We start from the raw sequence: 57,671 nt of genomic DNA, 5'->3' as shown, positions 1-57,671 counted from the left end.
AGGCAATGATCACCTTTCCGAGCGGAGACAACTCCGGAGTCAGTCCCATCGACAGCCCGACGGTTCCAAACGCCGACGTCGCTTCGAATAAAATCATGAGAAAGTCTTTTCCGCGCTCGGTGATCGTCAGCACCATCGTCACAAACATGACGATAAACAGCCCGCTCATTGTCACGGTCAGCGACTTGTACACCGTATCGTACACGATCCGTTTCCGAAATAAAATGACATCCTCTTTCCCGCGGATTTGCGACCAAACCGCGCCGAGCAACGTCGTAAAGGTCGTTGTTTTGATTCCTCCGCCCGTCGAACCCGGGGAAGCGCCGACAAACATGAGAAACACGATCAAAAACAGCGTCGGCTGCGTCAAATCCGGGATGTTAAGCGTATTCGAGCCCGCCGTTCTCGGAGTGACCGCCTGGTAAAACGCGGACAGAAACTTGCCTGAGAGCGACAGCGGCCCCATCGTCTTCGGATTGTTCCACTCCAGCAGCAATATCAGCGCCATGCTGACTACTAGCAGCCATGCCGTCGTAATGGCGACGACCTTCGTATGAAGGGAAAGGCGGCGCGTCTGCCTATACTCGTACACTTCATTCATGACAATAAAGCCGATTCCGCCTAAAATAATCAAAATCGGCACAACAAGGCTCACGACCGGATCGTCCACATAGCCGGTCAAACTGCGAAACTCGCCCATCAAGTCAAAGCCGGCGTTGTTAAAGTTGGAAATCGCATGAAAGAACCCAAAGTACACGGCTTTCCAAAACGGCATATCGAACGAGAAACGAATCGCCAACAGCAATCCGCCGATGCCCTCAATGACGACGGTAAAAACGAGAATGCGTTTCACGAGCCGAACAATCCCTTCGATGCTCAGCTGATTGAGCGCCTCTTGCAGCAACAACCGCTCTTTCAAGGAAATCCGCTTGCCGAGCAAAAAGGCAAACAACGTAGCAAATGTCATAAATCCAAGCCCGCCCACTTGGATCAGCGCTAAAATGACCAGCTGGCCGAACAACGTGAACGTCGTCCCGGTGTCGACGACGACAAGTCCGGTTACGCACGTCGCGGAAGTCGCTGTAAACAAGGCGTCTAAAAACGGAAGTCCTTTTCCGTCAACGGTCGCCGTCGGCAGCATCAACAAGAAAGCTCCAACCAAAATAATCAAGGCAAAGCCGGACACTAATACTTTCGGCGGATCGAAAAATTTACGGTTCGCATTCAAAGCCCCATCCCTTCCCCCTCGCTCACATAATCGCCTCTTTATAGTTGTGGATGATGCATAGAAAAAATATACCAAAAACAAGCCGATTCCGGTACAGCCAACAATTTTTATCATAACGACTTATTTGTGTAATAAAATGGGTAAAGGGCATGGCCACGTGCATCGGGATGTTTTCAAAAGAGCGGTTGAAACCTTTTCGATTTCCATTCGTCTATATGAGTGGCAGTCCATCGCCATACAGGGAAACGGGGCAGCAAGGAAGGGGGCATCCGTCAATCCTTAAAAAACATTCCATTGACTTTTGGCAGCAGACGTATTATGCTACTTGACATGGAGACGTTCCGATGTAAAATCATGTAAGAATAAAACGTTTGTTGCTGTGGGCAACGGTTGTTGATATAAACATAGAAACATCGTTAAGAATACGAGGCAAAGGAGGAGAAGAGGACGTGAAGGCAATTTGGGAAAAATGGTTGAAAAAATGTCGTTCTCTCCCTAACCAATACATCGGCTTTTTTATTTTTGCCGTGCTCTTATTTTGGTTGAAGACGTACGCCGCCTATTTAGCGGAATTTAACCTTGGCATCAGCAACTCCATGCAGGAGTTTTTATTGTTCATCAACCCGATCAGCTCGGCGGTATTCTTCCTTGGGTTGGCGCTGTTGGCCAAGGAAACGCGTGTGTACAAATGGCTCATTATTATTAATTTCATCTTATCGTTCATTCTATACGCCAATATCGTTTATTATCGTTTTTTCAGCGATTTTATTACATTCCCGACGTTGACGCAAACGAAAAACTTCGGCGATCTCGGCAGAAGCATTTGGGAGTTGCTCCGCTGGTATGACGTGTTCTATTTCTTGGATACGATCATTTTGGCGGTGATCGTTTTCTCGAAGCGATTCTCGCTCCCGGAAGTGCAGGCCGGCCGATTCAAAAAAGGCGCCATTTTCGCTTCGTCCATTCTTATGTTCAGCATCAACTTGGCGCTCGCTGAGACCGACCGCCCGCAGCTCTTGACAAGAACGTTTGACCGCAACTATATCGTCAAATATTTAGGCGTGTACAACTATTTGATTTACGATGCGTTCCAAAGCATGAAATCATCGACGCAGCGGGCGTTCGCAAACAAAAGCGACATCACGACTGTGCTGAACTATGTGCAGGCGACGTATGCCAAACCGAACCCGAAATATTTCGGCGTGGCGAAAGGGAAAAACGTCATTTACATTCATTTAGAGTCGCTGCAAAACTTTGTGATTAACTATAAGTTGAACGGTGAAGAAGTCACCCCGTTCTTAAACTCGCTCACCCGCGATCCGAACACGTTCTATTTCGATAACTTCTTCCATCAAACAGGACAAGGGAAAACGTCGGATGCGGAGTTTATGCTCGAAAACTCGCTGTTTGGCTTGCCGCAAGGCGCTGTCTTTACGACGAAAGGACAAAACACGTATCAGGCGGCTCCGGCCATTTTGCACCAATACGGCTATACAAGCGCCGTCTTCCACGGCAACTACAAAACGTTCTGGAACCGCGATGAAATTTACAAGTCGTTCGGCTTTGACCATTTCTTTGACGCCAGCTACTACGATATGAACGATGAGGACGTGTTGAACTACGGCCTGAAAGACAAACCGTTTTTCCGGGAGTCGATCCCGCTGTTAGAAACATTAAAAGAACCGTTCTATGTGAAATTTATTACGCTGTCGAACCACTTCCCGTACCCGATCAGCGAGGAAGATGCGACGATCCCGCCGGCGACGACAGGCGACGGCTCGGTCGACCAGTATTTCCAAACGGCACGCTATTTGGACGAAGCAGTGAAAGAGTTCTTTGACTACTTGAAAAAATCGGGTCTGTACGACCGCTCGGTCATCATTTTGTACGGCGACCATTACGGCATTTCGGAAAACCATAACAAAGCCATGGCGCAAATTTTAGGAAAAGAAATTACGCCGTATGAACATGCGCAATTGCAGCGGGTGCCGCTGTTCATCCACGTGCCGGGCATAAAAGGCGGCGTCATGCACGAGTTTGGCGGCCAAATCGATTTGTTGCCGACGGTCTTGCACCTGCTGGGCATTGATACAAAAAATTACGTCCATTTTGGAACGGATTTGCTGTCACCTGAACATCAAGAAATCGTTCCGTTCCGCAACGGCGACTTTGTCACGCCGAAGGTGACAGCGGTCAACGGCAAGTACTATGACACGAAAACAGGCGAACCTCTTGAAAGCACGCCGGAAATTCAGCGGCTCGAACAAATCGTCCGTACGAAGCTTGACCTATCGGATAAAGTCGTCTACGGCGATTTGCTCCGGTTCTATACACCGAAAGGCTTCAAGCCGGTCGATCCGTCAAAATATGATTACAATAACCGTGAAGAGGGAAGCGATCAATGATCGCCTCCCTCTTTTTTCTAGCGCTGCAGCAGTTGCTCAATGGCCCGCTTCGCATTCACGTAACCCGCCCCATATACGTTCGGGTCGCGCCCTTTCCACAAATCGGCGCCGTCTTTTAACGCCTGCTTGATTTCATCCGGCGTTGCATTTGGTTTGGCCTGAAGCATCAACGCGACAATGCCGGCGCAAATCGGCGTCGCCATCGATGTACCGGACATCGACATATAATGGTCACCGACCCGGCTTTGCTTATTCATCTTGTCAAGAAATGAACGCGGGGCGCGAAGCGATATAATGTTGACCCCGGGAACGACGAGATCCGGTTTTGTCACCCCATACTCGGTCGGCCCTCGGCTCGAAAACGACGCCACCTCATCGTCGGCGCGCGTTGCCGCCGTATCATGATCGTCAAGAGCACCGACGGTAATGATGCGGTCGCTAATGCCCGGGCTTGAAATCGTCCCATAATTCGGCCCTTCATTCCCTGCCGCCGCACAGACGACAATGCCCTGCTCCCACGCCCGCTCCGCGACTTGCACGAGCGGATCATCATTTTCTATCGGAAACGGCTGCGGCTCCCCTCCAAGCGATAAGGAAATAATATGGATTCGCTTGGCCGAGTTTTTCTTATTGTAATCAATGCACCACTCAATGCCGCGTATGATCGTCTCGAGCGTCCCGCTTCCCGAACGGTCGAGCACCTTGATACCAATGAGGCTTGCCTCATACGCCGGTCCGGCATACAGCCCGTCCGACATGCGCCCATTTCCCGCCGCATCGCCGGCGCAATGCGTACCGTGGCCGTTGTCATCATACGGGGTTGTGCGCCCATTGACAAAATCGACAAAGGCGGCAATCCTCCCCTCCAAGTCCGGGTGCGGGTAAATGCCTGTGTCGACAATGGCGATCGTCACTCCTTTTCCGCTTAACTCCGTTCCGTTGACAGCCACATGTTTAGCATTGGCCGATGGGACTGCATTGTTTAACAGCGCCTTGACCTGCCGATTGAGGTACACTTTTTTCACTTTCGGATGCTCGAGCAGCTGCTCAATCGCTGCCGGAGTCACCCGTGCGCTCCATAGCGGGACATGGCGGAAATGGTGATGCAGTTTCATGCGGAAATGATCCCGCTCCGCTTTGGCCAGCGCCTCAATGCCCTCTGTGCCTTCAACCTCGATCAAAACAGAAACGGTCCTCCATTTTCGCAACCACTGCTCCATCCAGCGGTGAAAAATGCACGGCATTCGTGTCATCGGCTTATACATATTCACAAGCGCATGACGAAGCGGACGGTCAAGCCGCGCTGCATGGCGGCGAGCGAGCTGCACGATCGAATAGGTGAACACATTCTTCCCCTCCTTGCGTGTTTCGCTATACTCATATGAGGGAAAGATCGCGAAAGAAGCGGCGAGCTCACCAAGACAAACAAACAAAAAGCTCGCCCAGCGAAAACTAGGCAAGCCTTTCTTATTTACATTCCAATCCGCTCCAACACAATGTATTTTGCTTTTCCTAAATAACGCTCCACTTGGCGCAACACATTTTCCTTCTCCGCAAATGCCCCGACTTGCGTTCCATCCACCGTCACACGAGTTAAAGAGAGGTTTGATTTTTTTGTCAGATCCAATGCCCGTGCAATTCCGTTTACGTGCCCACGGGCGACTGTTCGCAAAAACTGGGTGTCATTCAATTTTTCTGCATCCTCTTTTCGATCAATAAATCCGTTCTCCGTGAGCACCGCCGGCATCGCTGTTTCGCGCAGCACATGGAAGTTTGCTTTCTTTTTCCCGCGGTCGCGAAATCCTGTAGCTTTGACGACTTCTTCGTGAATGGCATCACGGATGCGGGCTGTTGCCGAATCGTCATCGAGCCGATCATAAATATAATCTTCATACCCCGTGCCGCCACCGGCATTCACGTGAATCGCCACGTATAAATCCGCCCCCCATTGATTGGCCCGATCCGTCCGCTCCTCAAGCGGCACCGTTTCATCTTTTGTCCGACTCAGCTGCACCAACACTCCTTCATACTCATTTTGCAGCAGACGGTTGATTTCAAGAGCGATAAACAACGTAATGTCTTTCTCCAACAACCCGTTGCCGATCGCGCCGGTATCTCTTCCACCATGACCGGGGTCAATAAAAATTTTCGGCATCGTCGTTTTCTCCCCTTCCTTACATGTCCGGCGTTTTTCACGAAGACAATATAGGGACATCCACTCCACATTTTTTCTTATTTTATTAATAGAATAAGCATTTGAAAGGAAAAGGTGACAGGCAAAGGACCAAAACAAGGAGAAACACTAGCCGCCAACATTTCCTCTATTTGTGGTATAATAGGACGAGGAAATGAATTCCAAAGGAGGAATACGCATGTCCCGCGCACAACAATGGGTGCAATATTTCCTTTCCCACCGCCATGTCACGATGGAATTGATCCACAAAATCGACGAGGCGCATTATGATTACAAACCGACGCCGACCTCGATGACAGCAAAGCAGCTGGCGACACATATGCTGTTCAGCTTCTACAATTTCGCCAACACGGCGAAACACGGCGATCCATCGCTGTTCCGGCAAAAAATCGAGGAATCGGAGACGAATTTGGCCAAGCTGGCGGAGTCGTATACGGAAAAAACGAAGCAGCTCATCGAATCGATGCGCGATGACGACTTCGACCGAACGCTCGATTTAACATCGATTTTCGGCATTCAAATTCCAACCAAACAGTTGTTGCAAATGGCAATGGATCACGAAATTCATCATAAAGGCCAGCTGTTCGTCTACGTCCGCGGCATGGGGCATACGGACTTGCCGCTGTTTGTGAAACGCGGTTAATCTTCTCTCCCATTGTTTCATTATGGGGCTTCGCAAAAAAGCCGGCTAGGCATCCCTAACCGGCTTTTCCTTTTGATTTATTTTCTTAAATAGAGCACCCTTCGTCGGTGCACGTCCCGCCTTGATCAGTCGACAGCGGCTGCAGCGGCCGCGATTGTTCTTCCTCCCATACCTTCTCCAGCGCCCGCCGGAACACCTCAACCGGCTGGGCGCCGGAAATCGCATACTTCCGGTTCAGAACGAAAAACGGCACGCCGCGGACGCCCAACGCCGCCGCTTCTTCCTCATCGCGGCGCACCTCTTGTGTGTAGCGGCCGCTGGCCAACACTTCTTCCGCTTCCGTCCGGTCAAGCCCGGCTGCTTCGGCGATCGCAAGCAGCACATTGCGGTCGCTGATTCGCTTCGACTCCGTAAAATAGGCGTAAAACAACCGCTCGACGACATCTTGAAGCTTTCCTTTTTCATTCGCATATTGAGCCAACCGGTGGGCGTCAAACGTATTCGTCGGCTTCATCGTGTCAAAGCGGAACGTCAAACCGACCGCCTCCGCCTGCCGGCCGATATCGGCGTTCGCCCGCTTCGCTTCTTCAAGCGAAATGCCGTATTTGTTGGCGATGATTTCATGAATCGTCAACGGGGTCTCGTTTGGTGCGTTTGGATCGAGTTCAAAGCTGCGGAATACGATTTCAACGTCTTCCCGGTGCGGAAATGGCTCAAGCGCCTGTTCCAATCGGCGTTTGCCGATATAGCAAAACGGGCAGACAAAATCGGACCATACTTCAATTTTCATGGCCATCCTCCTCTACTTTTGACGCGCTTCCCCTCCATTGTAGCCCATCGCTAGTCAAATGGCGAACGAAAGGCATGGGGGCGGATCCACCCGCATACATTGTACTACCATGCTGTTGGGACAAGGAGGACAAAAACCGATGCATTCTCACGAACTAGGCGCCTTTCTGTTGCGGATTGTCACCGGGTTCATCTTTTTCGCCCATGGCTGGGTGAAATGGCAGCGGGGGCTTGAGGCGGCGGCCGATTCGTTTGCGGCGATGGGGCTTCCCGGCTGGCTCGCCTACATCGTGACGATGGTGGAGCTTGCCGGCGGCTGGGCGATGATGCTTGGCCTTGGCACACGGCCGATTGCGGCGGCGTTTGCCATCATCATGGCTGGAGCTATCGCCACGGCGAAAGCCGACGCCGGTTTGCTTGGCAACGGCCGGGAAACGGGCTATGAATTCAACCTCGCCTTGCTTGCGATGTCCGTATATTTGTGGCTGAACGGCAGCCGGCTTTGGTCGTTAGATGCGGTCATCGGACGGCCGCGCGGCTGAACAGCCGGCACGAAAACAGGTGTCCCGCATACCGAACGGGACACCTGTTTCTACTTGCCTTATCCTTTTTCCACTGTCAGCTTGACAACGCGCTCGCCGATCGCCCGAATCCATTCAGGCGGCATCGGGAAGCTGACTGCAGCCGGATCGGAGGCAACCGCCGGGATGGTGGCGGCAAATTGCTCCGCCGTGATCGGGTAGTCAGCAAAATCCCTTGGCAAGCCAATGTCGTCGCGCAGCTGGCGGATTCGTTCAATGGACTTTAATGTCGCGCAACCCTTTGAAAAGGGCGTATTTCACCCCTTTCGCCGTATCGAGCACGCTGCCGCCGCCGACCGCCAACAAGGCGTCCGCTCCCATCTCACGCGCATAGCGCACCGCTTCATTGACGCATTCACTTTCCGCATCTTGGCGAACATCCAAAAAGATGCCTGCAAGCTCTGGTCCCACTCCATGTGTCGTCAAGTCAAAGAGGCTCGCTACTTTTTCGACAACCCCAGCTTGCTCAAGCCCACGGTCAGAAAGCAACAGCACCCGTTTCGCCCCTAGCCCGCGGAACAAATCCGGCACGAGCGCGCGGGCGCCCGATCCGGTGTAAATGGCGGTGCGCAGCCAAAAGTTCGCTAACGTCGTCCGTATTCTCTCCGCAATTCGCTCGCGATGATGTTGCGCTGGATTTCCGAGGTGCCTTCGTAAATTTTCGTGATGCGGGCATCACGAAAGTAGCGTTCGATCGGGTAGTCTTTCATGTAGCCGAGGCCGCCGTGGATTTGCACGGCGAGATCGGCGATTTTGTTGTACACTTCCGAGCCGAACAGTTTGGCAATGGCCGCTTCTTTGACGACTCGCATCTTTTGGTCGACCATCCAGGCGACGCGGTAAACGGTCGAGCGCAGCACTTCGATCAACATGCTCATTTCCGCCAACATATGCTGGATCGCTTGCTGCTCGATGATCGGCTTGCCGAACTGCTCACGCTGTTCGGCGTATTCCATGCAGTATTCCAAGAGGCGGATGCACGAACCGAGGTTGCGGGCGGCGAGACCCGCGCGGCCGTTGGCGAGGATTTTGAGAGCGTTGACATATCCCTCGCCTTCTTTTCCGAGCACGTTTTCGACCGGCACTTCCAAGTTGTCAAAAAACAGCTCGGCTGAATGCGATCCGCGCAGTCCCATTTTCCGCTCGACATTACCGACGATAAAGCCGGGGAAATCTTTTTCCACAATAAACGAGGTAATGCCTTTCGGGCCTTTTGACGGATCGGTGACCGCCATCACCGTAAACACGTGGGCGTCGACAGCATTCGTAATGTAATGCTTCGAGCCGTTAATGATGTAGCGGTCGCCTTTGCGGACGGCGGTCGTTTTAATCGCGGCGGCGTTCGAGCCGGCGCTCGGCTCGGTTAAGGCAAAGGCGCCGATCCATTCGCCTGTCGCCATTTTTGGCAAGTAGCGCCGCTTTTGTTCCTCGGTGCCGAGCTCGACGATGCCGACCGTACCGATGCCGGTATGGGCGCCGATTAATGTCGTATAGCCGTTATGCGTTTTCCCGAGTTCTTCATAAATGGCGCATTTGCCGACCATCGACAAGCCAAGGCCGCCGTATTCTTCCGGGATGCTTAAGCCGAACAGCCCCATGGCTTTCGATTTTTCAATAATATCTTCTGGAATGTGGTCGTTTTCTTCAATGTCCATGGCCACCGGTTCCACGACTTCTTTCACAAATTTACGGACGTTTTCTTTTAAAAATTCAATCTCGGCTGGCAACGTAAAATCCATCTTCTTCCCCTCCCCGTGATTCGATTCCATATTTTTGCGCCTTGCGCACAAGGGTCGACGCATCGACACCCAACAACTTCGCCGCCCGCCGATACGTGCGCGCATGATGAAGCGCTTTGATGATGAGCTGGCGCTCGACGTCCGCCACCGCTTGTTTGAGCGGAACGACCTCGCTGACTGACACCGGATCGGCAGCCGTCGGCGGCTCAAGATGAAGCCATTTGGCCACGTGATCTTCGTCGACGACGGGCGCGGCAGACGTTACAAACATGCGCTCAATGGCGTTGACGAGCTCGCGGACGTTGCCAGGCCAATGGTAGTCCATCATCATCGCAAGCGCCCTGTCGGTGAACACGAGCTGTTTTTGATACTTTTTAGCAAACCGCTTTCGATAATGGTCGACCAACAGCGGGATGTCTTCCTTCCGGTCGCGCAGCGGCGGAATGGCGATCGGCATGACGTTCAGCCGGTAAAACAAATCAGCTCTGAACCGCCCGGCGGCGACCAGCTCTTCAAGCGGTTTGTTCGTTGCGGCGATGATGCGGACATCGATCCGTTTGGGCGCCTCAGCCCCCAAGCGCATAATTTCCATCGACTGAAGCACACGAAGGAGTTTTACTTGCAGGTGGAGCGGGATTTCGCTAATTTCATCGAGAAAAATCGTCCCGCCATCCGCCTGTTCAAAGTAACCCTTTTTTCCTTTTTTCGCCGCACCGGTGAACGCCCCGGGCTCATAGCCGAACAGCTCGGACTCCATCAGCGTCTCCGGAATCGCCCCGCAGTTTACCTTCACAAACGGACGGCCGCTGCGCGCGCTCTGCTTCCAGATGAAGTTCGCTAACTCTTCCTTTCCGACGCCCGACTCTCCGGTTAAAAGCACGGTGACATCCACGGCCGCCGCCTGGCGGGCAATGGCGATCACATGCGCCATCGCCGGCGCCCGGTAAATAAGGTCAGCGCCTTCCTGCCGGCTTAACGTATGAAGGAGCCGTTTTGTCTCCTCAAGTTCGGCGCGAAGCTGCTCCATCTCGGTCATGTCTTTGACGTACACGACAACCCGCTCGCCCCGGCCGCCTTCCTCGATGATCGGCACGGCGGAGACGATCAACGTATTGCCGGTTTCCGCGCCTTGATGAAGCATGGAGCACGGCTGGCAGCGGTCAAGCGCCTGGCGCACAACTTGGTCGAGCGGAGCGGGGATGCGCCCTTGTCCCGCATCCGGGAACAGCGCGGCCCATTTTTGATTTTGCCGGGTGATCGCCCCATTGCGATCCGCGATGGCGATGCCGTCGGTTGCTGCATCCATCACCGTCTGCAGCTCATTGGCAATGCGCTTCACCGTCTCAAGCTCGCTCGAGATGAATTCAATCTCGGAAATGTCTTGAAATACTCCGACCGCCCCCACAACTTTTCCATCGTCGACGATCGGCGACCGGTTCGTAATATAGACGCGCTTGCCGACGCGGTACTTTTCCGTACACCCTTGGCCGGTGCGCACGACATCGAGCAGGCCGGACGGCACGACGACATCGGTCAACAACCGCCCGAGCGCTTCTTCCTTCGTCGTCCGCGCCATCCGTTCCGCGGCCGGATTGATCGAGGTAATGCGCCCTTTTGCATCGATCGACAAAATGCCGTTATGGGCGGCGTTGAACATAGCCTCCAGCTGTTTTAAGCGAAGACGGGACGCCTTTGCCTGCGCCGCCAAATACTGCTCTTTTGTCAATAGACCGGCCAGGCGGCCGCTCTCATCAACAACGGCGCGGAGCAGACTGCCGCCAAACGCGACCTCCTCAAGGCGCGCATGGACCGGAAGTGGCTGCGGCGGCCGCATCACCTCACGAACCGTTTTGCGCCCCTGCACGAGGCCAAACAGCACGTCCTCGGCCGCCACCACCCCGACCATTTCTCCTTCACTGTCGCATGCGATGGCCCCGGCCAGCCCTTGCTTGGCCAACGTGCGGGCCGCCTGCTCAAGGGAATCGCTTTCCCAAACAGCAGCGGTTGTTTTCCACATGATGTCTTCTATCGTCATCCCCCATCCCCCTGTCTCGCCTTCACTTTGTTTGGAAAAGCAAACTGCGTGCCAACAAATCAAGCGTCTAATTATTCAGAAAAATGAATCTCCATTCTCCATCGTATCAAACCTTCCGTTGCAAAACAACAACGACTTGTTGCAAAAACGCAACAAACCTGCAGAATGTGTTGTGTTTTTGCCATTCAGACAGCCGGGATCGTTGCGTTTTCGCAACAGCATGGCGCTAGACAACTGCGAGGCAAAGGGCCGGGCTTTCTGAGGCCGCACCGGCCGTATGTCGGTCAGGTTGCAGCGTGGAATGCAGCGATAGGCCTGCGAAATATAGTCCGGGGTTCTCTTAACAGCGGGGCTGTGGCGGCCGCATACCTTGTCCATCCTGTTCTCCTTCTTTTTTCCATCATAAAACTTGTTTTTTCGATGAGAAAATTCATTGTCTTTTTTAAGAATTTCGTTATAATAAAGATTGTTAATGATAGTGATTTTCATTTTCTTAGTCCAAAAGGAGGTGGCCGCATGGTTCGCTTGTATGCCGAGGAGCTCACCGTCCGCTATGACGACCGGACGATTTTTGAACGATTGTCCGTCCGCATTCCCGATCGGCAAATCACCGCCATTATCGGGCCGAACGGGTGCGGCAAGTCGACGCTGCTCAAGACGTTGACGCGCATCATTTCCCCACAATCGGGCGCGGTCATTTTAGACGGCCAAGCCATTTCCCAGCAACCGACGAAAGAGCTGGCGAAAAAAATGGCCATTTTGCCGCAGACGCCGGAAGCGACAAGCGGATTAACGGTCGCTGAGCTCGTCTCGTACGGCCGCTTTCCGTATCAAAAAGGATTCGGACGGCTGACAAAGCGGGATTATGAAGCGATTGACTGGGCGCTTGACGTCACCAAAACGGCCGACTTAAAGCACCGGCCGGTCGATGCGCTCTCGGGCGGGCAGCGGCAGCGCGTCTGGATCGCCATGGCGCTCGCCCAAGAGACCGACATCATCTTTTTGGATGAACCGACGACGTATTTGGACATCGCCCATCAGCTTGAGGTGCTCGAGCTGCTTGAGCGGCTGAACCAAGAAGAAGGGCGGACGATCGTCATGGTGCTTCATGACATCAACCAGGCGGCCCGCTTTGCCGACTATATCATCGCTATGAAAGCAGGAGCCATCATCAAGTCCGGGCGGAGCGAAGACGTTATCTGCCGCGAAGTGCTCCGCGACGTGTTCGGCATCGACGCCGACATCGGCCGCGACCCGCGGACGAACAAACCAATTTGCTTCACTTATCAATTGCTCAGGGAGGCTTAATTCATCATGAGGAAAACATGGCTTGCATTGTTGCTGATGTTCGCGCTTGTGCTAAGCGCATGCGGCAACGCGGCGGACGATCAAAAGAACAACAGCGCTTCACCAAAAGAAAAAAAGACGGAAACGATTACATACCAATCGGAAAACGGACCGGTAGAAGTGCCGGCTAATCCGAAGCGCGTCGTCGTCTTATCGACGTTTGCCGGACATGTGCTGGCCTTGGACGTCCCCGTTGTTGGCGTGGATTCGTGGTCGAAAATGAGCCCGCTTTTTCAAGAAAAACTGAAAGATGCCGAAGTCGTGACCGATGAAGACATTGAAAAAATTATGGCGTTAAAACCGGACTTAATCATCGGATTATCCAATACGAAAAACGTCCACAAATTAAGCAAAATCGCGCCGACCGTCACCTTTACATACGGCAAAGTCGATTATTTGACACAGTTTTTGGAAATCGGGAAACTGTTGAATAAAGAAAAAGAAGCGAAAGCGTGGATCGACGATTTCAAACAACGGGCGCAACAAGCCGGGGAAGAAATCCGGGCCAAAATTGGCGAAAACGCGACCGTCACTGTAGCCGAAAACTTTGATAAGCAGCTGTATGTGTTCGGCAACAACTGGGCGCGCGGCACTGAGATTTTGTATCAAGAAATGAAGCTGAAAATGCCAAAAGCTGTAGAAGAACAGGCGCTCAAACCGGGCTACTATGCCGTTTCCCTTGAGGCGCTCCCGCAGTTTGTCGGCGATTATCTCATCTTAAGCAAAAACGGCGACGGCGACACATCGTTTATGGAAACGAACACGTTCAAAAACATCCCTGCTGTCAAAAACGGCCATATGTTTGTCGCCGATGCGAAGGCATTTTATTTCAACGACCCGATTACGTTAGACTACCAGCTCGATTTCTTTAAAAAGCATTTTTTAGGCCAATAACGACGAGACGGGGCGTTCATGGGCAGTGAATGTCCCGTCCTTCTTTGTGTCAAAGGGGGAGTCACCAATGGACGCAGACCGCCGGCGTTGGCCGTTTCGCTATATGTTTTTTCTGTCGCTTGGCCTGCTTGTCGCCGTTTGGTTTGGCTCGATGCGAGTCGGCGTCGCCGATACGACATGGAGCGACGTATGGCGGGCGTTGTTTTCCGATCAACAAAGCAAACAGCTTGATCTCATTCGCGAGCTCCGTCTGCCGCGCGAAACAGCGGCCGCCTTTGTCGGCGCCGGCCTTGCCGTCGCCGGAGCGATCATGCAGGGGATGACGCGCAATCCGCTTGCCGACCCCGGTCTCCTTGGCCTCACCGCCGGGGCAAACGCAGCGTTGGCCATGACAATGGCCTTTTTCCCTTCCGCCCATTATCTTTTGATCACGGTCGCCTGTTTGCTTGGTGCGGCCGCCGGGGCAGGGGCCGTCTTTGGCATCGGCGCCGCCCGCAAAGGAGGGTTTTCACCGCTTCGCATCGTCTTGGCCGGCTCGGCGGTTTCGACGCTTTTATTCGCCATCGCCGAAGGAATCGGACTGTATTTCCACATTTCCAAAGACGTCTCGATGTGGACGTCAGGCGGGGTGGCCGGAGCTTCATGGAAACAATTGTCGGTCGTCATCCCGCTCATCACGACCGGGCTCGCTATTGCCGTTTTGTATGCGCGACCGCTGACGATCCTTAGCTTAAGCGAAGAAGTCGCCGTCGGTGTCGGGCAAAAAACAGCAGCCGTGAAAACAGCGCTGTTTTTGGCGGTGTTTTTGTTGACGGGGGCCTCGGTGGCCATTGCCGGCAACATCACCTTTATCGGCCTGATGATTCCCCACCTCGTGAGGGCGATCGCCGGGGCCGATTATCGCTTTGTCATCCCTCTGTCCGCCGCCATCGGCGCTAGCGCCATGGTCATGGCTGACACGGCCGCGCGCACGATTTACGCGCCGTTTGAAACACCGGTAGCCGCCATCATTGCGGTCATCGGCCTGCCCTTTTTCCTATTCGTCGTGCGGAGAAAAGGGAGGGGATGGGAATGAGAACACGCATGACATCGGTGTTAGGATGGCTCGCTTTGCTCATTCTTGCCACGGTTGCAGTGGCGTTGGGCACAGGCGAAGCGCCGCTCTCATACGGCCGCATCATCCCGACGCTGATCGGCAACGGTTCGATGCAAGAAGAGTTCATCTTGTTTTCGCTTCGCTTGCCGCGCATCGTGATCACCTTGCTAGCGGGGATGGCGCTTGCTTTGTCGGGTGCGATTTTGCAAGGCATTACCCGCAATGACTTGGCCGACCCAGGCGTGCTCGGAATCAACGCTGGGGCTGGAGCGGGCGTGGCCCTATTCTTTTTATTTTTCCCGATCGACGCCGGCACCTTTGTGTACGCCATTCCGCTTGTTGCGTTCATAAGCGGCTTGTTGACGGCCGCCGTCATTTACGCCATTTCCTACAATCGAACAGTAGGGCTCCAGCCTGTGTCATTTGTGCTCACCGGCGTCGGCATGTCGATGGCGCTCTCCGGGCTGATGATCGTGCTCATTTCTTCGACGGATCGGACAAAGGTCGATTTTATTGCCAAATGGCTCGCGGGAAACATTTGGGGCGATGATTGGCCGTTTATTTGGGCCGTGCTGCCGTGGTTGGCGGCTGGCGCATTGACGGCATTGTATCGAGCTAAGAGTCTTAATATATTGCATTTGGGCGACCCTGTCTCAATCGGGGTCGGCATCCACGTCCGCCGCGAGCGGCTCATGCTGATGGCAGCGGCCGTCGCCGTTGCTTCCACCGCCGTCTCTGTAACCGGGGGCATCTCCTTTATCGGCTTAATGGCGCCGCATATCGCCAAGCTGATCGTTGGCCCACGCCATGAGCGGGTCATTCCGGCCTCCATGCTCATTGGCGGCTGGCTGCTGCTTGCGGCTGACACGATCGGGCGCAACGTTCTCGCCGAGCCGCTTCCAGCCGGCGTCATCGTCTCCTTGATCGGCGCCCCATATTTCATTTACTTGTTGCTAAAACGCTGACCGATCCGCTTCCGATCAACGGCGGCAGCGGTCATTTTCACAATCAAGGCCGCAAAAAAGGCGCCGGCATCAAGACATCCGGCGTCTTTTCCATAGGCGGACAGCGGCAACGGTGATGATCAGGCCGATGATGACATACACTACCTCGGCATACATTCCAATCACCTCGGACACTTTCCCCCACGACTGGCCAAGCGCTGCGCCGATCGAAACGAGCGCCGTATTCCAAATCAATGTGCCGAGCACGGACAGCCAGACAAACAGTCCGATATTCATCTTCGCCATGCCCGCCGGGATGGAAATCAAGCTGCGTACAAGCGGAACCATGCGCCCGAAAAAAACGGCCCACACCCCATAGCGGTGAAACGTCAGGTTCGCCTTGGCGATGTCTTCCGGCTTCACCCGCAGCCATCCGCCCCAACGGTCAACGATCCGCTCGAGCCGCTCAACCGACAACAGCCGGCCGATGCCGTACAGCACCAATGCCCCGGCAACCGAACCGGCGGTCGCCGCCGCAATAACGCCAGGCACCGTCAAAGACGTGTACGTCGTCATAAACCCGCCAAACGGCAAAATGACTTCCGACGGAATCGGCGGAAAGATATTTTCCAGCGCGATCATAAAAAAAATGCCGATATAGCCAAATTGCTCCATAAAATCAGTGATCCACGCCTGCATGGCGCCATTCTCTCCCTTCCGCACGGCTCATTGTATGTACGCATGTCTCTTTCCTCATAATGTATGTATATGATATGGTAGTACAAAAAAAGATCCTTTGCAAAAAAGAAAAGCAGCTTGCTTTCGCTCTCCCTTCGATATCACCGGCTTCATCGGCGTCTCGCAAACGAAAGGCCGCCCACCCCCAAGCAGATGAGGATGGACGGCACGTCCCCCTAGCAACAACCTTTCCATGATTATACCCAACCGCGGTAGCGAGCTGCTTCTGCTGTTTGGCGCAGCCCGATCATGTACGCCGCCATGCGCATATCCACACGGCGCGATTCCGCCAATTCATAGACGCGATGAAACGCGCTCGTCAATTTCTCTTTCAACTTCTCGACGACTTCCTCTTCCGTCCAATAATAGCCTTGGTTGTTTTGCACCCATTCAAAATAGGAAACCGTCACCCCGCCAGCGCTCGCCAGCACATCAGGCACCAATAGCACGCCCCGCTCCGTCAAGATTTTGGTCGCTTCCAGCGTCGTCGGGCCGTTGGCCGCCTCGACCACAATTTTAGCGCGAATATTCGCGGCATTGTCACGCGTAATTTGATTCGCTACCGCGGCCGGAACTAAAATATCACACTCTTTTTCCAGCAGCTCTTGATTGGTGATGACATTCTCAAACAGCGTTGTCACCGTGCCAAAACTGTCGCGGCGATCCAACAAATACGGAATATCCAGTCCGTTCGGGTCATACAACGCGCCATACGCATCGGAAATGCCAATGACGCGAGCTCCAGCTTCATGCAAAAACTTGGCCAAAAAGCTGCCTGCATTGCCGAATCCTTGAATAATGACCCGCGCCCCCTGCAACTCGATTCCCGCTTTTTTCGCTGCTTCTTCGATGCAAATCGTGACACCGAGCGCCGTCGCTTTTTCCCGGCCTTGGGAGCCGCCGAGCACAAGCGGCTTGCCGGTGATAAACCCAGGCGAGTCAAATTCGCGGATGCGGCTATATTCATCCATCATCCACGCCATAATTTGCGAGTTGGTAAACACGTCCGGCGCCGGGATATCTTTGGATGGCCCCACGATCTGGCTGATCGCCCGCACATAGCCGCGGCTGAGCCGCTCCAGCTCACCCATCGACATGTTCCGCGGGTCGCAGACGATGCCACCTTTGCCGCCGCCATACGGCAAGCCGACAATTCCGGCTTTGATCGTCATCCACATCGACAGCGCCTTGACTTCTTCCTCGGTGACATCCGGATGAAAACGAATGCCTCCCTTGGTCGGCCCTACGGCATCGCTATGCTGGGCGCGGTAGCCGGTAAACACTTTCACCGTTCCGTCATCCATACGGACGGGAATGCGTACGGTAAGGACGCGCAAAGGTTCTTTGAGCAGCTCATACATCTCCTCGCCGTAGCCAAGTTTGGCCAGCGCCTCTTTGATCACGCGCTGGGTGGAGAGAAACATATTTTCTTCCATCGTCTCATTCGCCTCTTTGACTCGATTTATGGACGGGACAAGACATTCGCAATCCGTTCGAACGCCCAATCCAATTCCTCTTTCGTAATGATGAGCGGCGGTGCGAAACGAATGACCGTCTCGTGCGTTTCCTTGCAAAGCAATCCTTGCTCTTTCAGCGCCTCACAGTACGGACGCGCCGGCACATGCAGCTCGACGCCGATAAATAAGCCGCGGCCGCGGATCTCTTTAATATCGTCGTTTCGGATTTGTTTTAGTTTCGAAAGGAAGTATTCGCCAAGCTCAAGCGAACGCTCCGCTAGACGCTCTTCTTCAATCACTTCGAGCGCCGCGATCGACACCGCGCAAGCGAGCGGATTGCCGCCGAACGTCGACCCGTGCGAGCCCGGTTCAAACACCGACAAAATGTCGCGGTTGGCGACGACGCACGAAATCGGGAACACCCCGCCGCCCAATGCTTTCCCTAAAATATACATATCAGGCACAACATTTTCCCAGTCGCAAGCAAACAACTTCCCCGTCCGTCCTAGCCCGGTTTGGATTTCATCGGCGATGAACAACACGTTGTGTTCTTTGCACACGTCATAGGCCGCTTTTAAAAAGCCTTGCGGCGGGATGCGGATGCCGGCTTCCCCTTGGATTGGTTCGACAAGAAACGCCGCCGTATTCGGTGTCATCGCTGCCTTGAGCGCTTCGATATCCCCGTACGGGATGATTTTCACCCCGGGCAAAAGCGGACCAAAACCGCGTTTATAAGCCGGTTCGGACGACAACGACACCGCGGCGAGCGTCCGGCCATGGAAATTGCCTTCACAAACGATGATTTCCGCCTGATTGTCAGGGACGCCTTTCACGTCATACGCCCAGCGGCGCGCCGCCTTGAGCGCCGTTTCTACCGCCTCGGCGCCGGTGTTCATCGGCAGCACCATCTCTTTTTTCGTCAGCCGGCACACTTTTTCGTACCATGGGCCGAGCTGGTCGTTATGGAAGGCGCGCGATGTGAGCGTGACGCGGTCAGCTTGCCGCTTCAACGCCTCCACAATTTTCGGATGACGATGTCCTTGGTTGACGGCCGAATAGGCGCTTAACATGTCCATATAGCGATTGCCCTCCGGGTCTTTCACCCATACCCCTTCCGCTTCGGAAATGACAATCGGCAATGGATGATAATTTCGCGCTCCGTATCGCTCCGTCTGTTCAATGAGCTGTTCGGACTTCGTAGCCATCATCAACCGCTCCTTTCCTTATCTGCGTTTCTTCGCTATAAAAGGGCGGACGCCGCCGCCCTTTTTTGGTTTAAAACATTTCCGACACTGTTTTCGCTTGCATATGGAGGATCAAATAGTCCGGGCCGCCCGCTTTCGAGTCAGTGCCTGACATGTTGAAGCCGCCAAACGGCTGATACCCGACGATCGCCCCTGTGCAGCCGCGGTTGAAGTACAAGTTGCCGACATGGAACTCGTGCCGCGCTTTTTCAAGATTCGCCCGATTGCGCGAGATGACGGCTCCTGTCAGACCGTATTCGGTGTTGTTCGCAATCTCAAGCGCATGGTCAAAGTCGCGCGCTTTCGCAAACGCCACGACCGGGCCGAAAATTTCCTCCTGCATGATGCGCGCGTTCGGATCAACATCCGCAAACACGGTCGGCTGGATGAAGAACCCTTTCGAGTCGTCTCCTTCCCCGCCGGTCATGAGACGACCTTCCTGCTTGCCGATTTCGATGTACTCCATAATTTTGTTGTACGCCCCTTGGTCGATGACAGGCCCCATAAACGTCGCTTGCTCCGCCGGATCGCCGACGTTGAGCTGCTTCGTCAGCTCGACAACGCGATTCAACACTTGGTCATACACATCTTCGACGATAATGGCGCGCGAGCACGCCGAACATTTTTGCCCAGAGTAGCCAAACGCCGACGCGACAATCGATTGCGCCGCCAGTTCGAGGTCCGCTTCTTTATCGACAATGATGCCGTCTTTGCCGCCCATTTCCGCGATGACGCGCTTTAGCCAAATTTGCCCCGGATGCACTTTCGCCGCCCGCTCATAAATGCGGATGCCGACATCCCGCGATCCGGTGAAGCTGATAAATCTTGTGCGCGGATGGTCAACCAAATAGTCGCCGACTTCCGCGCCGCTGCCCGGGATATAGTTCAATACACCAGCCGGAAGCCCCGCTTCTTCCAACACTTCCACAAATTTATACGCCACGACCGGCGTTGCGCTCGCCGGTTTCAACAGCACCGTATTGCCGGTCACAAGCGAAGCGACCGTTGTCCCCGCCATAATAGCAAACGGGAAGTTCCACGGTGAAATGACGACGCCGACGCCAAGCGGGATATAGAAAAAGCGGTTCGTTTCCCCCGGACGGCTTTCGACCGGAATGCCGTCTTTCAACTTCAACATTTGCCGTCCGTAATATTCCATAAAGTCGATCGCTTCCGCGGTATCGGCGTCCGCTTCACGCCACGGTTTGCCCGCTTCTTTCACCAGCCAAGCGGAAAACTCGTGCTTGCGCCGGCGCACGATCGCCGCCGCCCGGAACAAAATATCGGCCCGCGCTTCCGGACTTGTCCGGCTCCAAGTGCGAAACGCCTCATCAGCGGTTTTCATCGCCCGCTCCGCCAGCTCTTTGGTCGCTTTCGCCACCCGGCCGACCACTTCCGTTTTGTTCGCCGGATTGATCGAAATGATTTTGTCCTCCGTCATCACCCGCTCGCCGCCGATCACAAGCGGATAATCGCGCCCAAGCTCCGATTCCACTTTTTTGAGCGCCGCTAAAAACGCCTCACGGTTTGCTTCTACGGTAAAGTCGGTGAGCGGTTCGTGTCTGTACGGCTGCACCATTTGGTCATCCTCCTTTTAAAGGCAAAAAAATTTTTCGTTATAAAACGGTTTCATAGTTATATTATGCAAATGATTATGGCTTTTTTCAATTGTTTTTACTTGGCGGCCTTGAGCTCCCCTTCTTCTGCGGCTAGGGGCTGAACCCGTTTTTTCGCCACAAGGTGGTAGTACCCGTAGCAAGCGAGCAAAAACGGAATGCCGCAGTAAAGCGCGATCCGTTGATCTGGGATAAAGGCCAGTCCGATGATCGTCGCCATATTCAACGCAAACGCGGCCAGCGGCACGAACGGATACAACGGCGTCCTGTATTTCAGATCGCGCACATCGCCGCCTTCGCGCAAAAACGCTTTCCGGCCGAAATAGCTTGACAGCGCGATGGAAGCCCACACCGTGACGGCGCCAAATCCCGCGATCGCCGTCAGCCAGATGTACACTGTATCTTCGGCGTAAATGCTGCACAAAAGCGACAAGCAGCCGATGGCAATGCTGGCAATAAGCGCATTGATGGGCACGCCGCGTTTCGATAGCTTGCTGAAAAACGGACTGACCATGCCTTGGCGCGACATCGACCAGAGGACGCGCGACGTCGCGTATAACCCCGAGTTGGCCACCGACAGCACCGCCGTAATGATGACAAAATTCATGATATCGGCTGCATACGGAATGCCAATGTTGTCAAACACCTCAACAAACGGGCTTTCCACAACGCCGGCTTTCTCCCACGGAAACAAGCCAGCCAGCACAAAAATGGCCAAAATGAAGAAAATTAAAATGCGCCATATGGTGTTGCGCAGCGCAACCGGCACCGTTTTTTCCGGCTCGCGGCTTTCCCCCGCCGCCACGCCGACCAATTCCGTCCCTTGGAACGAAAAGTTCACGAGGATCATCGTCGTAAAGATGGCCCAAAACCCGTTTGGAAACAATCCGCCATGATCAGTAAAATTCGAGAAAAACGGAGCGGGCTGTCCATTTTTCATCTGAATGACGCCAAACATGGCCGCCAGACCGAGAACAATAAAGGCGATGACCGTCAACACCTTAATGCTCGAAAACCAAAACTCCACCTCGCCAAATCCTTTGACAGACAACGCATTGATCAAAAACAAGAGCAAAGCAAAGACGGCGCAAAACACCCACGTCGGTACATCGGGAAACCACCGCTTCATGAGGATGCTGACGGTGAGAAGCTCGATGCCGACTGTCACCGACCAGTTCAGCCATGACAGCCAGCCGATGCAATACCCTACCGCCGGCGAGATGAATTTTGTCGCATACGTCTGATACGACCCGGCATCAGGAATGCGGACGGCCAATTCTCCCAACGAAAGCATGGTCAAATACATGACCAATCCGCCAAAAAGATACGCAACGACAGCCCCGCCTGGCCCCGCCTCATGAATCGTATAACCCGATCCTAAAAACAAACCGGTGCCGATCACCCCACCTAGCGCGATCATAAATAAATGCCTGCTTTTTAGCTCTCGTTTCAGTTCTTGCACGGGTTGCATCCGAAAACTCTCCCCTCTCTATGATCGATTTCGCAACCGCTTACATTTTGAGAAAGGGAACAGAACCTCCCTTACTGCAAATCTATTTGTCAATTTATAATAAACTATAACTTTATTATGGAACTATTTTTGTCTATTTTCAATATATTTAGCAAAAAATTTTTTCACATCTTTCTTTCCTTCCTACCTCCCGTCCGCCTTATGCTATAATACAAAAAAGAGAGGTGCTGATCGTGAATCGTGATATGGAAACGCTTTTAACGATGTATGAGCAAATTCTCGAACTGATTGACCTTGGCGTCCATGCCGTCGATCAACACGGGAAAACCGTCATTTACAACCGAAAAATGCGGGACATCGAGGGCATGAACATCGAGGACGTGCTCGATAAAAACATTTTGGACGTCTTCCGCTTCAACCCGGAGCAGCCGAGCACGCTGCTAGAAGCGCTGCGCACCGGCAAGAGCATTCTGAATCAACAGCAAACGTATTTCAATAACAAAGGGCAAGCCGTGACAACGGTCAATCAAACGCACCCGCTGCAAAAAGACGGGCGCATCATCGGCGCCGTGGAAATCGCCAAAGACATCACGAAGTTCCGCAAACTGATCCAAGAACACCACCAACGCAAGGAAGCCAGCCGCACGTTTGCCGATATCATCAGCCAAAGCGAAGCGATGCAAAAGGCCATCCGCCTTGCGCGTCATGCCGCCCGCTCGGAAGCGCCTGTGCTGCTCATTGGGGAGAAAGGGACAGGAAAAGACTTGCTCGCTTCCTGCATTCACCATGAAAGCGAACGGCGGGCCAAGCCGTTTTTTGCGCAAACGTGCCTGTCGCTTCCGGATGATTGGATGGAAACGATGCTGTTTGGCAGCGAAGAAGGCGGCGAGATCCAGCCCGGTTTGTTTGAACAAGCGGACGGCGGCACTGTGCTGCTTGACGATATCGACTCGTTAAGCCTGCCGCTTCAACAAAAACTCGCCCGTTTTCTGCAAGAAAAACAGTTTGTCCGCGCCCATGGCCAAAAACCGGTTCGTGCGGACGTTCGCCTCATCGCCTCGACAAGCGGAGACCCGATTGACGCGGTCCAAAACGGGGAATTGCTCAAATCGCTTTACTACCAAATTGCCGTCCACTGCATCGTCCTGCCGCCGTTGCGCGAACGGAAAGAGGACATTTTGCCGCTCGCTATCCATTTCATCCGTCAAGGCAACGAGCGCTATGGCCTACATGTCGAAGGACTCGGCGATGACGTGCAAGAGGCGTTTCTTGCTTACAGCTGGCCCGGCAACGTGCGCGAGCTTGAGGCCATCATGTTGGAAACGATGGCGACGATGGAACAAGAACAAACCATCACCCTCGCCCATCTGCCTGCCCCTTTTCGAGCCAAGCTTGCGCCCGACGAAACGAAAACGGACTTTTTATTTGATACGGAAGACATTTTGCCTCTTGACAAATACATGGAAGAAGTCGAAATTTACTACATCCGCAAGGCGCTGCAGCATCACGGCTTCAACATCACAAAAACGGCCAAAGCGCTTGGTTTGAGCCGACAAAACTTGCAATACCGCATCCGCAAGTACCAGATTGATAAGGAATGGGGATGAAAAGGCGAAAAGCCTCAGCCAGCGGGACGGCAAAAAGGACAGGGGAGGTCGCTGTGGATGATCGACGCTCATCTTCATCTCGACCAGTACACGGACATCGATGAACAAATCAACCGTTGGCAAGAAGCGGGCATCATCGGCGTCGTCGCCGTATCCACCGATTTGCGCTCCAGCTGCCGAACGCTCGAGTTGAAACAGCGATTCCCTTCCTTCGTCTACGCCGCCATCGGTTTTCATCCCGAGCAACCGCTGCCAAGCGAAGCCGATTGGAACGAATGGACAGAACTTGTCAAGCAAGAGCGGCCGCTGCTCGCCGCCATCGGCGAAGTCGGGCTGCCATACTATTCAGCGGAAGCATGCGCCAAGCTGCCCGCGTATCAAGAACGATTAACCGAAATCGCGGCCATCGCCGCGGATGCCTCCTTGCCGCTCGTTCTTCACGCCGTCTACGACCGCGCCGAAACCGCCTTGGCCATCTTGCAGCAAACTGGCGTCCGACAAGCCCATTTCCACTGGCTGAAGGCCGAGCCTGCCGTGGTCAAACAAATCGTCCAATGCGGCTACTACATCTCCATCACGCCGGAAGTGTGCTACCGCGAGCGCGACAAGCAGCTGTTATCCCTCGTTCCCATCGAGCAGCTGCTCCTTGAAACCGATGGCCCATGGCCGTTTGCAGGCCCGTTTGCCGGAAAACTGACAACGCCGTTATGGCTATTGGACTCCGCGCGAGCCGTGGCGGCACACTATGGCCAAGATATCGAACAAGTCAAAGCCGTCATCACTGCGAACACGAAACAGCTTTACGGTGCGGCCGACCGTGTAGTATGATGAAACCAATTCCAAATCCATACCGAAATGAGGGGAAATGATGGATCATCATGAGCAAGTGCGCCAACAGCTGATCAAAAGCGTTTCCGGGCTGTCGGACGAACAGCTGAACACCCGGGCGGCGAAAGGGAGTTGGACGATCGCCCAAGTGCTCGAACACCTGTACTTAATCGAAACATCGATCGCAGCCATGATCGCCCATACAGTAAAGCATGGCGAGAGCCAGCCGGTTGAGGAGAAACCGATCCACTTGACCGTTGACCGTTCCAAAAAAGTGGAGGCGCCTGATTTCGCCCGCCCGGACAACCGCTTTTTCACTCGACACGAACTGGAAGAAAAATTGCATCAATCGCGGCAGCGGTTGCGCCAAATCACGGAGCAAGCCAATCCGGCTGACTTGGAAGCCAAATCGTTCCCGCATCCAATTTTTGGGCCACTGAATTTGAAGCAATGGGTGGAATTTGTCGGCTACCATGAACAGCGCCACCTCGCGCAAATTGAAGAAATCAAGGCACAGCTTCCGTGAGGAGCGGGCGGCTCATCAAGGAAAAAGCCGAGCAACGACCAGCCAAATCCCCGCCCTGCTCGGCTTACAACGATTTTCCATCTTCATGTGAACGCTCCACTGCCCCTGTCACAGCAATTGTTTTCACTTGCTTTAACGTCGCCACGATGAGAAAACTGACAATAACGAGCAAACACCACGAACTCACCTTCCCAAGATGAACAAGGCTCCACGCCTTCGCCTGGTTTGGATATTGCCAAGCGCCAAAAAAGGTGGCGATGTTTTCCGCGATCCAGATGAAAAACCCGATCAGCAAAAACGACAAAACAAGCGGCATCCGGTAGCGGATTCCCCCGACCTCATACGTCACCCATGACCGCCAAAAGACAAGCATGACGAGGCTTGAGAGCCACCAACGAACGTCCACCCAATAATGGTGGGTGAAAAAATTCAAGTAAATCGCCGAAGCGAGAGGAACGACCATCCAAAACGGCGGCCATTGCACCAACTCCACCTTCAGCCTTCGCCACGCCTGGCAAAGATAGCTGGCGACGCTCGCATACATAAAGCCGCTGTACAAGGGCACGCCAAAGATTTTCGTATACCCCTCTTCCGGATACGACCACGAACCCATGCGCACTTTAAACAGCTCGAGCGCAAGTCCAATGACGTGGAACAAGGTGATCACTTTGAGTTCATCCCGCGTTTCCATCCCTGACCGCACCATCCACCATTGCATGAGCAGGCAAATAACAAGCAGCCAATCATACCGCGGCAATAGCGGAAGCGGCGCGATCTTCGTCAGCGCCAATGAGGCAAAAATGACAACCGGAAACACGCAAGATTGCGCCTGCGCCCAACCGAAGCGAACAAGCTGCACAAACGCTTTGATCAGCCGCGACTTTCTGCCAAACTGGCGCACCCGGACGATCATGAGGCCAAACGGTGGAGATTCGTCCACCGCTAGCTCTTGCTTTTCCCCTTTCAAGCCGTCTCCTCCCTACTCACGGATTTGACTCCCCTTCATCACTTCGATACTCCAAAATGTCCCCGGGCTGGCAATCGAGCGCCTTGCAAATGGCTTCGAGCGTCGAGAAACGGATCGCCTTCGCCTTCCCGTTTTTCAAGATCGACAAATTCGCCATCGTGATCCCGACTCTCTCCGACAGCTCGGTGACGCTCATCTTCCGCTTCGCCAACATGACATCAAGATTCACGATAATTGGCATACCATCCACCTCAAACGGTCAACTCATTTTCTTGTTTGATTTCAATCGCCTGCTGCAGCAGCTTTTGCAACACCGCGGCGAACACAGCGATGACAAGCGACGCAAACGGCACAATCAAACCGACGAAAATGACCCCCGGAGCGTCGCCTTTCTCGGCGAACAAGTAAAACAGCGGCAAAGCGAGCAAATGCAGCCCGCTGATGGCGACAGCGCAATGTTTGATCGTCTTTAACGCTTTCACCGACGCCTCGGAAAACGCGTCGTTTCGGTCAATATATACTAACAACCGAAACGCCTGATACAAAGCGAAGTAGAACGGCAGCGCGGACGCCTCAAACACAACATAAACAAAATACTTGATCGAAGGGAATGTCGGCACGAGCTTGGCAGCCACCTTCGCAAGCGCAGGAACCAAAAATAGGCACAATGCCAAAACCGGAAGGCCGATCAACACTAAAGACGCCTTCAAAAACAACGTTTCCCGTTTCATCGAAACACCTCACTGACTCGTTTTCGACTTTATTGTAATGAATGTCTTATCGTTTATCAATAAATAATTGTTGATTTAAATTAAATTTTTTCTGCAAAACAACAAAAAGAAAAGGCGTCCCCACACGGGAACGCCCGACCATACCTATTGAGACAACAGGCACACCGTATTCACTTCCACGCCGCCCATTACCAATCGATTCGCTTTCCATCCCGGAAAAAGCCGCCGTTCGGCCCGTCAGGCCCGATCTCCGCCAGCCAAAGGATCGACTCAGCCGCTTGCTTTGGCGTTCTGGGAGCCGATGGCCCGCCCATATCCGTCCGAACCCATCCCGGGTCGACCGCGTTCACCTTAATATCACCGCTCACTTCCGCTGCGATCAGCCTTGTCAAGCCGTTGAGAGCAAGCTTCGACAACTTATAAGCGCCTGCTCCGGAATCGTCCATTTCGCTCATCGCGCCATATTCAGACGAAATATTCACAATCCTCCCATATCCTTGTCTTTCCATAAGAGGAAGAAAGAAATGAATGACATAATAAGCGCCGAAGAAGTTCGTGGCCATTGTTTGTTCGAGAATGGAAGGATCCGCGTAGGCCAATTTTCCATTTCCCTCCAAGTACACACCCGCATTATTGATCAATACATCTACCTTTCCATACTGCTCCTCGACCATGATCGCCGCCTGACGGATGCTTTCCCGATTCGCAACATCCATCGGCACAAAGGAAACGTCAAGATGGGCTGCCCTTAGCCGTTGGGCAGCCTCACGCCCTTTTTCGCGATTCCGGCTTGTCAAAACGACTGTATAGCCCTTCAACGCCAACTGTTTGACCAACTCATAGCCGATCCCCCGATTCCCGCCGGTTACAAGCGCCACCTTTTTGTCCGTCAACACTCCCACCATCCATTTCTCGAAATACTCATTTCGATACATAAAACCGTTTCTCTGCTTCGGTCAATGTCAGAACGTACACTCCTGGACATTCCTCATTCTACTTTTTCAATGGTCACGGTGAAATCATCCTTCATGCCGGCCAACTTACGCGAAAGCTCTTCTATATCAGATTCAACCTTCCCTAATAGAATCAGCCCGGGCGAATAGTGCCAGTCATCATAAAAAATCGTAATGTCCTTCCAAGGAGCATAATAAGCAAAATCCCCAGCCTTCGGCGTAACACCTTCTGGCGCACCTTCCGTACTGAGCCCCTCTGTTAATATACTCATTTTTTCAAATCCGTTGAAGTCTTCGAACGTGAGTGTGAGAGGAAGCTTTCTCAGTAAATCCCTGCTTGTCGGATTGTCATACATGTTGACGATGACTTCCTCATGATCAAACGTCAATTTTATTTTTGCATTTTGGATGCTTTTCTCTTCATCTGCAGCAGCCTCACTTCCATTTGCGGCGGAATACTCGCCGTTCTCTTCTCGTTCTGCATCGGAATGCCCCGGTTCATTCGTTGATGGATTGCCAGCCGTCTCAGCCTCATCAGAAGCCGGATTCTCTTGATTTCCATCACAAGCTGCAACGGTAAGGAGCAATGTCAAAGCGAAAGCCGCTGATCGTAATCGTTTCACCAGATCGGTCTCCCTTCATCCCTCAAAATCTCTGGCATTGAAATAATCCTTTGCCGCCAACAGGAACAAACGCTCCGTTCAGCATTGTTGTCAAATCTTCCTTTTTTTCATAGGGAGCACGGGGGCAGATCGTTTCATCAAGACAACGTACACGAAAATGGACAACAAACTTGTCGCAAAAATGAGGACGCCAAATGGTTCAGCCGAATATTCCCCTGCGATGCCGACAATCGGCGAGGCAAAGGAGCCGAATAAAAATGGAAGAATTCCTAGAATCGCAGACGCTGTTCCGGCCATGCGCTCTTGCGATTCCATCGCTAAGGAAAACGTTACAGGCCCGATGATCCCGATAGATGCGGCAAACAAAAACAACGCGGCCACAAGAACCCATAACGGTCCATGAGAAAGTGCGACAACCATGACGGCGCCGCTCGAAAGAAACGCCAACGTCAGCCCAATCAGCAGAAGGTGATTTTCCGCCAATCGACCTGCCGAACGTTTCACAAACTGGGAGCCAAGCATGATAGCCCCCCCATTCATGGCAAATAAAATGGAAAACATCAACGGTGATACACCGTAAAGGTTTTGATAAATAAAAGGGGTGCCGGCAACATAGGCAAAGACCCCGGCAAACAATATACCAGTAATGAACGCATAACCCATAAAAATACGGTCTCGAAGCATCTGTTTATAGTTTTGCAATATGGTGGTCAAACGGCTTGGAATTCGCCGCTCTGCAGGGAGAGTCTCCTTTATGCCCCATACCGCCACAACCCATAACGCTATTCCGAGCAACCCGAGAGAAAGAAACACGCCGATCCATGAAGTGTAAGAAACAACGGCGCTCCCGGCAACTGGAGAAACAAGAGGAGCAATATTGCCAATCATCGTTAAGAGGGAAACAAACTGCGTCATTTCGGTACCGCTATACAAATCGCGCACAATCGCGCGTGGAATGACCAGCCCGGCAGACGCAAAAAAGCCCTGAAAGAAACGCAAACTAATAAACACGCCGATGTTTGGCGAAAATGCACAACCAATAGAGAAAAGAACGTACAGAATCATGGAAAACACCAATGGTTTTCGTCGGCCATATACATCGCTTAAAGGCCCCATAAAGATTTGCCCTAAGGCAATCCCTAGCAAACTAGCGGTCAAACTGGCTTGAACCATCGACGTACTTGTTTCAAAAAAGTCCGTAATTCTAGGGAGTGACGAAAGATACATATCGACCGTAAAAGGGCCCAATGCTGAAAACGAACCTAGCACCAAAGCCAATGAGCTTCTCCTCTGTTTTCGTTGATCTTGCATTTTAACCTCCTCATCGTGGATTCCAATTGATTCTTTTCAGCCAGCCGAACAATCCGAGAGGACAATGATGCGGCAGGGAAAGAGGGGCCCCTTAACATGATGGACTCCTTTTCCCTGTTTTGGTCTATCCAAACGCGCTTGCCGAAACAACCCTGCTCCCCGCGATTTACTCGTTTTTCATCGTGTGAATATCAATGACAAACCGATACCGGACATCCGAGGCCAGAACGCGCTCCCATGCTTGATCGATCTCGTCGGCGGAAATGACCTCAATCTCGGGAGCGATACCGTGTTCCGCGCAAAACTCCAGCATCTCCTGCGTTTCGCGAATGCCTCCGATCATCGACCCGGCGAACGACCGGCGCTGCGGAATGAGCGAGAAGACGTTCAACGACAGCGGCTCGGCAGGCGCGCCGACGTTCACCAACGTGCCATCGAGCGCCAACAGCGAAAGGTAAGCGTCCAACTGAATGGGCGCACTGACCGTATTGATGATCAAATCAAAATAACCTGCGAGCTTCGTAAACGTCTCGGGATCGCTTGTGGCATAGTAATGATCAGCCCCAAGGCGCAGCCCGTCTTCTTTTTTCTTCAACGTTTGCGATAACACCGTCACTTCGGCCCCCATGGCATGGGCGAATTTCACCGCCATATGCCCCAGTCCGCCAAGCCCGACCACCGCCACCTTTTTCCCAGGGCCGGCCTGCCAATGGCGGAGCGGCGAATACGTCGTGATTCCTGCGCACAACAGCGGAGCGGCGACATCCAGGGCGATGCTGTCGGGGATGCGGAGGACAAAATCTTCATGAACGACGATGTGGGTCGAGTAGCCGCCTTGCGTATATTGCCCGTATTTGTCGACGGCCGCATACGTGCCCACCATGTCGGCGCAATATTGCTCTTCTCCTCTTCGGCACGGTTCGCACTCACGGCACGAATCCACCATGCACCCGACGCCGACGCGGTCGCCGACCGAAAACTTCGTCACCGCTGAACCGACTTGCGCGACAACCCCTGCGATTTCATGACCGGGAACAAGCGGATATTGCACCGGCCCCCACTCGCCGCGAGCCGTATGAATGTCCGAATGGCAAATGCCTGCGTATTGAATCTCGATGAGAACATCATGGGGCTGAAGATCGCGGCGCTCAATCACCGTCGGTTGAAAAGGTCCTTCCGGGCTGAAGACAGCGCGTGCTTTGGCAGTAATCATTCCAAAACCCCCTCCTGAATATCAATCAACATCTGTTCATCATTATAAACACGACCCATACGCTTTCAATAGTTAAAACAACACGATTTGTTGCAAATTCAACAAACAAGAAGGAACTGTCAATTATCTTTGAAAAAGATTAGGCAAGAAAGGAATACAACGAATGTGAACATCGACGTTTTCAATGAAAGCGTTCATTAATCAACAAATCACCTTCAATTAATTATTGAAGATTCGCCATTCCATTTTATAATCATGTAACAGAAGTCGATAAATCGTACCGTACTTTGAATTGGAGAATCCAACACTAGCGGTATAAGTTGTCATTTTTCCATCATCCACATGTTAAGGAGGAGAAAACATGTTTGCTGAAACGTTCTCACTATCTAATGGCGTGAAAATCCCAAAAGTAGGCCTTGGCACTTGGCTGATGGACGAGACGCAAGCTGCACAAGCCGTGCGTGAAGCTCTATCGATCGGCTATCGCCATATCGATACGGCGCAAGCCTATGGGAACGAAGCAGGTGTCGGCGAAGGAATCCGTTTGAGCGGCGTGGCAAGGGAACAACTGTTCATCACGACAAAAATTGCGGCAGAATTAAAGAACTATGACGCTGCCGCCCAATCGATTGAGGAGTCTTTAGCCAAGCTTGGGATTGATTACATTGACCTCGTCATCATTCATAGTCCGCAGCCTTGGAAGGAATTCCGCGGGGAAAACCGTTATTTCAAAGTGTAAATTAGCACATTATTTCAGAATCCCTTTTTCAAATTATTTCAGGCAGATTCGGAAATAATGTGCAAAATTTTTGCGGATTGTTCCGGATTTTGCACATTCTTTCGGAACATTTGCACGCTCTTTCAGATGAAGATTTCCAACAAATTTTCCCGTTGTCCGAGTAAATGCGCTTCGGCTTCCCGCAACGAAGCACCGCTTCCTTTGATGATCCGCAGCCCGTCAAACTTCTCCGAAGGGAAACTATACGTACGGCACCAACCGCGAGCAGTCATCGATATAGGCGATCAAAAACGTTTTCTGGGCTTTCCCATTGACTCGAATCGTGGGTCCATTGGATAAGTCCCCTTGCCAAAGCTCATTGATCTGGTCATACGCAAATCGTTTTCGCTCCGGCATGGGCAAAAATCACCGACATCATTATGATAAAGCAGTCATTGAGGCAGAGATTATCATTCCGCCTCAAACGAATGGATAAATGTCATGTTCCACAGCAAATTCCCAAGCCATGTTGTCCCAACACCGAATGCCACATGAGACACACTACCGATATCATACTTGTCCCCGCATAAGCCATCCCGAACCCCTAAATGTTGCAGGCGGCACCCCTCGTTTGAAAGCAAAAACCGCAGAACACCCCTGACGAAGGGCTCTGCGGCCACTTTTTCCCATAATCAATTGAAAACCTGACATAACTCTGGTTTCCAACGAAACTGCCAAATCAGTCACCGATAAGCGGCCATGGCCTCGGCTTTCGTCCTGTGAACCGTGCCAAACGGATGCTCGGGCGGAGCATAAATGGAATATAGCTTCAAGGGAACATGCCCTATATTGGTCACATTATGCCACGTCCCAGCTGGAATCATGATCGCGTCATCTTCGGACACTCTTCTTTCAAAATCCAGACGGTCTTTTCGTTCCCCCATCTGCACAAGACCCTGTCCTTGTTCAATACGAATAAACTGGTCCACATTCGGATGAACTTCCAGTCCGATATCTCCTCCTACCTCAATGCTCATCAACGTCACTTGCAAATGTTTTCCTGTCCATAATGCGGTTCGGAAATTTTGATTTTGCTCGGCGGCTCTCTCAATATTGACAACGAACGGTTTTCCGCCGTAATCTCTCAATTTGATGGGAGGAAACCTGTCGTTCCTTGCATGTTGTAGCATACCGCAAGCATACGGTGACCAGCTCCACCAGTCATAATGAGGGGGGCAGTAACTGGACATCGGGTAAGGCCAATGAGTGCTAATATACGGATGGGCGTAATTCGGATTCAATTGCCTGTTCACTCTCCTCACACTTGGAATCTGCTACTATCTTATGCAATGGCCCAGTCTGGCGTGACAAGAGCACACGGGCAAACGGAAGCATCGCGAGGAAAAGAAACCCTCAAAAAGCGGTGGCCATTCGCCGCCATGAAACCCGAACAGGTTAGACTCTTCCCGCCTGTCTAACCAACTCAGCCAAATGATCTCCATTTTTCAAGTGTCAATTCGTGACAGGAAAGCTAAAGAGGGTGCTAGGTATGACAGACCAATCTTTAGGTTTTATCATAGGCACTCGCTGACATTGCCTTGTTCATCGATAAATAATGCCGTGATTCCTGTTCTCTTCTTCGCTAACAGAGGTAGCCTGTCCCAAAGATTTCGAAACTGTTTCACATCTGGTAATGCGATGCTGTATTTGGCATTGGGATCCTCCATTCTTTGCAAAGTTTCCGCCAATACCCCTAAGAAATAATTCACGTTCATTGGATTTGATGTTCCTAGACCCTTCACCTCAATAATCCAACGCTCATTACCTCGGATTGCGTTTATATCAATTCCAGGTGTTTTTCCCCACGCAATTTGTGTTTCCCATCCTTCTGAATGCAGGTATGCCTGCAAGACCTCTTTAATATAGTCTTCTTTCAACTTCGAATCTGTATTCTCTGTTATCTTGGAATCGTTTCCTTGAGCCGAATTCACTACTAATCCGTCATCGGTTAAAAAATTACCTATTAAACCATCCTTACGGACAACCCGCCTAAGCAAACCTCTATTCGCCAAATTTCTACAGGCTTGATTCACTGATTGTTGCGGATTATTTTTACCCAATAAGATATCAGTAATTTCCCGATCTGTTAACCCATCCTTCTCTGTTAATAAAGTTATAATCCTATCTGTTAGGGTCATTTTTCCCATCCTTTCATGAACACTGTTCGCATCTATGTAAAATCATTGATTTGCAAATAAATCAGGAAACTCGCTTCGAATTAAATTATAACATTCGTCGCATACCACATAATTCCTATCCCCTGTCCCTACGAACTTCGCCCTTATCTGGTAGTTCACATTCGGTTTTAACTCCGCAGGCAAAAAACTGGTACTGCAAGAGCCGCAACAACCACGAAATTTCAAGTAGCATTCCATACAAAGGCTTCAAGAAATGCTCGTACCTCTCCTGGTGCTCTGGAATCAAAAACATAGAAGTTCCCTCCTGTTTTTTTGAAGAACTTCTATGTCATATGCGGATGGGCAGGTGCTGATAATTGTGCAGGTCGATGATTGGTTAAAAGATGGTTGGATAAGCGTGCAACCGATCCATGTTCAACAGGTCAGTTCCCGTTCACCTGTCGAATAAATTCCGCCACGTTTCCCATGCAACAAGCCCCTTGGGGGTTGTTCACCTCACAACCGCAACGCCCCGCCTGGACATGGGCCTTGATTTCCTGAAGCGGCTCCCCGCCGTGCCGCACGGCTTCTGCGATACGTTCCCTTGTCCAATCAAAACAGTAACAAACGGGGACATCCATCGCCGAATCCTTTTGAAACACGGGCACTTTCAAGTCTCCCGCGGCAAAGGTCAGCGGTCCGTCCGATGCAAAATAGACCGTTTCGCAGGACGGGTTCGGGCAAAAGGCGTAGTCTCGGTCAGGGACGAGCGTTGCCAAAGCCGCAGGTTTCAGCAGGGACTTGAGCGTGATTAGCGGCACACGTCTTCCGTTTTGCCCGCATTTCGGGCAGTTTGTTTCCGTCGTTTCTCCACGGTTTGTCGGAGCACAACAGTCCATTGTAATCGCACCTTTCATTCAGGCAAGTGAGCCATGATCTTCCTGACTTAAATATACTTCGCATCAAATATTGTATCACACACCAGGCCAGTGCCGATGAAATGCACATTGATCCATTCCAGTCTTTTCTAAATGTCCTTTCGCCTTTCCCTTCCAAGCGTTCACACTATCCGAACCATGCTTTCATCATGTTTGATTTCCCTGCTATGTTAAGGGAAAATAAATCATGTCCGCTAATTTGAAAGAAATCAGGCGAAAAGGAGACAGTGAGTACTCCTTTCAAACGAAGAAAAGCCCAGCATGGACCCAGGCAAAACCCTGCCCCTGCTCGGCTTCTTGGACATTTTTTCCTGGACGGATATATTTTACGGGGATAAATATCATCTACTCCCACTCTTCAAAAGATAAATTGGTAGGCTCGTCTAAAAGGTCAACTGTAAAATCAATATTTGTTGTTGGTGTACGCTCATCCACTTCCTCAAATTTAAGTTCATCAATCCATACTTGCCCTTTCCCCGAAAGTAAAACACCAAAAGATATGACTGCACTATTTTTAGGAACATCTAAAACGATATAGTAATGATTCCATTCAGTATCTCCTACAATCGGGCGGTCACTCATATTATCAAATTGCAACACATCCCCAAGTGCATCATCCACTCGCATCCAAAACCCACAGAATCCATCAACACCTTTTGATTTTATAAACCCAGAAAGTTTTATCCTTTTACCAAGATACTTTTCTGCCTTAAATTGTTGCATCATTGTGGCAAATTCAGCTTGAGATTGGACAGTAACAGCCTTTAAGAATCCAGATGCTTTCCCCTTGTGAAAGATTTCTCTGTCAATTCCCATTTTATAATTAAACGGGTGACTTCCGCTTAATTTCCATCCTTTCAATTGTTCGTTTTTCAACATGACATCCTCCCTTTGTAAAGTTAATTTACCCATGATTTTGCGGTATTGTCCTGGCGGTAATTGATAATATTTCTTAAACGAACGGGTAAATGATTCTTGTGTTTCAAAGCGATAATAGAAAGCAATATCTATTATCTTTTTATCCGTATAAAGCAGCATGTTGGCTGAATTAGCAATTCTTCGATATCGAACATATTCAGATACAGTCACACCAACTTCTTTTTGAAAAATACGATGAAAATGGTACTTTGAAAAACCAGCAAACTGAGCAATGTTTTCTAAAGATAATTCTTCATGCAAATTAGTCTCTATATATTCAATCGTTTTTTGAATAATGGGACTGTAGCTCATTTCATAGGCCTCCTTACACCTCCTTACAAATAAGATAACAGAAGAAACCATGATTTTTTTGACCTATATTGCTTTGTTTAACATCAAACGAATATTGATTTTGTATATCATAAAGTTCAAAGCATAGGATAAGTCCCGAATTTCCTGATCAAATCACATCAAAAAATGATTTTCCTTTCGCCTGCCCCCTTTAAGTAACAAACCGTAAGAACGCGATGATCCCATTTTGATTTCCCTACTATGTCAAGAGACAATAATTCATGTCCATCCCTCCCTCTCCCCTCAAACTCTCTCTTCCCTAGAGCCGCAAGGGGTTTGAGACTTTGAGGAACCAGTTGGAACAAAAAACCAGGAAAATAAAAAGTGTCCTTCGTTTTGGAAGAAATTAGTAGAAAAGGCGGCAGGGAGCACGAAAACGGAATGTTGGGAAATGTCCAAGGAAATAATTTGAGTGAACAAATGGAGAAGACGAATTGGATCATAGCGGGAAGGGGTATATTGGGAAACCGCTTGATAAATCAATATCACGAGTGTTGATTATCCAAAATTATACATACGCCTTCCATAAATTTGGGCATACTCAAACAAAGCAGCGGCCATCCCGGATTTCCAATCGAGAGGAAGCTGCCCAGAGAAAAAACGGCGAACGAACGAAATGAAGGAAAGAGAGACGTTCGTCTGTTTTTTGGTTTGATCATACAGCCATCGCAGCAACACATACGCGATGAACGCCGCAAACAGTTGGTTGTATACCGCATTTTCCGTCGTGCCAAACAAGGTCGGGACATTCAGATATTGCTTCACCCAACGGAAAAAGACCTCAACAGTCCAACGTTGTTGGTACATGTCGGCAATGGTTTCCGCAGACGCATGGAAGAGGTTCGTCACGACCCGAATGTCGCGGCCATTCGCATCTCGAAAGATCACCACCCGGTGACGCTTGGTGGAGCGGCATTGTTTCGTCCCCAACTGGCACGTGAAGTCGGCTTGAACCGATGAGGATGTGCTGGAAAGGCGTTTCAAGCTTTTTTTCTGATGAAGTTCGATGTTGTCCTTCATCCGAATGACAAAGAGCTGATGCTGCTCCACAAATCGATCGAGGCGTTCGATTTTGAAATACGCCCGGTCTTCCACCAGCACTTGTTGAGCGTTCGTCAACTGTTCTCCCACCGGGCCATCATGACGCAGTCCGATGGTTTCCACCACGTCTGCCGGCAACGAGGATCCCGGCGAATACGCGACGTGCAGCTTCACTCCGGCGCGTTCGCCGTGATACGGCGCCCATGGCAGGCGGTTTTTCCCGACCGTGACGGTCGTCGAATCCACCACCCGAAGCGGTTTGGGAAACCGAAGCGAACGGCGGGTTTGGCGGTTGCACTTGGAAATGATCAACGCCAACAAGCGTTTCATGATGTCATAGGGAACTTCTTTCGCTTTCTTGGATACAGTTGAATAATGGAATCGCGGCAATCCATACAGAGGCCCCACATCGGCTCCGTGGCGAAAGCTTTTCCATTGATGCATGGCGGCCAGCAGGAAGAAGTGAATCAACTCGCGCAACGGAAAGGTTCGAGACGAATCACGATACCCAACCGCTTCGGCAATCCGTTGAATCTCTTCATCCGAAACAAGTTTTTGCATCAAATTCGGGAGTGTGGTATGCTTGTTCATAGAGAGCACCTCCTGGGTTTGTTTGTGTCGCTACTCACATTCTACAGGAAAGGTGCTCTTTTTTCTATACCCTTTGGATTTTATTGGATAATCAACACGCCTGACCTTCTTTCTTGTTATTTCTTTTCATATTTTAGCAAACTTCCATCTAATGTTGCTATGATTTCGACTAGTTCTTTTTTATATTGGCTCTGTTAATGTTTGTTGTTGATTAATGGATGGAAAATTAAAAGACGTTCAAATTTCACAGTTTTGAACGTCTTTTATTATCGTTACGATTGGGCACAAGTGATAATATGACAACAATGAACGTTGAGATACAAGCCGCGGCAAAAATAACACTTTGTACGATTTTTGACTCGTTATAAGTTTTATACGCAAAAGTTCCCATTATTATAGCAGTGATTAAATTGCAAAATAATAGTAAAGAAATTTTTCCAATTTTGTTCATATACAATCCTCCTTAAATGATTATTTTCTATATACATGCAACATGAAGAGTTAACTTCTCAGTCATCCTGCACACCCTAAGCGCTGCAGCACTTCCTCCGGACGTTCGTGGATGTAGTTGACAAACCGAGTAATGGCTTGAATGATATCGTTGCGATCCTTGTGAAAGACATTGGCAATCACCGTATCTTTCAGCCATTTCCATAAGCGTTCGATCGGGTTCAGCTGTGGCGAATAGGGAGGAAGGTAAATAAAGTGAAAACACTGCCCTTCTTCCCGCAAAAACTCCTTGACCATTTTGGCATGGTGAATGCGGGCGTTATCCAACACCAAGACCATGAGACGGTCCGGATAGCGCTCTTTGAGCATTCTCAAGAAATTCAAGAACGTCGCGGCATTGGCGCGGCAGTCGTTTGATGAAGCACCGTTTCGCCATCGTGGATGTTGACCGCGCCAAACCGCGATACGTGGGCATGATGGCCGAACGTCGGCACTTGTTTTTGGCGGCCGACTTCTGACCATGTGGACCGCAAGACATGGTAAGAGCGGATATGGGTTTCATCGATGTACAGAAGAACGGCATCTTCTGTGTCCTTGGTGATCAAGTTTTTTGATCAGATCCATTTGCTTTTCCAATTGCTTTTGCTCATCCGGGTTCCCTTTCGCCAGTGTGTACGTCGGTCGTGTCCACGACAGCCCTTTGCGGTGCAGGAGTTTTCGCAACGCTTCGCGGGAAATGCAAACACCGAAGTGCTTTTCGACATAGGATTGCAGGAGTTTGGTGTTCCACGCCGAAGCGACGTCCCAGCCCAGTTCGGCGGGAGTGGTGGTCAACACAAGCTGTTTGATCTCTTCCTGCTGTTCTTCGGTGAGAAACGGCTCCCGCCCGGGGGCGAAATCCCGATGAAGCAAGAGCTCCAGACCACCTTCGTTGAACAGCGACACATAATGGGAAACGGTTTGTCGGCACACGTTGACCATGGAGGCCACCTCTTTGCCCAAATAGCCTTCCATGACCAGGCGAACCGCCATCACCCGTTGGCGAAGAAGGGTGTTTTTGATTTTCCGTTCCTGTTTGCGAAGTGTCCGAGGTGTCCATCCGTGATCGTTGGTGATTTTGAGACGTTTCATGCAGAATTCCGCTCCTTTTCCATACTTTTCCTTAGGAGCAGTATAACCGGAGTGGGCACCGCTTATGCGAAGGTTAACTTTTCAATGAGCATGTATATAGAACGATAAGAGAGGTTCTTTCGCTATAAAAGCAATATTCTTTAGTCTTGTCCTGGCGCATTTTTAGGCCGTTGCATTTAAAAAAATGGAACAGGCTAAAAATGCGTTTTATTTTTTACCTCCTTCCCGAGGACGCTTCTTCCTTTGCCTCACCCCATTGTAATTTTTGCTTGTTAGGCGCATAAAGGACCTGTGCTCTTCGGACGGCTTGCGGGAAGCTTCATATATAACGAAAACGGTTTTTCTTTCTACTTGTCTATGTTAAATTTTTCCTAAATTTTTTGTGCTTTTGTCTCTCATCATTCATTGAATCGCATCATACATTAAAGAATGTGATGGATAGTTGCCAAAAATTTTGTCCACAAATGATTAACGTTTTATGAAGATCAGTAGTAAACTTATGAAGATCGATGATGTATAAAATTTTGTGTAACACATTTTAAACGCTGGTTGTTGGGATGGATATTGCAAAGAAAAAACATTATGCCTGCTTTGTGGATGAGCGAGGGAGGGTGTTAAAAAAGCCGTTTCCCGTTCTGCAATCGAGAGAAGGATTGGAATGGTTGTACCAGTGCATCGTGGAAGCCATGAAGGAATTTGGAAAAACCGAGGTGATCGTTGGCATCGAGCCAACGGGACATTATTGGCTGAATCTCGCCTATTTTCTTGATGAGAAAGGCATTCCTCTCGTCATGACAAACCCGATGCACGTGAAGCGATCCAAAGAGCTGGACGATAACCTTCCAACCAAGCATGATGCGAAAGACGCGCTCGTCATTGCCCGGTTAGTGAAAGACGGCCGATTCAGCTATCCGCGTATTCTGAAAGGGATGGAGGCGGATCTGCGCGTGGGAGCGACATTTCGCTCCAAATTGGTGGAAGAACAGGGAGCGATTCGAAATCAAATGATTCGCTGGCTTGATCGATATTTTCCGGAGTTTTCCCAAGTCTTCCCGTCATTTGGGAAAATGGCGCTCGCGGTGCTGGAATATACGCCATTTCCGAGTGATCTGGCAGGAAAAGAACTAGAAGAGGTGCTGGCCCTTTACCGGCAAAGTGAGGGATTACAATCGCCACAAAAGCCGAAAGCGAAGAAGTTGATGGAATTGGCCCAACACTCCATTGGCGTAACGGAAGGACAACAGATGGCCCGTATCGAAATTGCCACGCTTGTCCGCCGGTACCGCCAACTGGAAGAAGAAATCGAGGCACTGACAGAGCAGCTGATTGAACTCGTACAGACATCGGTCGAATACGAATGGCTGAAGACCGTTCCGGGCTTAGGCGATGCGACCATCGTAGAACTGTTATCAGAGATCGGGAGTTTCTCCCATTATCAGGATCCGCGGCAGCTTATCAAATTAGCGGGCCTGACGCTGCGGGAACATTCCTCCGGCCAACACAAAGGGCAAAAACGGATCTCCAAGCGTGGAAGAAGGCGGTTGCGCGCCCTTCTGTTCCGGGTGATGATGCCGATGATCCGTCACAACGAAGCGTTTCGGCAGCTGCACGAATATTACACGACACGTCCTGATAATCCGTTGCGGAAGAAGCAATCCATTGTAGTGTTATGCGGAAAATTACTGAAGGTACTGCATGCGGTGTGTACGAAACGACAGGCGTTTGACGTGAAGCGAATGATGTGGGACATCTTTGGCCTCGAAACGGCTGCTTGATGCCTATAGTCTCGATTCTCTAGACAACAAGGATGACACGGAGAAGCTGGCGCGATATCATCCATTCGACCTTGAGTCCCTAAAGGAGCTTAGCCGGCCTCTGCCTGATGACTAGACCGAACGAAGGAATGTAGGCACAAGGATGCCAAGAGACATGGGAGGGTTCGTCATCATCAGCGATGCAGAGATCCATGGTGCATCCCATACGCTTCCCCCACTACAACCAAATTTAACCAGTAGTGGCCGCGAAGCGTACCCAGTCAATGTAAGATATACACATATTTAAGAAATAATGTTAGAAACTTTGTCGAAAAATATTTTTTTGACACCCCTGAAACGGCTACAACCGTTGATATATCAACATTTATAGAGGGAGGATATGATGATACCTATGTTACCTAGTGAAAAATATTTTGGTAATTTTGAACTGGTTTATCCATTTTATGGGGCTATGCCTACAGGTGTTACTGTTTCAGAAACCGGTCGTATTTTCGTTTGCTTCCCGAGATGGGGAGACGATGTTAAATTTACGGTGGCGGAAATTGTTGAGGATAAATTGCTGCCTTATCCTAATTTACAAACCAATTTGGTTAACCCCGAGAATATCACAAGGACTTTTATCAGTGTCCAAAGTGTAGTTGCTGATGGAAGGGGAACACTTTGGGTATTAGATACAGCTGCACCCAATTTTTCTGAACCTATTAAAGGGGGGGCAAAATTAGTCGCTGTTGATCTAGAAACGAATACAATAAGAAAAGTATATACCTTTACAGAAGATGTTGTCTTGCCTACAACTTATTTGAATGATGTCCGTTTTGATTTTCGTGTTGGAAAAGCAGGGTATGCTTATATAACGGATTCTTCTTCAACAGGACCAGGAGCTATAATCGTCGTAGATTTAGCAGATGGAAACGCCTTCAGACGGTTAAATGGGGCAAATTCAACTTCACCCGATCCCTATTTTATACCGAAAGTAGAAGGAAAAGTATTAATGAATCGAAATAAAGATGGCAGTACTTCTCCATTTAGACTGGCTTCTGACGGTATTGCGATTTCGCCTGATGGAAGGGTATTATTTTTTTGTCCACTAACCAGTCGTCATCTGTTCTCGATCACAACAGAAGCCCTGAGAGACAGAAGCATACCGGACATGGAATTACCTTATTATGTGGAGTATTGGGGAGAAAAAGGTGCATCTGATGGAATGATCACTGATGCAAAGGGAAATGTTTATGCTGGAGATTATGAACACAACTGTATCCGCAAGATATTGCCAAATGGCACAATGGAAACGATCATACATGACCCGAGAATGTTGTGGCCGGATACTTTGTCAATTGGTCCGGATCAATATTTGTATGTCATTGTGAACCAATTACATCGACAGCCTAGATTTCATTATGGAAAAGACTTACGACAGAAACCTTATAGTTTACTTCGTATCAAAATTGATGAATTTCCTGCTCCGACCTTTTGATAATAAATAAACTTAAAATTAGGAACAGTTTATTTGGTAAATGTTAAACTGTTCCTTGAAATTTTTAGGCTCTTCACCACAAGTTGTACTTGAGATTTTAAGATAGGTATGCATAGGGAAAATAGAGGATACAAAAAATGCGAATTTTCCTGTATGGTAAAGGTGACCAAACCAAACCATTGGAGGAAAATTCGCATGTACGCTCAGTTTATCAAAGAACTCATCGATTTACCAGATGTTTTGATTCAAAGAGTCAGTCAAGACTTTGTGGAGAACATTTTTTCGGTTCACTACGGGCGTTGTCAATCACTAGTTAGCGAACCATTTTCAGGAATTGATATCGTAAGCGCTTTCGGACTCTCATCCCTCATCTTGAGGTGATGATATTGTATTCCATTTTTTTACACCCAACCAAAATCCCGAAGCGCCGACAACGCTTGATGGATCGGCGTCCCGGATGACCGCTGCAGACACGGTAGATTCTGACGCACCACATCTGCCCACAACCGTCCTGCCTTCCGTTTGGCCTGTTCAACCCGCTTGGACTTCGTCGAGGCCGAGGCTGCCGTTCGGGTCTCTTCTTCCTCCACCAACTGCCCATTTCTCCGCCAAATCCCGTCGATTCGGGCCGCCATCGCCCTCAGAAACGCCCGAAGCCCTTGGTCTTTCCAGCTGCGGCGGGATTTCACCCGATGCGCAAACCGGCTCATCACGCTCTCGGCGTGGCCCATCGGACGCATGCCGGTCGTCTCCACCCCTTGCTCCGACAGCCACTCCCGATAGTCCCGGATGCATCCCGGCATCGACTCGATCCGGCGGATCATGGCAGCCATCTGCTTCTCTTTCGCTTCGTCCTCCAACGTGCCGACCGCGCTGTTCAGCTCCACCAGAAGCCCCTCTTCGTCTTGTTTCGCCAGCTTCTTCCGCACCTCCCGCCAACGCGGATGGCCGGACAGACACTGACGCAGCTCCCGCGCCACATGAAATCGATCCAGCTGAAAGCACGCCCGCTTCCCAAAATACTCCCGGCAGGCCGTGATCCACGACGCCGCGTCGCCGTTGATGATCAAAAGGTCCCGGCACGGATCATAGGCATATTCGTTCATCAGCCACTCTTCAAACCGTTCCCACACGTCTCCCGCCCCTTCATGGAGGTAGTGGCGCCGGTTCACGAGCTCGAGCTGCGAACCGTTTCGTTTCCATCCCTCGTGAATCGCCAGGATTTTCTCTTCTTTCGCCCGTTTCCCTTTCCCCTGGCGGGAAATGAACAGCCCATCCGCCTCCACAAACAGCACTCGGCCGTGCCGTTTGGAAACAGGGTGGTGCAGCGAGACAGGGGCCTCCAGCACCAGTTGGCGAATCGCCTCGTGGCTCATGACCGCATACCCCACGATCGACTCCAACGTACGGGCCGCTTTGCGGTAGGAAGAGCACTCTACGGCCAACTCGACCGCCGTTTCCTCGAGGCAAGGGCTGATCGACTGCGCTCCATCAAAGCCCAGTTCGGCATCCAGCAAGAAGGTATACGCCCCCGCCTGCCGATCATAGTAGTAGTTCCGTCGAAACGTCACTTCTCCAAACAGCGTTTGGATCGTAGTCGGCCGTTTGTCTTTCAGCTGATACCGGCGCTTGTCCCGCGCTTCCGCCAGTTGTTGATCAATCTCCTCCAAAAGGGCCGCCAACAAGACAGCGAACACCTTTTGAAGAGTTCTGACTAATTGTTCCTCCAGCTCTTTTAATAAAGGCCATTCTGTGGTAAGATGTTTCATGGACTCTCTCCCTCCTGTTTTCGGTTGATGTTGACAATCACCATCATAGCAGGGAGAGAGTCCTTTTTGCATGACATTTGCTTTTTTCTACCGCGCTTCGCTTGGTGGCCCCGACGAGCGTCGCGAACAAAAGTTCGCAACCCTCGTCGGGGATCATTTCGGAATGTCACCCACAAATATTTTACTCACACTGATTCAAAAGGTGCGAAAAGAAGAAGAACGTTGGATTTTCGAACTTTCTCTACCCGAACAATGCCCATTATGTCCTGTCTGCTTGAAGCGTACAATCAAAATGACAGGCAAAAAGAAGCAATGGATGCATGGGTATGCTCAACGGATCGGCATCTTTTGGGTGGAACTCCCTGTGGAGCGTAGACGTTGTGGTACATGTGGCATGACATTCAGCACGTCTTATCCCGGAATTTCCCCTCGAAGTGTAGCGACGGATGCGTTTCAGCAATGGGTGGCGCAATCTTGCATCGGAACATCCATTCAGGCGGTGGCTCGTATGCTCAAGCTTCCTTACACGACCGTGGAACGTTGGTTTTATACCCATGCCCCTTCCTTCCTATCGAATGACATCCAACCAAAGGCAGTTTGTGTCGATGAGTTTGCGTTTCGAAAAGGGCATGATTACGGAGTGGCGATCATGGATGCCGAAACGGGAGAAGTGTATGCCCTTGAAGCAGGAAAGAACGAGGAAGCCATTGGACGTGTATTGGCTCCTGTGTCTGATTCTGTTCAGTATGTCGTGAGCGATTTGGCTCCAGCGATGAAAAAAGCGATTCAAGGGGCGTGTCCGGAAGCGAAGCATGTGGTCGATTATTTTCATGTGATTCAATTGTTTACGGAAGCGTTGGATCGATGCCGCAAATCCTTCGGAAAAGGGAACAAGAAACATGGGCATGTCCGGTATGTTTGCCGCTTATTGACCCAGCGCCCCGAGAAGCTCACCGAGGAGGAACGCCAAACGGTGCGGGAGTGGCAGAAAGAGAGCGATTCCTTGCAGGCTGTCTATCAATCCCTTCAACATTTTCGTTATGTATCCAAAAGCCAAAGCGAGCGACAAGCGAAACGTCGTTTGAACGCCTGGGTTCATCGGTATTTGTTTTGTCCTTGTTCTGCTGTTCGCGCCATCGCAAAATCACTCGTCAAACGAACAGACGAAATCATATCGTGCATTTTATCCCCTTATTCAAATGGGAAAATGGAGGGAACAAATAACAAGATCAAGCTGATGAAACGTCGGGGATACGGATACAGAAATATCCAGCGTTTTGCATTGCGGGTTCGGCTAGAAACAGCTAACATACTTTCATGACAGGTGCAAGTACAACTTTTGGTGATGAACCTATATATTAGATATTTAGCATTTGATTCCTTCTTTAACTATACTGCCCGTTAGACGCCCATGCATCGCTTCGCAGCATCACAGATGATGAAAGAAATTTTATTCTTCCATAGAAATCAAATAAGACCGATTTTAACCAATTTACCACAATATTATAAACACTATTAAAATGCCTTTTATTATTCAAATATTTGTTTGATCGGAAATAAAGAAAAAATTGTTAGCATAAAAATTCGTCAACACTTTTATTGATTTATTGAGTATATAACTTTATTTTTCAGTGAACAACTTTATTTTCATCAGACGATAAAAAATTCCCTTAACAAGTAATATTCTCCTTACATTCGGGTAATTTTAACAGACACTTGTTTGTTCAAATCCGCATCCCAAACGCGTTGAATTTCGAATGTTCCTGGTTCAAAGAACATATTGAACCTTTCTTTGAACCAATCTTGCATAGGTAAGTTTAATGCTTCATCAATCGGCACCCAAAGCAATTCACCTTCTGGTGGATTTTCAAGGAGTTCTCCTTCGAATGTATTGGTCCAATAGTTAAAAACCATGTATCGTACATTTTCTTTTGGATTAACATATTCATCCAAACCTTTATAGATTAAATTTGAAACGGTTAAACCTGTCTCTTCCTTGACTTCTCTAATAGCCCCTTCTACGATACTTTCTGGAAATTCCACTTTTCCCCCTGGTGCTAAATATCCCGGAAAACCGAAATGGTTAGGTCGTTTAATTAATAAAACTTTATCTTCGTTTTGAATCATACACATCGTATAAATTCTATGTTCTACACTTTTCCAATCAACTGACATGATGTAGATTCTCCTTTCTAATTTATTTAAAATCTGAACGTTTTTAATAATCATATACTGTTTTCTTATTGAAACAACTCACCCGTTAGTCGCCTATGCCCCATTCATGTCACCACATTTTAAAAAAATTATGTTCTCCAGTGTGATTTGAAGAAGATCGATATCTCACAATAATTGTACCATAATATTACAAATATTTTTAAAATATCCTGCTTTTTTTAGTGATTCTATCTGATCGAAAATAAAAAAGTGCTGGCATAAACCTATGCCAACACCTTTTCCCAGTTACCATTATTATTTTCTAGTTACCAACTTTATTTTTCAGTATGCGACTTTATTTTCCGCAGATAATAGAAAGAACAAAAGCCTGCTGGATTCACCAACAGGCTTTCAGTTCCCGACTTTTTTGTTCGGTACCTAACTTTTTTGTCCGGTTCCCGACTTTTTTGTCAAGTACCCGACTTTTTTGTCATTCAACAACAGCCTTTCCGACCAATGAACCGCTTACTCCACCGTCACGCTCTTCGCCAAGTTGCGCGGTTTGTCGACGTCGCAGCCGCGGTGCAAGGCGGCATAGTAGGCGATCAGCTGCAACGGCACGACGGAGACAAGCGGCGTAAGATCCGGATGGACGGATGGGATGATAAAGCGGTCGCCGTCGCCTTCCAGGCCGCGCATCGAGATGACGCACGGGTTCGCGCCGCGGGCGACGACTTCTTTTACGTTGCCGCGAATGCTCAAATTCACGTGCTCCTGAGTGGCAAGCGCAATCACTGGCGTGCCGTCCTCAATCAAGGCGATCGTGCCGTGTTTCAGCTCGCCGCCGGCGAACCCTTCCGCTTGAATGTACGAGATCTCCTTCAGCTTCAGCGCGCCTTCTAGGCAGACATAGTAGTCAACGGCGCGGCCGATGAAAAAGCAGTTGCGCGTCAGGGTCAAGTAGTCGCTCGCGATGTTCTCCATTTCCTCTTTCGCATCGCACAGCATTTCCATCACATTGGCGACGATGGCAAGCTCTTTCGTCAAGTCAAAGCCCAGCTCAAAGCCTTTCGCTTTTGCCGCGGCCGCCGCCAAAATTGCCAACACGGCAATTTGCGCCGTATAGGCTTTTGTCGAGGCAACGGCGATTTCCGGACCGGCGTGCAACAGGAGCGTATAATCGGCTTCGCGCGACAGCGTCGAACCTGGGACGTTCGTGATCGTAATCGCTTTATGGCCGAGTTTGTTCGTTTGCACGAGCACAGCGCGGCTGTCGGCCGTTTCGCCGCTTTGCGAGATAAAGATGAAGAGCGGCTTTTCCGACAACAGCGGCATGTTGTACGAAAATTCGCTGGCGATATGCACTTCGACTGGTATTTTCGCCCACGACTCGATCAACTGCTTGCCGACAAGGCCTGCGTGGTAGCTCGTTCCGCACGCGACAATGTACAGGCGGTCGGCGTTCAGCACTTCGTTGATGATCGCTTGGTCAATCGTCAATCCGCCGTTTTCGTCTTGGTATTTTTGAATGATGCGGCGGATGACGAACGGCTGCTCGTCAATTTCTTTCAACATGTAATGCGGATACGTTCCTTTTTCAATGTCGCTTGCATCGAGCTCGGCCGTAAACGGCTTCCGTTCGACTGTCTCGCCGTTGAGCGTTTGAATCGTGACGTTCTCGCTCGTGACGATAACGAGCTCCCCATCCATCAGTTCGACGAATTGATTCGTCACTTGAAGCATCGCCATCGCGTCGCTCGCCACGACGTTAAACCCATCGCCCAAGCCGACGAGAAGCGGGCTTTTGTTTTTCGCCGCATAGATGGTGTTTTCGTCTTGCGCATCGATCATGGCGATGGCGTACGATCCTTTTAGCAGCGAGAGCGTTTTTCGGAACGCCTCTTCCGTTGCCAGTCCGTCGTTGACGAACTTCTCCACGAGCTGAACGATCACTTCCGTGTCCGTGTCGCTTTGGAATGTGACATCGGCCAAGTAGTCGCGCTTGACCATTTCATAGTTCTCAATGACGCCGTTATGCACGAGCGTAAAACGGCCTGAAGCGCTTTGATGCGGGTGGGCGTTCACTCGGCTTGGCGCCCCGTGTGTCGCCCAGCGTGTATGGCCAATGCCGACCGTCGCGTTGACGTTCGGGTCGACGATGCGGCGCAAATCAGCAATCCGTCCTTTTTCCTTAAACACATGCACGCCGCTTTCGTTCAACACAGCGATCCCCGCCGAATCGTAGCCGCGATACTCGAGTTTTTCCAATCCGCGCAATAAAATTTCCTTCACATCTTGATAACCGATATAGCCAACAATGCCGCACATGGCAAATGTTCCTCCTTTTCATCTTGGAGGCTGCCGCTAATGAGATCCTTCCATGTTCAGTTGTCAAAGAACAACGGGGCCTCACCGTCAATGCGGCAGACTCCCCTTTCGATTTGCGCGATGACATCCTCCCCTTTGTGCAAAGGGTCGCCCCTTTGTTTTAAGAGAGGACTTGCGGCTGTCATCGCCCCAGCCGGGAGGCATCCGCCGAAAACCTCGATAAACCTCCTCCTCGTCAACTAAGCGTTCTTCCGTCCAACGCTTAGTCCAGGCGCTTTTGTCGTCAAAACGATTGCAACAACCAACCGGTTTTTCTTTTTGAAACGTTCCATCCGCTGGAACAACTGCTGTTCCTGATCTCCTTGTTCCGCCCTGCCATCGCCTCCTTTCAAAAAAAGGCAACAACGTTAATATTACAGGACATTCCCAGCGGCGTCAACTATTTATATAAATACCCTATGCATAAACGAAAGGGAACGTTCCGTTTATGCATAGGGTGGTTGTCCAGACGGTCGATTATTCCGTCCCCATTTCACGGCGGACGACATCGGCGATCCGCTCCACGTAGGCGCGGCACGCTTCTTCGGTCGGGGCCTCCGCCATAATGCGCACAAGCGGCTCAGTCCCCGATGGGCGGACAAGAACGCGGCCGTTGCCGTTCATCTCTGCTTCCACTTCGGCGATCACGTTTTTCACTTGCTCATTTTCCATCACTTTTTCTTTCTCTTTCACCCGGACGTTCACTAAGAGCTGCGGGTATTTTTTCATTTCCCCCGCCAATTCGGAAAGCGGCTTGCCTTTGATTTTCATGATGTTGACAAGCTGGAGCGCCGTCAACATGCCGTCCCCCGTCGTGTTGTAGTCAAGGAAGATGATGTGTCCGGACTGCTCGCCGCCAAGATTATAGCCGTTCTTCTTCATTTCCTCGACGACATAGCGGTCGCCGACTGCTGTTTGCACGCTTTTCATCCCTTGAGCCTCCAGCGCTTTGTAAAACCCGAGGTTGCTCATGACGGTTGAGACGACGGTTTGGTGCTTGAGGCGGCCGGTTTCTTTTAAATATTTGGCGCAAATGTACATAATTTGGTCGCCATCGACGATGTTGCCGTTCTCATCGACGGCAATGAGACGGTCGCCGTCGCCGTCAAAGGCGAGCCCGACATCCGCTCCTTTTTCTTTGACAAATGCGGCGAGCGCTTCCGGATGGGTGGACCCGACCCCTTCGTTAATGTTGAGCCCATTGGGCGACGCCCCCATCGTCACGACATCCGCATCCAAATCGGCAAATAAGTACGTCGCCAGCGATGACGTCGCCCCGTGCGCGCAGTCGAGGGCGATTTTCATCCCGGAAAAATCTTCTTCATCGATCGTTTGTTTTAAATACTGCAAGTATTTTTGCCCGCCTTCAAAATAGTCGTTGACTTGCCCAAGTCCAGCCCCGATCGGCCGCGGCAGCATATCCTCCGCGCTGTCGATGAGCGCTTCTATCTCGGCTTCCTGCTCATCCGACAGCTTGAACCCGTCCGGGCCGAAAAATTTAATGCCGTTATCTTGCACCGGGTTGTGGGAGGCAGAAATCATGATGCCGGCCTGCGCTCCAAGCGCCTTCGTCAAATAGGCGACACCTGGCGTGGAAATGACGCCAAGGCGCATCACCTCGACCCCGATCGACAAAAGCCCGGCGACCAGGGCGCCTTCCAGCATATGGCCGGAAATGCGGGTGTCGCGCCCGATCAGTACTTTCGGGCGCTCAGCGCTTTTGGTCAGCACGTATCCGCCGCAGCGGCCGATTTGAAACGCCAACTCTGGCGTCAATTCACGATTTGCGACTCCTCGTACACCATCAGTGCCAAAATATTTGCCCATTCGTTCACTCTCTCCTTACTATGCAGTTTATTGTGCAGCCGCTTTTTCGCTAATCTGGACCATCGCCGTTTCCACCGACGGCTGCCATTGGACTTGTTCAGGGTGGTTCCATTGAATGGGAACTTGATGTTCGCCGGTGTCAAGTCCACCGACATCGACATACAAACGAATATCGTCTTTTGTCAACCCGCGGACGACATCGGGCGGACCGACAAGGCGGACCGTAATTTTGCCTTCAAGCGGTTTGACAAATTCGGCTTTGTATGAATCCGGCAAGCCGACGACAGCGATCGGCACGTCTTTCCACGTTTGCGTGACGTCTTTTTCCACATCAATATGGACCTTGATTTTGTCTGGGTTGACGCTTTTTGCGCCATCGGGAAGCGGAACGTCGAGCTCTACCGTCGCATCATCAGTAATGTCGTCCAAATCAACGGTCAATCCTTCCAGCTTGTCAATATGGTTCAACACTTCCTTCGGTCCATAAATCGTGACCCGATCCGGCTCCGGCGTGACGCTGACAAGATGCACACCATCCGGCAGCTCTCCGGTTGTCTGCACTTGAACCGGCACCGTCTTGCTCGGGCTTTTCACCGGCACGGTTACTTCCACCGACGATGGCTCTGGCTCAATATCCAACTCATTTCCCCGTCGATCGTACACTCGAACGCGCGCTTCTCTCGTCAGCGTTTCCGTCGCCCCATCTAAGTCGACGATGGCTTTGACAAAGGCAATCTCGTCGATTCGTTCCTTCGCCCCGGTAATCGTCACGGCATCTGGTTTCACCGTCGGTTCTCCAACGGAATAGCCATCCGGCATTTTGTTTCGATTGAAAAATTCAACACCGACCGGAAACTGTTTCGACACTTTTTCACGAATCGTCACTTTGGCCGAGGAAGGCTGAATCGTCACTTTCAACTTGTCGGAGATGTCCCTGTATTTGATCGGCACCGTGTATGTCCCTAATGGCAATTCCGTTAAATCGACATACACCTCGAAATTTCGTTGTAGAGCCGTCGGCTTGACAATGCTGGCGGGTCCTTGGAGCGTAACGTTCACGTATTTCGGGACACCCGATACGACCAAGTTGTTTTCATCATAGTAAGCGACCACCGGAATATCGACCAACGTTTCCGTATCTTCCTGGCCAAACGTGTTGCGCGTCTCACCAGTTTTCGCCCCGACATTGGCCGACATATACAGCATAATCGCCAGCAATAAGGAGACAACGCGAATAAACCAAGGATGGTCCATCAACTTATCCATGTTTCTTCCCCCTCCACTGCCAACGGGAAGAAGCAGGCGCCTTCGTCGCTGGAGCAAGTTCGCCGGTCAACAGCTCCCGAAACTCATCGATCGTTAAATCGCGGTACAGCTCGCCGTTTTTCGTCAACGATACTGCTCCCGTCTCTTCCGACACGACGACGGTGACGCTGTCCGTCACTTCGCTGATGCCGAGCGCCGCCCGATGGCGTGTTCCGAGCTCTTTCGAAATAAACGGACTTTCCGATAATGGCAAATAACAGGCCGCCGCAGCGATTTGGTTTTTTTGAATAATGACCGCCCCATCATGAAGCGGCGTGTTCGGAATGAAAATATTAATGAGCAGTTCCGGCGATACATGAGCGTTTAACATAATGCCGGTTTCGACATAATCGTTCATTCCGGTTTCCCGCTCAATGGAAATCAGCGCGCCGATGCGTCGCTTCGCCATATACTCGGTCGCTTTGACAATGGCTTCCACCATTCGCATCCGCTCTTCCTCTTCATTGACCGTATTGCGGGTGAACAGCCGTCCGCGGCCGAGCTGCTCAAGGGCGCGCCGCAATTCTGGTTGAAAAATGATGATGATCGCGAGAAATCCCCAAATGATCGCCTGATCCATCAGCCATTGCAACGTCGTCAATCCGAGGTAATTGCTCACGAAACGAACCAAAATAATTAAAAAAATGCCTTTTAACAACTGAATGGCCTTCGTCCCGCGAATCATCATGATCAACTTGTAAATCACATACCAAACGACAAGGATATCAACCACTTTTAACAAATATGACACGATGGGGAGCTCTCCGAAGGACATCTTCACACTTCCTTTATCTCTAATTCCAATCTGTTGATGGCCACGGAAAAAGCCATCGAACGATGGCTGCCATCATTCAATCGATTGGAGCGCACGATTGAACCTTTCTTTAATATTATACCAAATCCATTCAAACACTTGATTAATTTCCTCCACTTCCCCTGTCACTTGCCCGGCGGACGCCATATATTTCTTTCCATGGATCACAGTCACGTCCCCATCAACCGTTCCTTCAATCCGAATCGAGCCATTGCGGACGACAATATCTCCTTTGACCGTTTCTCCTTTCGGCACGATGACAGTATGATCGCGGATGATGACATGTTCATCAGCTGAGACGGAAAACGCGCCTCTTTCCCCCCATGAAGAGGCTAAGCTGCCGAAAGTAAGCGCGAAAAACAACGAGGCAGCCGTAAGCAGCGGATGACGATGCAGAAAACGGCGCAGCCGCGCGGTCTTTCTCTCTTTCGGCATCGCCTCCATAACCTTGGCTGCAAACGACGGCGGCGCCGCAACGTGGGCGGCATATTGGAGGAAAGCAACCGTCTTTTTCAGCTCGTGAAAATGGGCAGCGCACGCAGCGCACGAACGCAAATGTTCTTTCAGCTGCTGCTCTCCTTCTGGCTGGAGATCTCCATCAAAATAGCTGTGCATGAGCAACACGATTTCTTTCGGACATTCCATAGTCTCCCACCCTCTTATAAATGACCCAATTGCCTGCGCAACGCTTCGCGGCCGCGATGCAGCCGCGTTTTCACCGTGCCGACCGGCAACCCTAAAATCTCGCTGATTTCTTGCAACGACAAATCTTCCATATATTTCAACACGATCACGCTTCGATACTTTTCTGGCAACTGCTCAATCGCTCGCTGCACCGTCTCTTGCAGCTCCAGGCTTTCCACTGCCTCCTCCGGGGATGTTTCGCGGGAAGGAAGCTGAGCCTGCATCGTCAACCCGTCCGTGCCTCCGACCTCTTCATCTAAATACACGTCCGGCTTCCGTTTCCGCAATTTATCGATCGTCAAGTTCGTCGCGATCCGGTACAGCCAAGTGGAAAACTTCATTTCTGGATTGTACGTATCAATATGGATGTAGGCGCGGATGAACGCCTCCTGCGCCGCATCTTCCGCCTCATGCCGATTGCCAAGCATTCGATAGCAAAGGCGGTAAATCTTGTCCTTATACAAATCGACAAGATCCGCGTATGCGTTTTGATCCCCTTTTTGGATCGCCTTAATTCTCTTTTTAATAAATAGATCCATAAAATACAATACCCCCGCCTCACGGCTTACTGTATATTACGGCGCTCGATCAAGAAAAGTTTCATGCAACATATTTATTGTATCATACAACGGAAAAAGAGGGGACTCCAAACAAATGGCAGCCCCTCTTTCACAAACAGCGGGAACAAATCATCATCATATCCGTGAATCCCGCAACCAACCCTCTTTGCCCACATGCATTACATGAGTTTTTCACCAAACAACGACCCCATCAGCGCTACAGCCACTGATGCTGTTTTGTTCCGCTCATCCAAGATCGGGTTCACTTCGACAAATTCCGCTGAAGTGATGATTTGTGCCTCGGCCAGCATCTCCATCGCCAAATGGCTTTCGCGGTATGTCAATCCTCCAATGACAGGCGTTCCGACTCCCGGTGCGTCGCTTGGGTCAAGGCCATCCAAGTCAAGCGACAAATGAACGCCATCCGTTCGTTCTTTTAAATAGGCGATCGTTTCTTCCATCACCCTTGTCATTCCGAGCCGATCAACCTCATGCATCGTGTAAATTTTGATTCCTTTTTCGCGAATAAACTTCTTCTCCCCTTCATCAAGGGAACGGACGCCGATCAACACGACATGTTCCGGCTTGATTTTGGGGCTGTATCCGCCGATTTGCGTCAGCGCCGGATGGCCAAACCCGAGGCTCGCCGCCAGCGGCATGCCATGAATGTTTCCAGACGGCGACGTTTCCGCGGTGTTGACGTCGCCATGCGCGTCATACCAGATCACTCCAAGCCGCTCATAATGTTTCGCCACCCCGGCGAGCGTGCCAATGGCGATGCTATGGTCGCCGCCCAGCACAAGTGGGAAGCGCCCCCGCTGAACGACTTGGTCAACCGCCGCCGCGAGTTTCTCATTCGCCTCCGCAACCGCTTTCAAATTGCGCAACCGTGAATCTCCTTGCTCGTGCAACCGCTCTGCTTTTCCAATCGGAATATCTCCCAAATCTTCAATATCGTAATGAAGACGTTCCAGACGTTCGATGACGCCTGCATAACGCATTGCGCTCGGCCCCATATCAACGCCGCGGCGTGTCTGCCCTAAATCCATCGGAACCCCGATAATTGAAATTGGCTTCATGCTGTCTCCCACTCCTTTCCGGTTCCTGTTACGTCTTTATTGTAGAGGAAAGAAAGGGGATGACTCAACTTGACAAAATTTTGAATATTTATACCGATATAACAAAAAAGAGCAGGCTGCTTTTGGTTGTCAAGCAGTCTGCTCTTGATGGAGCCTATCGGGATCGAACCGATGACCTCCTGCGTGCAAAGCAGGCGCTCTCCCAGCTGAGCTAAGGCCCCGCCCCAAGCGGAAGACGGGACTCGAACCCGCGACCCCCACCTTGGCAAGGTGGTGTTCTACCACTGAACTACTTCCGCGCTATGGTGAGCCATGGAGGACTCGAACCTCCGACCCTCTGATTAAAAGTCAGATGCTCTACCTACTGAGCTAATGGCTCATGGTTGAGTATACACTCACAGTGAACGATGTCCCTTCCTCTACAAGCATATTCAAGGAAGCAAGATGCGTCGGGACAACTCGAAGCAAATCCGAAGATGCTTTGCTCGTTGCTCTACCTACTGAGCTAATGGCTCATGGTTGGGTATACACTCTAGGTACTACCTAGCTCTACCTGCCTCTTCCTCTCCCAGCCGATTCAAAGATGCCAAGTGCGTCGAGGCAACTCGAAGCAAACTCGAAGATGTAGCGCTCGTTACTGAGCTAATGGCTCATGACCATTTTTATGTACAAAAAAATAATGGCTGGGCTAGCTGGATTCGAACCAGCGCATCACGGAGTCAAAGTCCGTTGCCTTACCGCTTGGCTATAGCCCAACGCGATGAGAAAGAAACGCTGTATTCAATTGCTATTATATCTCAGCAATCAGGGAAGTATACACTTTTCATTTCGGCCAATCATCCTTGAAAGGACGACTGGCCGAAATGGAGTGACCCGTACGGGATTCGAACCCGTGTTACCGCCGTGAAAGGGCGGTGTCTTAACCACTTGACCAACGGGCCGGAAAATAAATGGAGCTTCCAACCGGGCTCGAACCGGTGACCTCTTCCTTACCATGGAAGTGCTCTACCTACTGAGCTATGGAAGCGTAAAAATGGCTCCGCAAGTAGGATTCGAACCTACGACCTACCGGTTAACAGCCGGTTGCTCTACCGCTGAGCTATTGCGGAATGATGAATAACTATATGTCATGCACATCTTCCCAATGTGCTCGTTGCCTCTTCCTCTGCCAGCTAATTCAAGGGAGCGAGATGCGTCGAGGCAACTCGTAGCGAATTCGAAGATGTGAAGCTCGTCGCTGAACTATTGCAGAATAATGAAACATTGCCTAGCAGCGACCTACTCTTGCAGGGGCGCTGGCCCCAACTACCATCGGCGCTGGAGGGCTTAACTTCCGTGTTCGGGATGGGAACGGGTGTTTCCCCTCCGCCATAGCCACTAGGCAATGGTTATCATCTTGGACAGTAATTATTATATCCATCCTGTTGGATTTGTCAACAGGATGTTCATTCCTTCAAAACTAGATAACCGTCGGAAGAAGCCGCTCGCCTGCGCTTTTCGCATTGTCCAGCTCCGGCTCGCCGCCGCTCGGGGCCAAATAACCTTCGCCTTCGGGATGTGAACATCCCTGCAGGCGAAGAACATTTGCCCGTCGCGGCGACCCGCTCGCCTGCGCTTTTCACTGTCTAGTTCCGGCCGCCATCGGCTCGCGACGCTTCGGTCCTGCTGCGGCGGCGACAGCCTCCTCGCAGGCCCTCCAGCGCACCTCGCCGATAAGCGGGCGGCCTCCACTTTTCTTGCTGTCCAGTTCCAGCGCCTAGCTCTCTTCTGCCAAATAACCTTCCCCCTCGGGGTGCAAGCACCCCTGCGGGTGAAGAACATTTGGCTTCGAGAGCTAAACGCGGCGCTTCCACTTTTCTCACTAGGTTAAGCCCTCGATCGATTAGTATCCGTCAGCTCCACGTGTCGCCACGCTTCCACCTCGGACCTATCGACCTCGTCATCTTCGAGGGATCTTACCCGCTTTGCGCGGTGGGAAATCTCATCTTGAGGGGGGCTTCACGCTTAGATGCTTTCAGCGCTTATCCCGTCCGCACATAGCTACCCAGCGGTGCCCCTGGCGGGACAACTGGTACACCAGCGGTGCGTCCATCCCGGTCCTCTCGTACTAAGGACAGCTCCTCTCAAATTTCCTCCGCCCGCGACGGATAGGGACCGAACTGTCTCACGACGTTCTGAACCCAGCTCGCGTACCGCTTTAATGGGCGAACAGCCCAACCCTTGGGACCGACTACAGCCCCAGGATGCGATGAGCCGACATCGAGGTGCCAAACCTCCCCGTCGATGTGGACTCTTGGGGGAGATCAGCCTGTTATCCCCGGGGTAGCTTTTATCCGTTGAGCGATGGCCCTTCCATGCGGAACCA

General features: G+C 51.0%; 51 protein-coding genes, 7 tRNA genes, 2 rRNA genes and 1 pseudogene (2 of these 61 running past the window's edge). 14 read left to right on the top strand and 47 right to left on the bottom strand.

What is annotated here, in order from left to right:
* Nucleotides 1–1,228 carry the 5' portion of a TrkH family potassium uptake protein gene (locus GHH_RS01170; RefSeq protein ID WP_015373778.1) on the bottom strand. The gene continues 110 nt to the left of window position 1, outside the view, so only the first 1,228 of its 1,338 coding nucleotides appear in the window; the start codon lies at nt 1,226–1,228; its stop codon lies beyond the left edge, outside the window.
* A 449-nt stretch (nt 1,229–1,677) separates the two neighbouring features.
* On the opposite strand from GHH_RS01170, the gene GHH_RS01165 reads away from it, so the two are divergent.
* The gene (locus GHH_RS01165) at nt 1,678–3,633 is read left to right on the top strand and encodes an LTA synthase family protein (protein ID WP_015373777.1); all 1,956 of its coding nucleotides are present in this window, start codon (nt 1,678–1,680) and stop codon (nt 3,631–3,633) included.
* A 17-nt stretch (nt 3,634–3,650) separates the two neighbouring features.
* Here the strand turns inward: GHH_RS01165 and GHH_RS01160 are convergent, their stop codons facing one another.
* Nucleotides 3,651–4,979 (bottom strand): S8 family peptidase, encoded by a 1,329-nt coding sequence (locus GHH_RS01160; RefSeq protein ID WP_015373776.1) that lies wholly within the window; start codon nt 4,977–4,979, stop codon nt 3,651–3,653.
* A 125-nt stretch (nt 4,980–5,104) separates the two neighbouring features.
* Nucleotides 5,105–5,788, bottom strand: coding sequence for an N-acetylmuramoyl-L-alanine amidase (locus GHH_RS01155; protein ID WP_015373775.1), 684 nt, complete (start codon nt 5,786–5,788; stop codon nt 5,105–5,107).
* 217 nt (nt 5,789–6,005) lie between these two features.
* On the opposite strand from GHH_RS01155, the gene GHH_RS01150 reads away from it, so the two are divergent.
* A complete protein-coding gene (locus GHH_RS01150; protein ID WP_015373774.1) occupies nt 6,006–6,470 on the top strand; it encodes a DinB family protein in 465 nt (154 codons plus the stop codon).
* Between the two features lie 85 nt (nt 6,471–6,555).
* Here GHH_RS01150 and GHH_RS01145 read toward each other — a convergent pair whose 3' ends face one another.
* Nucleotides 6,556–7,260 carry a DsbA family oxidoreductase gene (locus tag GHH_RS01145; protein WP_015373773.1) on the bottom strand — a complete coding sequence of 235 codons (705 nt, stop codon included), beginning with the start codon at nt 7,258–7,260 and terminating at the stop codon, nt 6,556–6,558.
* A gap of 139 nt (nt 7,261–7,399) precedes the next feature.
* Here GHH_RS01145 and GHH_RS01140 point away from each other — a divergent pair, with 139 nt between their 5' ends.
* Nucleotides 7,400–7,801, top strand: coding sequence for a DoxX family protein (locus tag GHH_RS01140; protein ID WP_015373772.1), 402 nt, complete (start codon nt 7,400–7,402; stop codon nt 7,799–7,801).
* A gap of 59 nt (nt 7,802–7,860) precedes the next feature.
* Here GHH_RS01140 and GHH_RS19350 read toward each other — a convergent pair whose 3' ends face one another.
* The 5 genes from GHH_RS19350 to GHH_RS17790 all read right to left on the bottom strand — a co-directional run bounded on the left by GHH_RS19350 (nt 7,861) and on the right by GHH_RS17790 (nt 11,992).
* Entirely contained in the window at nt 7,861–8,022 is a 162-nt protein-coding gene (locus tag GHH_RS19350) for a hypothetical protein (RefSeq protein WP_227412650.1), read from the bottom strand.
* A gap of 31 nt (nt 8,023–8,053) precedes the next feature.
* On the bottom strand, nt 8,054–8,371 hold the full coding sequence (locus tag GHH_RS19345) for an iron-containing alcohol dehydrogenase (RefSeq protein ID WP_015373771.1): 318 nt from the start codon (nt 8,369–8,371) through the stop codon (nt 8,054–8,056).
* 53 nt (nt 8,372–8,424) lie between these two features.
* Nucleotides 8,425–9,579 (bottom strand): acyl-CoA dehydrogenase family protein, encoded by a 1,155-nt coding sequence (locus GHH_RS01130; protein WP_015373770.1) that lies wholly within the window; start codon nt 9,577–9,579, stop codon nt 8,425–8,427.
* Nucleotides 9,551–11,614 carry a sigma-54-dependent Fis family transcriptional regulator gene (locus GHH_RS01125; RefSeq protein WP_015373769.1) on the bottom strand — a complete coding sequence of 688 codons (2,064 nt, stop codon included), beginning with the start codon at nt 11,612–11,614 and terminating at the stop codon, nt 9,551–9,553. The genes GHH_RS01130 and GHH_RS01125 overlap by 29 nt, the downstream gene beginning before the upstream one ends.
* A gap of 75 nt (nt 11,615–11,689) precedes the next feature.
* Nucleotides 11,690–11,992 (bottom strand): hypothetical protein, encoded by a 303-nt coding sequence (locus tag GHH_RS17790; RefSeq protein ID WP_015373768.1) that lies wholly within the window; start codon nt 11,990–11,992, stop codon nt 11,690–11,692.
* Between the two features lie 138 nt (nt 11,993–12,130).
* On the opposite strand from GHH_RS17790, the gene GHH_RS01120 reads away from it, so the two are divergent.
* The 4 genes from GHH_RS01120 to GHH_RS01105 all read left to right on the top strand — a co-directional run bounded on the left by GHH_RS01120 (nt 12,131) and on the right by GHH_RS01105 (nt 15,916).
* Nucleotides 12,131–12,922, top strand: coding sequence for an ABC transporter ATP-binding protein (locus tag GHH_RS01120; protein WP_015373767.1), 792 nt, complete (start codon nt 12,131–12,133; stop codon nt 12,920–12,922).
* 6 nt (nt 12,923–12,928) lie between these two features.
* A complete protein-coding gene (locus GHH_RS01115; RefSeq protein WP_015373766.1) occupies nt 12,929–13,855 on the top strand; it encodes an iron-hydroxamate ABC transporter substrate-binding protein in 927 nt (308 codons plus the stop codon).
* 67 nt (nt 13,856–13,922) lie between these two features.
* Nucleotides 13,923–14,930, top strand: a complete 1,008-nt coding sequence (locus tag GHH_RS01110; protein WP_015373765.1) for an iron ABC transporter permease — start codon at nt 13,923–13,925, stop codon at nt 14,928–14,930.
* Nucleotides 14,927–15,916 (top strand): iron ABC transporter permease, encoded by a 990-nt coding sequence (locus GHH_RS01105; RefSeq protein ID WP_015373764.1) that lies wholly within the window; start codon nt 14,927–14,929, stop codon nt 15,914–15,916. Before GHH_RS01110 ends, GHH_RS01105 begins: the two co-directional genes overlap by 4 nt.
* Before the next feature lie 69 nt (nt 15,917–15,985).
* Here the strand turns inward: GHH_RS01105 and GHH_RS01100 are convergent, their stop codons facing one another.
* The 5 genes from GHH_RS01100 to GHH_RS01080 form a co-directional block, all read right to left on the bottom strand.
* The gene (locus GHH_RS01100; protein WP_015373763.1) at nt 15,986–16,594 is read right to left on the bottom strand and encodes a DedA family protein; all 609 of its coding nucleotides are present in this window, start codon (nt 16,592–16,594) and stop codon (nt 15,986–15,988) included.
* Nucleotides 16,595–16,830: 236 nt separating this feature from the next.
* Nucleotides 16,831–18,069 (bottom strand): Glu/Leu/Phe/Val dehydrogenase, encoded by a 1,239-nt coding sequence (locus tag GHH_RS01095; RefSeq protein WP_014194643.1) that lies wholly within the window; start codon nt 18,067–18,069, stop codon nt 16,831–16,833.
* Nucleotides 18,070–18,095: 26 nt separating this feature from the next.
* Nucleotides 18,096–19,295 (bottom strand): ornithine--oxo-acid transaminase, encoded by a 1,200-nt coding sequence (locus tag GHH_RS01090; protein WP_015373762.1) that lies wholly within the window; start codon nt 19,293–19,295, stop codon nt 18,096–18,098.
* A gap of 70 nt (nt 19,296–19,365) precedes the next feature.
* The gene (pruA, locus tag GHH_RS01085; RefSeq protein WP_014194641.1) at nt 19,366–20,913 is read right to left on the bottom strand and encodes an L-glutamate gamma-semialdehyde dehydrogenase; all 1,548 of its coding nucleotides are present in this window, start codon (nt 20,911–20,913) and stop codon (nt 19,366–19,368) included.
* Nucleotides 20,914–21,008: 95 nt separating this feature from the next.
* Nucleotides 21,009–22,421, bottom strand: coding sequence for an amino acid permease (locus GHH_RS01080; protein WP_015373761.1), 1,413 nt, complete (start codon nt 22,419–22,421; stop codon nt 21,009–21,011).
* A 233-nt stretch (nt 22,422–22,654) separates the two neighbouring features.
* On the opposite strand from GHH_RS01080, the gene GHH_RS01075 reads away from it, so the two are divergent.
* The 3 genes from GHH_RS01075 to GHH_RS01065 are packed head-to-tail and all read left to right on the top strand — an operon-like array spanning nt 22,655 to nt 25,382.
* The gene (locus GHH_RS01075; protein ID WP_015373760.1) at nt 22,655–24,028 is read left to right on the top strand and encodes a sigma-54-dependent Fis family transcriptional regulator; all 1,374 of its coding nucleotides are present in this window, start codon (nt 22,655–22,657) and stop codon (nt 24,026–24,028) included.
* 57 nt (nt 24,029–24,085) lie between these two features.
* On the top strand, nt 24,086–24,856 hold the full coding sequence (locus tag GHH_RS01070; RefSeq protein WP_015373759.1) for a TatD family hydrolase: 771 nt from the start codon (nt 24,086–24,088) through the stop codon (nt 24,854–24,856).
* A gap of 40 nt (nt 24,857–24,896) precedes the next feature.
* On the top strand, nt 24,897–25,382 hold the full coding sequence (locus GHH_RS01065) for a DinB family protein (protein WP_015373758.1): 486 nt from the start codon (nt 24,897–24,899) through the stop codon (nt 25,380–25,382).
* A gap of 64 nt (nt 25,383–25,446) precedes the next feature.
* Here the strand turns inward: GHH_RS01065 and GHH_RS01060 are convergent, their stop codons facing one another.
* The 7 genes from GHH_RS01060 to GHH_RS01030 form a co-directional block, all read right to left on the bottom strand.
* Complete coding sequence (locus GHH_RS01060; protein WP_015373757.1) at nt 25,447–26,349, bottom strand: DUF817 domain-containing protein; 903 nt, start codon at nt 26,347–26,349, stop codon at nt 25,447–25,449.
* Nucleotides 26,350–26,365: 16 nt separating this feature from the next.
* Complete coding sequence (locus GHH_RS01055) at nt 26,366–26,590, bottom strand: helix-turn-helix transcriptional regulator (protein WP_013144000.1); 225 nt, start codon at nt 26,588–26,590, stop codon at nt 26,366–26,368.
* A 10-nt stretch (nt 26,591–26,600) separates the two neighbouring features.
* On the bottom strand, nt 26,601–27,080 hold the full coding sequence (locus GHH_RS01050; protein WP_015373756.1) for a DUF2975 domain-containing protein: 480 nt from the start codon (nt 27,078–27,080) through the stop codon (nt 26,601–26,603).
* Nucleotides 27,081–27,268: 188 nt separating this feature from the next.
* Complete coding sequence (locus tag GHH_RS01045; RefSeq protein WP_015373755.1) at nt 27,269–28,015, bottom strand: SDR family oxidoreductase; 747 nt, start codon at nt 28,013–28,015, stop codon at nt 27,269–27,271.
* Between the two features lie 53 nt (nt 28,016–28,068).
* On the bottom strand, nt 28,069–28,656 hold the full coding sequence (locus GHH_RS19280; protein ID WP_015373754.1) for a cyclophilin-like fold protein: 588 nt from the start codon (nt 28,654–28,656) through the stop codon (nt 28,069–28,071).
* 90 nt (nt 28,657–28,746) lie between these two features.
* On the bottom strand, nt 28,747–29,967 hold the full coding sequence (locus tag GHH_RS01035; RefSeq protein ID WP_015373753.1) for a multidrug effflux MFS transporter: 1,221 nt from the start codon (nt 29,965–29,967) through the stop codon (nt 28,747–28,749).
* 166 nt (nt 29,968–30,133) lie between these two features.
* Nucleotides 30,134–31,180 (bottom strand): NAD(P)-dependent alcohol dehydrogenase, encoded by a 1,047-nt coding sequence (locus tag GHH_RS01030; RefSeq protein WP_015373752.1) that lies wholly within the window; start codon nt 31,178–31,180, stop codon nt 30,134–30,136.
* Nucleotides 31,181–31,541: 361 nt separating this feature from the next.
* On the opposite strand from GHH_RS01030, the gene GHH_RS01025 reads away from it, so the two are divergent.
* The gene (locus GHH_RS01025) at nt 31,542–31,919 is read left to right on the top strand and encodes an aldo/keto reductase (protein ID WP_015373751.1); all 378 of its coding nucleotides are present in this window, start codon (nt 31,542–31,544) and stop codon (nt 31,917–31,919) included.
* A gap of 112 nt (nt 31,920–32,031) precedes the next feature.
* Here GHH_RS01025 and GHH_RS18685 read toward each other — a convergent pair.
* The 8 genes and pseudogenes from GHH_RS18685 to GHH_RS19270 all read right to left on the bottom strand — a co-directional run.
* Nucleotides 32,032–32,321: pseudogene (locus GHH_RS18685) on the bottom strand (IS481 family transposase); the annotation flags it as partial.
* Nucleotides 32,322–32,641: 320 nt separating this feature from the next.
* On the bottom strand, nt 32,642–33,199 hold the full coding sequence (locus GHH_RS01020; protein WP_015373750.1) for a cupin domain-containing protein: 558 nt from the start codon (nt 33,197–33,199) through the stop codon (nt 32,642–32,644).
* Nucleotides 33,200–33,472: 273 nt separating this feature from the next.
* Nucleotides 33,473–34,096, bottom strand: a complete 624-nt coding sequence (locus GHH_RS01015; RefSeq protein ID WP_015373749.1) for a hypothetical protein — start codon at nt 34,094–34,096, stop codon at nt 33,473–33,475.
* Nucleotides 34,097–34,518: 422 nt separating this feature from the next.
* Entirely contained in the window at nt 34,519–34,974 is a 456-nt protein-coding gene (locus GHH_RS01010; RefSeq protein ID WP_015373747.1) for a (2Fe-2S)-binding protein, read from the bottom strand.
* 384 nt (nt 34,975–35,358) lie between these two features.
* Nucleotides 35,359–36,243 carry a helix-turn-helix transcriptional regulator gene (locus tag GHH_RS01005; RefSeq protein ID WP_011229682.1) on the bottom strand — a complete coding sequence of 295 codons (885 nt, stop codon included), beginning with the start codon at nt 36,241–36,243 and terminating at the stop codon, nt 35,359–35,361.
* A gap of 537 nt (nt 36,244–36,780) precedes the next feature.
* Nucleotides 36,781–37,914, bottom strand: coding sequence for an IS4 family transposase (locus GHH_RS01000; protein ID WP_015373746.1), 1,134 nt, complete (start codon nt 37,912–37,914; stop codon nt 36,781–36,783).
* Nucleotides 37,915–38,427: 513 nt separating this feature from the next.
* The gene (locus GHH_RS19340) at nt 38,428–38,733 is read right to left on the bottom strand and encodes a transposase (protein ID WP_047817654.1); all 306 of its coding nucleotides are present in this window, start codon (nt 38,731–38,733) and stop codon (nt 38,428–38,430) included.
* 189 nt (nt 38,734–38,922) lie between these two features.
* On the bottom strand, nt 38,923–39,495 hold the full coding sequence (locus GHH_RS19270; RefSeq protein WP_011229678.1) for a winged helix-turn-helix domain-containing protein: 573 nt from the start codon (nt 39,493–39,495) through the stop codon (nt 38,923–38,925).
* Between the two features lie 557 nt (nt 39,496–40,052).
* On the opposite strand from GHH_RS19270, the gene GHH_RS00980 reads away from it, so the two are divergent.
* Both GHH_RS00980 and GHH_RS00975 read left to right on the top strand, forming a co-directional pair.
* Nucleotides 40,053–41,270: an IS110 family transposase gene (locus GHH_RS00980; protein ID WP_015373744.1), complete on the top strand. Its 1,218-nt coding sequence runs from the start codon at nt 40,053–40,055 to the stop codon at nt 41,268–41,270.
* Between the two features lie 382 nt (nt 41,271–41,652).
* On the top strand, nt 41,653–42,747 hold the full coding sequence (locus tag GHH_RS00975) for an L-dopachrome tautomerase-related protein (protein ID WP_015373743.1): 1,095 nt from the start codon (nt 41,653–41,655) through the stop codon (nt 42,745–42,747).
* Between the two features lie 401 nt (nt 42,748–43,148).
* Here GHH_RS00975 and GHH_RS00965 read toward each other — a convergent pair whose 3' ends face one another.
* Complete coding sequence (locus tag GHH_RS00965; protein ID WP_015373741.1) at nt 43,149–44,516, bottom strand: ISLre2-like element ISGsp3 family transposase; 1,368 nt, start codon at nt 44,514–44,516, stop codon at nt 43,149–43,151.
* Between the two features lie 163 nt (nt 44,517–44,679).
* Here GHH_RS00965 and GHH_RS00960 point away from each other — a divergent pair, with 163 nt between their 5' ends.
* Nucleotides 44,680–45,837 carry an ISL3 family transposase gene (locus tag GHH_RS00960; protein ID WP_041470620.1) on the top strand — a complete coding sequence of 386 codons (1,158 nt, stop codon included), beginning with the start codon at nt 44,680–44,682 and terminating at the stop codon, nt 45,835–45,837.
* A 368-nt stretch (nt 45,838–46,205) separates the two neighbouring features.
* On the opposite strand, the gene GHH_RS00955 is transcribed toward GHH_RS00960, so the two are convergent.
* From GHH_RS00955 to GHH_RS00875, 17 genes are all read right to left on the bottom strand, one after another.
* Nucleotides 46,206–46,691 carry an 8-oxo-dGTP diphosphatase gene (locus GHH_RS00955; protein ID WP_015373739.1) on the bottom strand — a complete coding sequence of 162 codons (486 nt, stop codon included), beginning with the start codon at nt 46,689–46,691 and terminating at the stop codon, nt 46,206–46,208.
* Nucleotides 46,692–47,195: 504 nt separating this feature from the next.
* On the bottom strand, nt 47,196–48,998 hold the full coding sequence (gene glmS / locus GHH_RS00950; protein WP_015373738.1) for a glutamine--fructose-6-phosphate transaminase (isomerizing): 1,803 nt from the start codon (nt 48,996–48,998) through the stop codon (nt 47,196–47,198).
* A 516-nt stretch (nt 48,999–49,514) separates the two neighbouring features.
* On the bottom strand, nt 49,515–50,864 hold the full coding sequence (gene glmM, locus GHH_RS00945) for a phosphoglucosamine mutase (RefSeq protein WP_015373737.1): 1,350 nt from the start codon (nt 50,862–50,864) through the stop codon (nt 49,515–49,517).
* Between the two features lie 27 nt (nt 50,865–50,891).
* Nucleotides 50,892–52,130 (bottom strand): YbbR-like domain-containing protein, encoded by a 1,239-nt coding sequence (locus tag GHH_RS00940; protein WP_015373736.1) that lies wholly within the window; start codon nt 52,128–52,130, stop codon nt 50,892–50,894.
* Nucleotides 52,123–52,944, bottom strand: coding sequence for a diadenylate cyclase CdaA (gene cdaA, locus GHH_RS00935; RefSeq protein WP_014194616.1), 822 nt, complete (start codon nt 52,942–52,944; stop codon nt 52,123–52,125). Before cdaA ends, GHH_RS00940 begins: the two co-directional genes overlap by 8 nt.
* A 72-nt stretch (nt 52,945–53,016) precedes the next feature.
* Complete coding sequence (gene rsiW, locus GHH_RS00930; protein ID WP_015373735.1) at nt 53,017–53,628, bottom strand: anti-sigma-W factor RsiW; 612 nt, start codon at nt 53,626–53,628, stop codon at nt 53,017–53,019.
* 14 nt (nt 53,629–53,642) lie between these two features.
* The gene (gene sigW / locus GHH_RS00925; RefSeq protein ID WP_020279758.1) at nt 53,643–54,206 is read right to left on the bottom strand and encodes an RNA polymerase sigma factor SigW; all 564 of its coding nucleotides are present in this window, start codon (nt 54,204–54,206) and stop codon (nt 53,643–53,645) included.
* A gap of 200 nt (nt 54,207–54,406) precedes the next feature.
* Nucleotides 54,407–55,306, bottom strand: a complete 900-nt coding sequence (gene rocF / locus GHH_RS00920) for an arginase (protein ID WP_014194613.1) — start codon at nt 55,304–55,306, stop codon at nt 54,407–54,409.
* Between the two features lie 148 nt (nt 55,307–55,454).
* Nucleotides 55,455–55,527 (bottom strand) — tRNA-Ala (locus GHH_RS00915).
* Between the two features lie 6 nt (nt 55,528–55,533).
* Nucleotides 55,534–55,605, bottom strand: a tRNA-Gly gene (locus GHH_RS00910).
* A gap of 4 nt (nt 55,606–55,609) precedes the next feature.
* Nucleotides 55,610–55,685 (bottom strand) — tRNA-Lys (locus GHH_RS00905).
* Between the two features lie 301 nt (nt 55,686–55,986).
* Nucleotides 55,987–56,061 (bottom strand) — tRNA-Gln (locus GHH_RS00900).
* 114 nt (nt 56,062–56,175) lie between these two features.
* Nucleotides 56,176–56,247, bottom strand: a tRNA-Glu gene (locus tag GHH_RS00895).
* Nucleotides 56,248–56,257: 10 nt separating this feature from the next.
* Nucleotides 56,258–56,333 (bottom strand) — tRNA-Thr (locus GHH_RS00890).
* A gap of 7 nt (nt 56,334–56,340) precedes the next feature.
* Nucleotides 56,341–56,415: transfer RNA gene (locus GHH_RS00885), tRNA-Asn, on the bottom strand.
* Nucleotides 56,416–56,571: 156 nt separating this feature from the next.
* Nucleotides 56,572–56,688: ribosomal RNA gene (gene rrf, locus GHH_RS00880) — 5S ribosomal RNA — on the bottom strand.
* Between the two features lie 480 nt (nt 56,689–57,168).
* Nucleotides 57,169–57,671 (bottom strand): 23S ribosomal RNA (locus tag GHH_RS00875) (it continues 2,427 nt past the right edge of the window).

Source organism: Geobacillus sp. GHH01 (genome assembly GCF_000336445.1).
Taxonomy (GTDB): Bacteria; Bacillota; Bacilli; order Bacillales; family Anoxybacillaceae; genus Geobacillus; species Geobacillus zalihae.
The sequence above is the reverse complement of the archived record's forward strand: the minus strand, read 5'-3'. Positions and strand labels throughout refer to the sequence as shown.

Coding starts and splice junctions, on each gene's coding strand:
- GHH_RS01005 (WP_011229682.1), bottom strand. CDS start 36,243: ATGAGCTACAGTCCCATTATTCAAAAAACGATTGAATATATAGAGACT.
- GHH_RS01070 (WP_015373759.1), top strand. CDS start 24,086: ATGATCGACGCTCATCTTCATCTCGACCAGTACACGGACATCGATGAA.
- GHH_RS00940 (WP_015373736.1), bottom strand. CDS start 52,130: ATGGATAAGTTGATGGACCATCCTTGGTTTATTCGCGTTGTCTCCTTA.
- GHH_RS01100 (WP_015373763.1), bottom strand. CDS start 16,594: ATGCAGGCGTGGATCACTGATTTTATGGAGCAATTTGGCTATATCGGC.
- GHH_RS01065 (WP_015373758.1), top strand. CDS start 24,897: ATGGATCATCATGAGCAAGTGCGCCAACAGCTGATCAAAAGCGTTTCC.
- GHH_RS01140 (WP_015373772.1), top strand. CDS start 7,400: ATGCATTCTCACGAACTAGGCGCCTTTCTGTTGCGGATTGTCACCGGG.
- GHH_RS01125 (WP_015373769.1), bottom strand. CDS start 11,614: ATGACGATAGAAGACATCATGTGGAAAACAACCGCTGCTGTTTGGGAA.
- GHH_RS01015 (WP_015373749.1), bottom strand. CDS start 34,096: ATGACCCTAACAGATAGGATTATAACTTTATTAACAGAGAAGGATGGG.
- GHH_RS00965 (WP_015373741.1), bottom strand. CDS start 44,516: ATGAAACATCTTACCACAGAATGGCCTTTATTAAAAGAGCTGGAGGAA.
- GHH_RS01030 (WP_015373752.1), bottom strand. CDS start 31,180: ATGATTACTGCCAAAGCACGCGCTGTCTTCAGCCCGGAAGGACCTTTT.
- GHH_RS17790 (WP_015373768.1), bottom strand. CDS start 11,992: ATGGACAAGGTATGCGGCCGCCACAGCCCCGCTGTTAAGAGAACCCCG.
- GHH_RS01025 (WP_015373751.1), top strand. CDS start 31,542: ATGTTTGCTGAAACGTTCTCACTATCTAATGGCGTGAAAATCCCAAAA.
- GHH_RS01095 (WP_014194643.1), bottom strand. CDS start 18,069: ATGGAAGAAAATATGTTTCTCTCCACCCAGCGCGTGATCAAAGAGGCG.
- pruA (WP_014194641.1), bottom strand. CDS start 20,913: ATGGTGCAGCCGTACAGACACGAACCGCTCACCGACTTTACCGTAGAA.
- GHH_RS01110 (WP_015373765.1), top strand. CDS start 13,923: ATGGACGCAGACCGCCGGCGTTGGCCGTTTCGCTATATGTTTTTTCTG.
- GHH_RS01155 (WP_015373775.1), bottom strand. CDS start 5,788: ATGCCGAAAATTTTTATTGACCCCGGTCATGGTGGAAGAGATACCGGC.
- glmS (WP_015373738.1), bottom strand. CDS start 48,998: ATGTGCGGCATTGTTGGCTATATCGGTTATCAAGATGTGAAGGAAATT.
- GHH_RS01050 (WP_015373756.1), bottom strand. CDS start 27,080: ATGAAACGGGAAACGTTGTTTTTGAAGGCGTCTTTAGTGTTGATCGGC.
- rsiW (WP_015373735.1), bottom strand. CDS start 53,628: ATGGAATGTCCGAAAGAAATCGTGTTGCTCATGCACAGCTATTTTGAT.
- GHH_RS00955 (WP_015373739.1), bottom strand. CDS start 46,691: ATGTCAGTTGATTGGAAAAGTGTAGAACATAGAATTTATACGATGTGT.
- GHH_RS01105 (WP_015373764.1), top strand. CDS start 14,927: ATGAGAACACGCATGACATCGGTGTTAGGATGGCTCGCTTTGCTCATT.
- GHH_RS01120 (WP_015373767.1), top strand. CDS start 12,131: ATGGTTCGCTTGTATGCCGAGGAGCTCACCGTCCGCTATGACGACCGG.
- cdaA (WP_014194616.1), bottom strand. CDS start 52,944: ATGTCCTTCGGAGAGCTCCCCATCGTGTCATATTTGTTAAAAGTGGTT.
- GHH_RS01045 (WP_015373755.1), bottom strand. CDS start 28,015: ATGTATCGAAATGAGTATTTCGAGAAATGGATGGTGGGAGTGTTGACG.
- GHH_RS01010 (WP_015373747.1), bottom strand. CDS start 34,974: ATGGACTGTTGTGCTCCGACAAACCGTGGAGAAACGACGGAAACAAAC.
- GHH_RS01090 (WP_015373762.1), bottom strand. CDS start 19,295: ATGGCTACGAAGTCCGAACAGCTCATTGAACAGACGGAGCGATACGGA.
- GHH_RS01080 (WP_015373761.1), bottom strand. CDS start 22,421: ATGCAACCCGTGCAAGAACTGAAACGAGAGCTAAAAAGCAGGCATTTA.
- GHH_RS01145 (WP_015373773.1), bottom strand. CDS start 7,260: ATGAAAATTGAAGTATGGTCCGATTTTGTCTGCCCGTTTTGCTATATC.
- GHH_RS19340 (WP_047817654.1), bottom strand. CDS start 38,733: ATGCTCAAAGAGCGCTATCCGGACCGTCTCATGGTCTTGGTGTTGGAT.
- glmM (WP_015373737.1), bottom strand. CDS start 50,864: ATGGGCAAATATTTTGGCACTGATGGTGTACGAGGAGTCGCAAATCGT.
- GHH_RS01055 (WP_013144000.1), bottom strand. CDS start 26,590: ATGCCAATTATCGTGAATCTTGATGTCATGTTGGCGAAGCGGAAGATG.
- GHH_RS01130 (WP_015373770.1), bottom strand. CDS start 9,579: ATGGATTTTACGTTGCCAGCCGAGATTGAATTTTTAAAAGAAAACGTC.
- GHH_RS01115 (WP_015373766.1), top strand. CDS start 12,929: ATGAGGAAAACATGGCTTGCATTGTTGCTGATGTTCGCGCTTGTGCTA.
- GHH_RS00960 (WP_041470620.1), top strand. CDS start 44,680: ATGTCACCCACAAATATTTTACTCACACTGATTCAAAAGGTGCGAAAA.
- GHH_RS01035 (WP_015373753.1), bottom strand. CDS start 29,967: ATGCAAGATCAACGAAAACAGAGGAGAAGCTCATTGGCTTTGGTGCTA.
- GHH_RS19270 (WP_011229678.1), bottom strand. CDS start 39,495: ATGAAACGTCTCAAAATCACCAACGATCACGGATGGACACCTCGGACA.
- sigW (WP_020279758.1), bottom strand. CDS start 54,206: ATGGATCTATTTATTAAAAAGAGAATTAAGGCGATCCAAAAAGGGGAT.
- rocF (WP_014194613.1), bottom strand. CDS start 55,306: ATGAAGCCAATTTCAATTATCGGGGTTCCGATGGATTTAGGGCAGACA.
- GHH_RS00980 (WP_015373744.1), top strand. CDS start 40,053: ATGGATATTGCAAAGAAAAAACATTATGCCTGCTTTGTGGATGAGCGA.
- GHH_RS01150 (WP_015373774.1), top strand. CDS start 6,006: ATGTCCCGCGCACAACAATGGGTGCAATATTTCCTTTCCCACCGCCAT.
- GHH_RS00975 (WP_015373743.1), top strand. CDS start 41,653: ATGATACCTATGTTACCTAGTGAAAAATATTTTGGTAATTTTGAACTG.
- GHH_RS01000 (WP_015373746.1), bottom strand. CDS start 37,914: ATGAACAAGCATACCACACTCCCGAATTTGATGCAAAAACTTGTTTCG.